53 protein-coding genes (1 of these 53 running past the window's edge) are annotated in these 57,671 nt (G+C 44.2%); 27 read left to right on the top strand and 26 right to left on the bottom strand.

From position 1 onward, the window contains the following. Positions 1-132, top strand: the 3' portion of a protein-coding gene (gene psaK, locus QUB70_RS10855; RefSeq protein ID WP_332980227.1) for a photosystem I reaction center subunit PsaK. It extends 123 nt beyond the left edge of the window; only the last 132 of its 255 coding nucleotides appear in the window; its start codon lies off the left edge, out of view; the stop codon is at positions 130-132. Between the two features lie 42 nt (positions 133-174). Here the strand turns inward: psaK and QUB70_RS10850 are convergent, their stop codons facing one another. The 4 genes from QUB70_RS10850 to QUB70_RS10835 all read right to left on the bottom strand — a co-directional run bounded on the left by QUB70_RS10850 (position 175) and on the right by QUB70_RS10835 (position 5,312). Next, on the bottom strand, positions 175-813 hold the full coding sequence (locus QUB70_RS10850; RefSeq protein ID WP_332980226.1) for a histidine phosphatase family protein: 639 nt from the start codon (positions 811-813) through the stop codon (positions 175-177). A 163-nt stretch (positions 814-976) separates the two neighbouring features. After that, the gene (locus tag QUB70_RS10845; protein ID WP_332980224.1) at positions 977-1,663 is read right to left on the bottom strand and encodes a DUF3226 domain-containing protein; all 687 of its coding nucleotides are present in this window, start codon (positions 1,661-1,663) and stop codon (positions 977-979) included. Beyond that, positions 1,656-2,693, bottom strand: coding sequence for an AAA family ATPase (locus QUB70_RS10840; protein ID WP_332980223.1), 1,038 nt, complete (start codon positions 2,691-2,693; stop codon positions 1,656-1,658). Before QUB70_RS10840 ends, QUB70_RS10845 begins: the two co-directional genes overlap by 8 nt. 144 nt (positions 2,694-2,837) lie before the next feature. Further along, on the bottom strand, positions 2,838-5,312 hold the full coding sequence (locus QUB70_RS10835) for a phosphoketolase family protein (protein ID WP_332980221.1): 2,475 nt from the start codon (positions 5,310-5,312) through the stop codon (positions 2,838-2,840). Between the two features lie 755 nt (positions 5,313-6,067). Between QUB70_RS10835 and QUB70_RS10830 the strand changes: the two genes are divergently transcribed. The 3 genes from QUB70_RS10830 (at position 6,068) to QUB70_RS10820 (ending at position 7,115) form a co-directional block, all read left to right on the top strand. Beyond that, positions 6,068-6,196: a DUF433 domain-containing protein gene (locus QUB70_RS10830; RefSeq protein ID WP_332980235.1), complete on the top strand. Its 129-nt coding sequence runs from the start codon at positions 6,068-6,070 to the stop codon at positions 6,194-6,196. Between the two features lie 234 nt (positions 6,197-6,430). Next, positions 6,431-6,757: a DUF433 domain-containing protein gene (locus QUB70_RS10825; protein WP_332980220.1), complete on the top strand. Its 327-nt coding sequence runs from the start codon at positions 6,431-6,433 to the stop codon at positions 6,755-6,757. Beyond that, positions 6,744-7,115, top strand: a complete 372-nt coding sequence (locus QUB70_RS10820; RefSeq protein ID WP_442927766.1) for a DUF5615 family PIN-like protein — start codon at positions 6,744-6,746, stop codon at positions 7,113-7,115. Before QUB70_RS10825 ends, QUB70_RS10820 begins: the two co-directional genes overlap by 14 nt. 102 nt (positions 7,116-7,217) lie before the next feature. Here the strand turns inward: QUB70_RS10820 and QUB70_RS10815 are convergent, their stop codons facing one another. Continuing rightward, positions 7,218-7,466, bottom strand: coding sequence for a hypothetical protein (locus tag QUB70_RS10815; RefSeq protein WP_332980218.1), 249 nt, complete (start codon positions 7,464-7,466; stop codon positions 7,218-7,220). 534 nt (positions 7,467-8,000) lie between these two features. Between QUB70_RS10815 and QUB70_RS10810 the strand changes: the two genes are divergently transcribed. The 4 genes from QUB70_RS10810 (at position 8,001) to QUB70_RS10795 (ending at position 10,356) form a co-directional block, all read left to right on the top strand. Continuing rightward, a complete protein-coding gene (locus QUB70_RS10810; protein WP_332980216.1) occupies positions 8,001-8,372 on the top strand; it encodes a hypothetical protein in 372 nt (123 codons plus the stop codon). A gap of 397 nt (positions 8,373-8,769) precedes the next feature. Further along, complete coding sequence (locus QUB70_RS10805) at positions 8,770-9,114, top strand: DUF433 domain-containing protein (protein ID WP_332980215.1); 345 nt, start codon at positions 8,770-8,772, stop codon at positions 9,112-9,114. Positions 9,115-9,131: 17 nt separating this feature from the next. After that, positions 9,132-9,479, top strand: a complete 348-nt coding sequence (locus QUB70_RS10800) for a DUF5615 family PIN-like protein (RefSeq protein WP_332980213.1) — start codon at positions 9,132-9,134, stop codon at positions 9,477-9,479. A 328-nt stretch (positions 9,480-9,807) separates the two neighbouring features. Beyond that, positions 9,808-10,356, top strand: coding sequence for a hypothetical protein (locus QUB70_RS10795; protein WP_332980212.1), 549 nt, complete (start codon positions 9,808-9,810; stop codon positions 10,354-10,356). A 344-nt stretch (positions 10,357-10,700) separates the two neighbouring features. Here the strand turns inward: QUB70_RS10795 and QUB70_RS10790 are convergent, their stop codons facing one another. The 4 genes from QUB70_RS10790 to topA all read right to left on the bottom strand — a co-directional run bounded on the left by QUB70_RS10790 (position 10,701) and on the right by topA (position 15,564). Further along, complete coding sequence (locus QUB70_RS10790; RefSeq protein ID WP_332980210.1) at positions 10,701-11,639, bottom strand: hypothetical protein; 939 nt, start codon at positions 11,637-11,639, stop codon at positions 10,701-10,703. 486 nt (positions 11,640-12,125) lie between these two features. Then, positions 12,126-12,407: an HNH endonuclease gene (locus QUB70_RS10785; RefSeq protein ID WP_332980208.1), complete on the bottom strand. Its 282-nt coding sequence runs from the start codon at positions 12,405-12,407 to the stop codon at positions 12,126-12,128. Continuing rightward, the gene (locus QUB70_RS10780; RefSeq protein ID WP_006634753.1) at positions 12,398-12,643 is read right to left on the bottom strand and encodes a hypothetical protein; all 246 of its coding nucleotides are present in this window, start codon (positions 12,641-12,643) and stop codon (positions 12,398-12,400) included. The genes QUB70_RS10785 and QUB70_RS10780 overlap by 10 nt, the downstream gene beginning before the upstream one ends. A 197-nt stretch (positions 12,644-12,840) precedes the next feature. Next, positions 12,841-15,564: a type I DNA topoisomerase gene (gene topA, locus QUB70_RS10775; RefSeq protein ID WP_332980206.1), complete on the bottom strand. Its 2,724-nt coding sequence runs from the start codon at positions 15,562-15,564 to the stop codon at positions 12,841-12,843. Positions 15,565-16,423: 859 nt separating this feature from the next. Here topA and QUB70_RS10770 point away from each other — a divergent pair. From QUB70_RS10770 to QUB70_RS10750, 5 genes are all read left to right on the top strand, one after another. Next, on the top strand, positions 16,424-17,833 hold the full coding sequence (locus QUB70_RS10770; RefSeq protein WP_332980205.1) for a hypothetical protein: 1,410 nt from the start codon (positions 16,424-16,426) through the stop codon (positions 17,831-17,833). A 413-nt stretch (positions 17,834-18,246) separates the two neighbouring features. Continuing rightward, the gene (locus QUB70_RS10765; RefSeq protein WP_332980204.1) at positions 18,247-19,818 is read left to right on the top strand and encodes an NAD(P)H-quinone oxidoreductase subunit N; all 1,572 of its coding nucleotides are present in this window, start codon (positions 18,247-18,249) and stop codon (positions 19,816-19,818) included. Between the two features lie 239 nt (positions 19,819-20,057). Then, positions 20,058-20,657 carry a Uma2 family endonuclease gene (locus QUB70_RS10760; protein WP_332980203.1) on the top strand — a complete coding sequence of 200 codons (600 nt, stop codon included), beginning with the start codon at positions 20,058-20,060 and terminating at the stop codon, positions 20,655-20,657. A 133-nt stretch (positions 20,658-20,790) separates the two neighbouring features. Beyond that, positions 20,791-22,398: a cyclic peptide export ABC transporter gene (locus QUB70_RS10755; protein ID WP_332980202.1), complete on the top strand. Its 1,608-nt coding sequence runs from the start codon at positions 20,791-20,793 to the stop codon at positions 22,396-22,398. Then, positions 22,388-22,816: a GNAT family N-acetyltransferase gene (locus tag QUB70_RS10750; RefSeq protein ID WP_332980200.1), complete on the top strand. Its 429-nt coding sequence runs from the start codon at positions 22,388-22,390 to the stop codon at positions 22,814-22,816. The genes QUB70_RS10755 and QUB70_RS10750 overlap by 11 nt, the downstream gene beginning before the upstream one ends. Positions 22,817-22,818: 2 nt before the next feature. Here QUB70_RS10750 and QUB70_RS10745 read toward each other — a convergent pair whose 3' ends face one another. Next, complete coding sequence (locus QUB70_RS10745; protein WP_332980199.1) at positions 22,819-23,322, bottom strand: Spx/MgsR family RNA polymerase-binding regulatory protein; 504 nt, start codon at positions 23,320-23,322, stop codon at positions 22,819-22,821. A 28-nt stretch (positions 23,323-23,350) separates the two neighbouring features. Next, positions 23,351-23,791: a DUF4332 domain-containing protein gene (locus tag QUB70_RS10740; RefSeq protein WP_332980198.1), complete on the bottom strand. Its 441-nt coding sequence runs from the start codon at positions 23,789-23,791 to the stop codon at positions 23,351-23,353. A gap of 519 nt (positions 23,792-24,310) precedes the next feature. Here QUB70_RS10740 and QUB70_RS10735 point away from each other — a divergent pair. From QUB70_RS10735 to QUB70_RS10705, 7 genes are all read left to right on the top strand, one after another. Continuing rightward, positions 24,311-25,720, top strand: a complete 1,410-nt coding sequence (locus tag QUB70_RS10735; RefSeq protein WP_332980197.1) for an aminopeptidase P family protein — start codon at positions 24,311-24,313, stop codon at positions 25,718-25,720. A gap of 182 nt (positions 25,721-25,902) precedes the next feature. Next, entirely contained in the window at positions 25,903-27,468 is a 1,566-nt protein-coding gene (locus QUB70_RS10730) for an adenylate/guanylate cyclase domain-containing protein (RefSeq protein WP_442927767.1), read from the top strand. Positions 27,469-27,669: 201 nt separating this feature from the next. Beyond that, complete coding sequence (locus QUB70_RS10725; protein WP_332980194.1) at positions 27,670-28,653, top strand: GntR family transcriptional regulator; 984 nt, start codon at positions 27,670-27,672, stop codon at positions 28,651-28,653. Positions 28,654-28,795: 142 nt separating this feature from the next. Beyond that, entirely contained in the window at positions 28,796-29,470 is a 675-nt protein-coding gene (locus tag QUB70_RS10720) for a nitroreductase family protein (protein ID WP_332980193.1), read from the top strand. Between the two features lie 151 nt (positions 29,471-29,621). Beyond that, entirely contained in the window at positions 29,622-31,514 is a 1,893-nt protein-coding gene (locus QUB70_RS10715; protein WP_332980191.1) for a hypothetical protein, read from the top strand. 169 nt (positions 31,515-31,683) lie between these two features. Beyond that, on the top strand, positions 31,684-32,817 hold the full coding sequence (locus QUB70_RS10710) for an AAA family ATPase (RefSeq protein ID WP_332980189.1): 1,134 nt from the start codon (positions 31,684-31,686) through the stop codon (positions 32,815-32,817). Then, entirely contained in the window at positions 32,795-33,583 is a 789-nt protein-coding gene (locus tag QUB70_RS10705) for a hypothetical protein (protein ID WP_332980188.1), read from the top strand. Before QUB70_RS10710 ends, QUB70_RS10705 begins: the two co-directional genes overlap by 23 nt. 113 nt (positions 33,584-33,696) lie before the next feature. Here QUB70_RS10705 and QUB70_RS10700 read toward each other — a convergent pair whose 3' ends face one another. Both QUB70_RS10700 and QUB70_RS10695 read right to left on the bottom strand, forming a co-directional pair. Next, complete coding sequence (locus QUB70_RS10700) at positions 33,697-34,323, bottom strand: Uma2 family endonuclease (RefSeq protein WP_332980187.1); 627 nt, start codon at positions 34,321-34,323, stop codon at positions 33,697-33,699. A 259-nt stretch (positions 34,324-34,582) separates the two neighbouring features. Beyond that, entirely contained in the window at positions 34,583-35,362 is a 780-nt protein-coding gene (locus QUB70_RS10695; protein WP_332980186.1) for an ABC transporter permease, read from the bottom strand. Between the two features lie 127 nt (positions 35,363-35,489). Between QUB70_RS10695 and QUB70_RS10690 the strand changes: the two genes are divergently transcribed. The 5 genes from QUB70_RS10690 (at position 35,490) to QUB70_RS10670 (ending at position 41,083) form a co-directional block, all read left to right on the top strand. Then, positions 35,490-36,647, top strand: coding sequence for a DegT/DnrJ/EryC1/StrS family aminotransferase (locus tag QUB70_RS10690; protein WP_332980185.1), 1,158 nt, complete (start codon positions 35,490-35,492; stop codon positions 36,645-36,647). A 624-nt stretch (positions 36,648-37,271) separates the two neighbouring features. Further along, positions 37,272-37,427 carry a hypothetical protein gene (locus QUB70_RS10685; RefSeq protein ID WP_332980183.1) on the top strand — a complete coding sequence of 52 codons (156 nt, stop codon included), beginning with the start codon at positions 37,272-37,274 and terminating at the stop codon, positions 37,425-37,427. A gap of 158 nt (positions 37,428-37,585) precedes the next feature. Beyond that, the gene (locus QUB70_RS10680; protein WP_332980182.1) at positions 37,586-39,259 is read left to right on the top strand and encodes an ABC1 kinase family protein; all 1,674 of its coding nucleotides are present in this window, start codon (positions 37,586-37,588) and stop codon (positions 39,257-39,259) included. Positions 39,260-39,529: 270 nt separating this feature from the next. Beyond that, on the top strand, positions 39,530-39,946 hold the full coding sequence (locus tag QUB70_RS10675) for a hypothetical protein (RefSeq protein WP_442927763.1): 417 nt from the start codon (positions 39,530-39,532) through the stop codon (positions 39,944-39,946). 186 nt (positions 39,947-40,132) lie between these two features. Continuing rightward, on the top strand, positions 40,133-41,083 hold the full coding sequence (locus QUB70_RS10670; protein WP_332980180.1) for an NAD-dependent epimerase/dehydratase family protein: 951 nt from the start codon (positions 40,133-40,135) through the stop codon (positions 41,081-41,083). Between the two features lie 3 nt (positions 41,084-41,086). Here the strand turns inward: QUB70_RS10670 and QUB70_RS10665 are convergent, their stop codons facing one another. The 13 genes from QUB70_RS10665 to QUB70_RS10605 all read right to left on the bottom strand — a co-directional run bounded on the left by QUB70_RS10665 (position 41,087) and on the right by QUB70_RS10605 (position 55,193). After that, a complete protein-coding gene (locus QUB70_RS10665; protein ID WP_332980178.1) occupies positions 41,087-42,109 on the bottom strand; it encodes an Npun_R2821/Npun_R2822 family protein in 1,023 nt (340 codons plus the stop codon). Positions 42,110-42,267: 158 nt separating this feature from the next. Then, positions 42,268-43,140 carry an Npun_R2821/Npun_R2822 family protein gene (locus QUB70_RS10660; protein ID WP_332980176.1) on the bottom strand — a complete coding sequence of 291 codons (873 nt, stop codon included), beginning with the start codon at positions 43,138-43,140 and terminating at the stop codon, positions 42,268-42,270. Further along, on the bottom strand, positions 43,137-44,111 hold the full coding sequence (locus tag QUB70_RS10655; RefSeq protein ID WP_332980174.1) for an Npun_R2821/Npun_R2822 family protein: 975 nt from the start codon (positions 44,109-44,111) through the stop codon (positions 43,137-43,139). Before QUB70_RS10655 ends, QUB70_RS10660 begins: the two co-directional genes overlap by 4 nt. A 242-nt stretch (positions 44,112-44,353) precedes the next feature. Further along, positions 44,354-45,439, bottom strand: coding sequence for a formylglycine-generating enzyme family protein (locus tag QUB70_RS10650; RefSeq protein WP_332980173.1), 1,086 nt, complete (start codon positions 45,437-45,439; stop codon positions 44,354-44,356). An 11-nt stretch (positions 45,440-45,450) separates the two neighbouring features. After that, entirely contained in the window at positions 45,451-46,401 is a 951-nt protein-coding gene (locus QUB70_RS10645; RefSeq protein WP_332980172.1) for a glycosyltransferase family 10 domain-containing protein, read from the bottom strand. 155 nt (positions 46,402-46,556) lie between these two features. After that, a complete protein-coding gene (locus QUB70_RS10640; RefSeq protein ID WP_332980171.1) occupies positions 46,557-47,771 on the bottom strand; it encodes a glycosyltransferase family 4 protein in 1,215 nt (404 codons plus the stop codon). Positions 47,772-47,883: 112 nt separating this feature from the next. After that, a complete protein-coding gene (locus QUB70_RS10635) occupies positions 47,884-49,890 on the bottom strand; it encodes an ABC transporter ATP-binding protein (protein WP_332980170.1) in 2,007 nt (668 codons plus the stop codon). Positions 49,891-49,976: 86 nt separating this feature from the next. Beyond that, entirely contained in the window at positions 49,977-51,134 is a 1,158-nt protein-coding gene (locus tag QUB70_RS10630; RefSeq protein ID WP_332980169.1) for a glycosyltransferase family 4 protein, read from the bottom strand. Further along, positions 51,131-51,946 (bottom strand): class I SAM-dependent methyltransferase, encoded by an 816-nt coding sequence (locus QUB70_RS10625; RefSeq protein WP_332980167.1) that lies wholly within the window; start codon positions 51,944-51,946, stop codon positions 51,131-51,133. Before QUB70_RS10625 ends, QUB70_RS10630 begins: the two co-directional genes overlap by 4 nt. 150 nt (positions 51,947-52,096) lie before the next feature. Next, positions 52,097-52,924, bottom strand: a complete 828-nt coding sequence (locus tag QUB70_RS10620; protein ID WP_332980166.1) for a hypothetical protein — start codon at positions 52,922-52,924, stop codon at positions 52,097-52,099. Further along, the gene (locus QUB70_RS10615; protein ID WP_332980165.1) at positions 52,924-53,847 is read right to left on the bottom strand and encodes an alpha-1,2-fucosyltransferase; all 924 of its coding nucleotides are present in this window, start codon (positions 53,845-53,847) and stop codon (positions 52,924-52,926) included. The genes QUB70_RS10620 and QUB70_RS10615 overlap by 1 nt, the downstream gene beginning before the upstream one ends. Positions 53,848-53,900: 53 nt before the next feature. Beyond that, positions 53,901-54,902, bottom strand: a complete 1,002-nt coding sequence (galE, locus tag QUB70_RS10610; RefSeq protein WP_332980164.1) for a UDP-glucose 4-epimerase GalE — start codon at positions 54,900-54,902, stop codon at positions 53,901-53,903. 87 nt (positions 54,903-54,989) lie between these two features. After that, positions 54,990-55,193, bottom strand: coding sequence for a hypothetical protein (locus tag QUB70_RS10605; protein ID WP_332980162.1), 204 nt, complete (start codon positions 55,191-55,193; stop codon positions 54,990-54,992). A 346-nt stretch (positions 55,194-55,539) separates the two neighbouring features. Between QUB70_RS10605 and gloB the strand changes: the two genes are divergently transcribed. Further along, the gene (gene gloB / locus QUB70_RS10600; RefSeq protein ID WP_332980160.1) at positions 55,540-56,313 is read left to right on the top strand and encodes a hydroxyacylglutathione hydrolase; all 774 of its coding nucleotides are present in this window, start codon (positions 55,540-55,542) and stop codon (positions 56,311-56,313) included. Between the two features lie 705 nt (positions 56,314-57,018). After that, a complete protein-coding gene (locus QUB70_RS10595; protein ID WP_332980159.1) occupies positions 57,019-57,615 on the top strand; it encodes a PAS domain-containing protein in 597 nt (198 codons plus the stop codon). Positions 57,616-57,671: the final 56 nt, after the last annotated feature.

Raw genomic sequence — 57,671 nt, 5'->3', positions numbered from 1 at the left:
CCTCACACAGGCCCAGCCGCGCCCTTACCGGTGGGCGGTTTGAGCTTGGGTGCACTTGTGGGAAGTCTCTGCTTCGGTCATATTCTGGGAACGGGTACGATTTTAGGATTGTCTTACTTGGGCGCGATTTAGTTGCAGACTGTAGGGTGCGCGCAGCGCACCTTACCCGTGATTTCAAGTACCGGGTAAATTGCGGAGGGTTTCATCCATGTACGATCGATCGCCCAAAACTTCCAGCAGCGGCCCTCGCACATCAAATTTGACAATACTGACAGAAGCTGCTAAAGCGCCAATGCGATAGCGATAACGCCCCAAATCAATCCCCAAGAGACTGCAAAGAATAATCCGAATAGTTGCTTTGTGCGAAACAACCAGCACATTTCCACTCTTGTACTTTTCCTCAATTTCTGCAATAACTAACAAAGCTCTATTAGCAATTTGCACAGAAGTTTCGCCGCCATTCGGTGCATTCCAAGCAGGTTCAGTCAGCCAGTTAATATAATCTTCTTCGTATTCTTTTTTGACTGATTCTACTGTTTTGCCCTCCCACTCACCGTACTTAATTTCCCTCAGTCCGTCGTGAAGCTGCATTTCAATACCTACAGCATCGCACAAAGGTTTTGCAGTAGCGATTGTGCGTTTCATCGGACTGACATAAACAGCATTCCAAGGCAATTTCGCATAAGTTGCGGCAAACTGTTCTGCCATTTGAGAACCTTCGGCTGTTAACTCTGGGTCGAGGTCGCCGCAGAAACCGCCTGTTTTGCTGTAAACTGTTTCACCGTGGCGCAGAAAGTAGATTTTTAAGCTCATAAATTCCTAGTTAGTATGCGTAGGGTGCGTCGCCATTATCGATCTTTGAATTCTATCAACAATCTGATGGTGACGCACCTTTGACAGTAGGTGAAGAAACAAACCCAATAATTATTTGTAGCACAAATTTTTATAAATGGTATTAATTGCATGTGAAGGCGGGTTAACAAAAGAGTTTAAAAAACTCCTTCAAATCATCGAGTGCAGGATTATCCCAATCCCAAATATTTTTTTTGTGTTCCATAACATAATCAAACCGTGACATACTGCATTTTTTTTCAGCTTGTTTCCGATCCTGATTTGAGCAAGTATCATATCTCAAATATATACTAACCCAAAATTTATCAAAATGTTTCTGATTGATTTTCTTTCCCTGGCTTTCTATGCAGGTTTTCCAGCTATCCAAACAATCAGCATAGGGAGATTCTCTAGCCTTGATACCCTTTAAAAGGGTTTCCAGTTCGCCTCTACCTCCCAAATTCGTAAAGTAACAAGCCAATTTGGCATTTGTTCCATTATCTCCACAAATATCGATAAATTGTTTAGTGCTTGACAAAGTTTCAGCTTCAAACACTTGTTGTATACATTTATTTGCGAATTCTAGCCGCTCTGGCTCTAAATAGTTATCGATATCAATAATAATTCCTATTTTTTTTACCCCTTTTTTTGGAATCTCTGCTTTTAAATTTTTTAAAGCAGAGATTAACTTTGTTTCGTCCAAGCCGTCCAAACTTTTATAATCATTTATATAAATAGGTGATGCTACCTGGAGATCGCAGTTTAGTTTCTCAACCATTGCCTGCATGAAAATTCTATCATTTTTACTTTCTACTATGACAATATTACTCACCTCTCACTCCTTCTTGATGCTCTAGTGCGTAATTCAAAGTTTCCAAATCGCGCCGAATTCCGATTATTTGATCTGTTTTCCATTTCTTTGCCATTTCAAAATATGCGCTGCTGCATTCCTGATTTGGTTCTAAACCAACATCAGCAAATGCTTGAAGCATCTCTAAACTGTGCGTTGTAGCAAAAATCTGCGTATCCAGTTCAACCGCCAACCGAAATAAAATTCTCCAAAACTCCCGCTGACTTGTATGGTGTATGCCATTTTCTATCTCATCGACTAGCAATATTTTATGTTTATTAATGACTAATTTAAGCATAATATGTGCAACCCTATTCATTGCATCTCCAAACAATGATAAAGGCAAACGCTTCTCACCTTTTCTTCTCAAGTAAAGTGTGGGTTCCCCAATCGAAAAACTCTCTACAGATTCGATCGCAGGATCTAGAATTTGAAAAGCTCTCAAAACTTCGCTATCTTTGTCATCCAAACGCGCTTTATCGTATGCTTCTGTGAGTTCTCTTCCCGAAATCCTGATAAACGAGGGAATTATTGGTATTTCGTCAGCAGTAGAACTGCTATCAGTAATTATTGACTCGCTATAACCATCCCTTAAACCTGTGGAAGTAGCCCTTAAAGAGGGTTCTCTCACGCGTCCTGAAAATTTTGGTGCTTCTACGTTTTTGATTGAGTTAATAGTTATCAAAGATGTAGATGACTTGATTTCTATTCGAGAGGTAATATTGTTATCGTCTTTTCCCAAAATTACTAGAAATTTATCTTTTTTCCGGAAATAAAACAAGTTATCCCATGCTCTATCAGGCATAGCTTTTATGGCTTCTAATGGCTCTTTTCTAAGCTGTCTTAGCATGACTAGACTGCTAGGATAGGGAACAACATTGAGAAAAAGTGCTTCTAGCAAAGTTGTCTTGCCAGCATTATTTTTACCGCCGATTAAATTGACTCTTTCAAACCCAGAAATTTTGATTTGCTCAAAACACCTAAAATTTTGAATTTCTATTTCTTTAAGCATTACCGATCCTGTTGAATCAATCTAACTCATCTGCGTTAATCTGTGTTAATCTGCCTGTATCTGCGGTTAAAAAAAGAGAATTTGTTAACCGCAGATGACAATAGATTAACGCGGATTCACGCAGATGTCGAGAAGCGATCGCACCTATCCAGGCGCACCGGATCGCACGCCCTGTTCTCCTACCTCGGGATCTTTCGTTTCCTTCGGCGTTTCCGACTGAACCGCACCCGCGTGCGGCCACTTCCAATCGCGGATTTCCGGCATATCATCGCCGTGTTCGGTAATGTATTGCCTGTGTTCGATCAGCTTGTCACGGATAGCTTGTTTGCCGTAAGCTGCTACAGAACTCAGTTTCGGAACACGGTCAATTACATCTCCAACTAAGTGGAAGCGATCGAGATCGTTAATCACCACCATATCAAACGGCGTCGTAGTCGTGCCCTCTTCCTTGTAACCGCGAACGTGAATGTTTGAGTGATTAGTCCGGCGGTAAGTCAAGCGGTGAATCAGCCAAGGATAGCCGTGAAAAGCAAAAATCACCGGCTTATCTGTCGTGAACAAAGCATCAAAATCCTTGTCAGACAAACCGTGAGGATGTTCTGTCGAAGGCTGAAGCGTCATCAAATCAACCACATTCACCACCCGCACTTTTAAATCGGGATAATCTCGGCGCAGAATGTCAACAGCAGCCAAAGTTTCCAGCGTCGGAACATCACCCGCGCAAGCCATCACCACATCGGGTTCGCCGCCTTTATCATTGCTAGCCCACTCCCAAATGCCGAGGCCGGCCGTACAGTGTTTAATCGCAGCATCCATATCCAAATACTGCAATGCCGGCTGCTTCCCAGCAATAATCACGTTGACATAGTGGCGGCTGCGGAGACAGTGGTCAGTTACTGACAGCAAAGTGTTCGCATCCGGCGGCAAATAAATCCGCACCACTTCCGCTTTCTTGTTAATTACGTGGTCGATAAAACCCGGATCTTGGTGCGAAAAACCGTTGTGGTCTTGCCGCCAAACGTGAGAAGTTAGTAAATAGTTGAGAGATGCGATCGGTCTCCGCCAAGGAATATCGCGAGTAGTTTTCAACCATTTAGCGTGTTGGTTGAACATCGAATCAATGATGTGGATAAACGCCTCGTAGCAAGAGAAAAATCCGTGCCTTCCTGTTAGCAAATAGCCTTCCAGCCATCCCTGACACAGATGTTCGCTGAGGACTTCCATCACGCGGCCTTCGGGAGACAGGTGTTCGTCGTCCTCCGGCAAAATACTACCAGTCCACGTCCGGCCAGTCACGTCAAACACCGGATCGAGGCGGTTTGAGGCCGTCTCGTCGGGCCCGACAATGCGGAAATTGGCGTTCTCCTGATTAAGTTTCATCACGTCTCGCAGGAAGCGCCCAGTCACGCGGGTTGCTTCTGCCATTACAGTGCCCGGTTTTTGCACGTCTACGGCGTAGTCTGCAAATTTTGGCATTTTCAAGTCTCGCAGCAGCAAACCACCGTTAGCGTGGGGATTTGCCCCCATGCGCCGATCGCCCTTGGGTGCAAGTTCCGCCAATTCTGCAATCAGTTTACCCTTGTCGTCAAACAGTTCTTCCGGCTTGTAGCTTTTCATCCAATCTTCCAGGAGTTGGACGTGTCCGGGCTTAGAAGCCATTTCAGCTAATGGGACTTGGTGCGATCGCCAAGAACCCTCAGTTTGCTTACCGTCAACTTCCTTCGGCCCCGTCCAGCCTTTGGGAGTCTTCATCACAATCATCGGCCACTGAGGACGGCCCGAATAGCCCTCCTTCCGGGCTTTTTCCTGAATCGCCTTAATTTCGCCAATGACTGTATCGAGAGTTGCAGCCATCAACTGGTGCATGGTTTCCGGGTCTGAACCTTCCACCCAATAAGGTTTGTAGCCGTAACCGACCATCAAGCTTTCCAATTCCTCGCGCGGAATGCGGGCCAACAGAGTTGGATTGGCAATTTTGTAGCCGTTCAAGTGCAAAATCGGCAACACGGCCCCGTCCCGAACCGGGTTGAGAAACTTGTTAGAGTGCCAGCTAGCAGCCAGCGGGCCGGTTTCCGCTTCCCCGTCGCCGACAACGGCCGCCACAATCAAATCGGGATTGTCGAAGGCCGCACCGTAAGCGTGAACCAGGGCGTAACCGAGTTCGCCCCCTTCGTGAATCGAACCGGGGGTTTCCGGGGCGACGTGGCTGGGGATACCGCCGGGAAAGGAGAACTGTTTGAACAGCCGTTTGATACCGTCTTCATCTTCGGAAATGTTCGAGTAATATTCGGTATAAGTCCCTTCTAAGTAAGTGTTGGCGACCAAGCCCGGCCCGCCGTGTCCCGGGCCTGCGATGTAGATAGCGTTGATGTCTTGGGCTTTGATGATCCGGTTGAGGTGAACGTAGATGAAGTTGAGACCTGGAGTGGTGCCCCAATGTCCGAGGAGTCTGGGTTTGACGTGTTCGAGTTTGAGTGGTTCTTTGAGTAGCGGATTGTCGAGGAGATAGATTTGTCCGACGGATAGGTAGTTTGCCGATCGCCAGTAAGCGTTGATTTTGCTGAGTTCTGAGTCGGAAAGCGGCTTTAATTGCGGGATCTCGGTGGTTCCTAGCATCATCAGCGATTGACTCCTGAGTTTTGGTTGTTTTGTAAAGTGCGATCGATATTAATTTGTTATCTGTGACATTTTGTACTTAAACTCCATGTCTTCCACACCAACTATTGAATTCTAGCTCGTTTATGTCTCCATCAAAGTTTAAATCAATGTTAATTTATGGCTAAATATCGCAGGACTTTGATGCAATAAAGGCCGCTACTTGCGGGGATCAAGGAATTCAGCAATACATAATAGGATTTAGACAAGATTTTTGTAGGCTGTGCACGGCGCACTGAGCCTTAGTAATATATTGCGCGTGATAGGATGTGTTGTGCAAGTTCCCAAAAAGATACTTCTCAATGTAGAGAACATAAGGATTTATAGGTGAATTTTATTTTACTTTGTGCCTGCCGAGGGCTGATACAAATTATCACAAAAAATATTACTCTACGCAATATCCAAAGCTTTATGTGTTCAGTCATTCTCAATTCTTTAATCTAAAATCTAAAATGGTATGAGTCGTTTTGGGTTAAAGTTTTTTAGGTTCGTTTAAGGTGTAGGTAAAAGGGTGAGCAATTTTTATAAGGAGAGAGATTTAGTCTGAAGTGAAAAAGATATAGCCATGCTATTTCATTTGTGAAAGGGCTTTTTTTTATGAACCGCAGAGGCGCAGAGGGCGCAGAGGAAGAGAGGAGAGAGAACGGAATTGTGTATAATAATAGCAAATACATATTATCTAATTATTAACGCAAAATTTAGCCAACACCTGGCAAGGAATTAGCAAAACTCCCGGTGTCTGTGGCGGTGATACTTGTATGAGGAATACTCGCATTCCGGTTTGGGTACTGGAAAGTTTTGGTCGTTTGGGTATGAACGAGTCTCGACTCCCGGCGATCGCACTATAATAGCAAATACATACATATAGCCTTTCTCATTAACATGAGGTGCTCTCACGGGCATAGGGCATGGGTATAGGAAGGAGCCCGCATAAGCTGTTGTGCATTTAATTTGTATGTTGAGGGCGGGCAGGATGCCCACCCCACAAGAGGAAAAATTTATTTGACTATGCAATTTAAATGCGGATTAGCTTACCTTACAACGTTTGAGAACCGCTATATTTCATAAATACCAAAATTTATATGAATATCAAAGAATTAGAAGCGCAACTTCTGGCCTTAACGCCAACCCAGAAAGCTCAAATCATCCAATTATTAACCCAAAACTTAGCCAACACCTGGCAAGGAATTAGCAAAACTCCCGGTGTCTGCGGCGGTGATGCTTGTATCAGAAACACTCGCATTCCTGTTTGGGTACTGGAAAGTTTTCGTCGCTTGGGCATGAACGAGTCTCGACTCTTAGATAACTATCCCACACTAACCGCTACTGATTTAGCAAATGCCTGGACTTATGTGGCAGCTTTTCCAGATGAAATTGAAATAGCTATCCGCGAAAATGACGAGGATTGAAATGATGGCGCGTCTTTATGGTGACGAACAATTTCCCAGAGAGGTTGTAGAATTGCTGCGCCAGATGGGGCACAATATTCTGACAGTGCAAGAAGCCGGAAAAGATAACCAAAAAATTCCTGACGAAGAAGTGTTAGCTTTTGCAGTCAGTGAAAATCGAGCAGTTTTAACTCTAAATCGCCGTCATTTTATTAGACTGCACAGCTTACAGTCTGACCATGCTGGAATTATTGTCTGTAAGGCCGATGATGACTTAGCAAGAATGGCGACTAACATTAATGAAGCTATTTCCTCACTTGCAACATTAACCGGTCAATTGATTCGCGTCTATCGTTCTGGGTCGCCATCTATATCTTAAGCGATCGCCACAAAGTAAACTCAAGCAATCTCCATCCGAAATTCACTGCATCGGTTTGATTGCTAGCTAGATGCCATCGCCGATATTTCCCGCTGCAAAAACTTAGGAGGCGACTAAAACAGGACAGTGTGAAATCCGGCAAATATTGGACACAGTTGGCTGGTGGGAAACGACTCGCAGTTCGTGAGAATACCGGGGACGCGGGTCATTTTCTAACCAGATGGGCGGTACCATCATCACTTCATAGTAAGCGATCGTATCGAAAACCCCAGGCTGGGACTTCAACTCCACTGTCAAGCCCGCTCGGTACTCAAATGCTTCTTCCCAGTCTAGGTCTCTATTGATACCCATAGCGATCGCGCCTCTCATCTTGTTTCTTTTCTCAATTCTAGACCGCTACATAAAACATTGGGTACTTTCTGTTGCTTATGATACAATTTTTAACTTGTATATTTGATCCCTGACTATTAAACAGAGAGGAACAATTGTCAATAAGTAAATAGGCTGATTTTCCCGACTGGTAACAAGTAAGCCGAAAAGCTAGGCTTGACAAGAGTTTGAGTTGATATGTCTCAAAAAAATAGGGGCGATCGAACCGCGCAGACGTTTATCACACATTCGTAAGAGAAGAGAATTTTAAGGACGGAAGTACAAACCTATTTTTGCCAGCTTGTCTAGTATTTTGTAAATTAATAAACTCGGTTTTTTTAATAAACCGGGTTTCTCGATGAGTGAAAACTAAACTAATTTCACTGGGTTTTCTTCTCAGTCGCAGTCGCCGTATTTTTAGCAAGCGAGATCCTGCTTCATTTCTTTTGGGCAGATGTCTAATACTCAAAGTAAAATATGGCAGAATATAAATATTAGTTTCATAGCCTTGCACCTATGACCGCCCAAATCACCCTAAATCTGCCAGATGAAGTCTACCACCAAGCAGTATTGCTAGCGCAGCAACGCCACCGCACCGTGAGTGAGATTCTAGTAGAAACTCTGGAAAATTTTCTCTTACCAACCGCTAAACCAGTATCAGCACTTTCTGATTCAGAAGCGATCGATCAGACTCAACTCCGGCTGCAACCAGTCCAAGAACAACGATTGAATGAATTGCTAGACCGCCAACAATCCGGTACAATTATTCCAGTAGAACGCGAGGAATTGCAGGGATTAATCCACATCTATGAAACTCGACTCTTGCGACAAGCTCAAGCCTTAAATGAAGCTGTGCGGCGCGGCTTGCTGGAACCATTAAAAGGATAACCACAATGGCAATTTCCGAACAAGTTCGAGCCAGAGTTCGCGCACAAGTTCAAAGTTAAGTGAATCCTAACCTGCTTTTGCCAAAGAACAAACTGTTAAGATTTCATCAGGGCCCAGAACTTCTACTGTAGAGATGGGGACGGCTATGACTGCAAGAGACTCACCAACAGCATTAAATACTTCCAACAATAGTCCGGACAGTTTTCAATCACCAACGGTAGAATCAGGGTTCCAGCTTCCTCAGCAGGTGAAATCTTAACGGTAGAATGCGGGTTTCAGTCGCTGCCCAAAAAACTGTCCGGAGTATTGTTCCAAACGTTTTGCAAGAAACCTAACTAATAGAGATATCGCCCTACAATATCAAATACATACATAATTCATAAATCAAATAAGCTCTATGACAATCCCAGAATTAGAAGCGCAACTCCTAGCCTTAACGCCAGCAGAGAAAGCAGAGGCAATTCGCATCTTAACCCAGAGTCTCAAAAACAGCGGACGCTCTATTACAAAAACTCCCGGCGTGATGGGCGGCGATGCTTGTATTGACAATACTCGCATTCCCGTTTGGTTGCTCGCAAGCTATCGCAATGACGGCGCTACCGATGCTTTTATCCTAGATTGCTATCCCCATCTCAGTGCCGCTGATTTAGTAAATGTTTGGGCTTATGCTGAAGCTTACCCTGACGAAATTGAGGAAGCAATCAGACTGCAAGACGAGGCAGATGAAATTTTAGATACCTGAAAATATCCAATAAACCTATGGCGCGTATCTATGCAGACGAACACTTTCCCCGGCAAGTTGTGCAGAACCTACGCTCTTTGGGGCATGATGTCTTGACTGTTCAACAAGCAGGAAACGCTGGACTACCTGATGAGGATGTATTAGCATTTGCGATCGTTGAAAATCGGGCTGTTTTGACTGTCAATCGGCGCGATTTCTTTCAACTCCACAAGCTGCAACCTGACCACTGCGGTATTATTGCCTGCACGCGAGATGACGATATTGCTAGACTGACTGCTAATATTAATGATGCGATATCTACTGCTGAGACATTGACGGGAAAAGTGATTCGAGTCTATCGTTCTGGGCCGCCGTCTATCTCTTAGCCGATCGCCACAGGCTAGTTGATATCGGCAGTTTGTGCGATCGCGCATATCGCCTTTTTGGCGGCCCAGGAGATTTTAGACTAACGAGAGGTCAGGGATAGGGGGTTTGTGCATCAGAATAGCGATAAGGAAGTTTCGATGTTACGGTTGCATCCAAATCACCGCGCTTGTTTTGGGGAGTCGCCCGATTTTTGAGGCGGCGGGTAAAAATGTGGTTGAACTCCGTGAAATGGTAAGGTGTTCCACAGAAGATGCGATCGACCTAGCGCCTAAAATAAGCAGCAGCTACTAACCTCGATCGCTCGCGGATAACCTTGTTTTTGTAAGTATGAAGTTCAAGACTGTAAAAGAAGTTATATCCTGGAAAAACTTTATACTAGATGGTGAAATATATGATTTATCACATCTTAATGCTGACTTGGTTGAATATCTCGACAAAAGAGACGAAAAAAATATAATCACGTACAACTTTATAGTAACTTATGGTTTACATTGTTTTACTAAAGATTCTGACGATATTTCTAGCGAAGAATCACAGTTATTAATGTACAATGGGCCGAGAGAGTCCAGAACATTTAATTTTGAGAGATACCAACTCTCAAAGCAATTACCGAGTATTGTCAAGTCATTGGGCGAGAAGGAAACGTTAGTTTGTCACGCTGGGTATGGAAAATTTGCCATCGTTAAAGTTTTGGATTCAAATGGTATAGAGGTTGAGTATTTCGTTGCTTTTGCCGCATTTAGAGAAAGTAAAAGGCTGAGATTACACATACACAGTGCTTATCCTATATACGAAGGCATAGGTAAAGTAAAGAAAGTGGGCTTTTTCGTCATAGCAAAAAATTTATTGCAGAATAAGGAATTACCGAAGCCCTAAAATAACAAAGGCTCCTTAAGGAGCCTTCGCCAAAATATAAATTTTGGTATTCAGAACGTCTTTACCGGAATTCCTCGACCCTCGTGGGTAACGGGATGTCATGATTAGATCATGTCTGCTGCATCCATACGTCTAATATAATTTATCGTTTGGATCTGTGTCAAGTTTTACTCAAGCAAAGTATTAAAATTTTCCAGTGTAGGCGATTTGCGGTATAGCACGCTTTCTAGTTCTGGATTGCCACAGTTTTGTCGTGAAAGTCGATCGCACATATCGCCTTTGTTGCGGCTGAGGAGATTTTAGACCAGCGCGCGGTCAGGCATAGGGTGGGTTTGTGCGATATCTTACATAAAAAAAATGATTCTGTCAAGGAGCAAGATTAATCTGATAGAATTTTTCTTAGAATTAAAATCTGTCTGAAGTCCATGACAAACTCCATGACGATAAAGCTTGCCTGGTACAGATTTTGTAGGATCATATTCTTCATAAATATCGCTCACAGCATCAGGTAGTGATTCTAGAAGAAATGTTGCTTCTGGCAAGGCGTAATCTTGTGACTTCCAGGAATCTTTTAGAGCACAAGTAGCTTTTCTTATATCCTCTTTGCGCATTGAAGTAAAGTCAATATTCTGAGCCATAATCTGTAGTGCATCTCTCAATAATCCCTCTACTTGGGGAATTAAAGCTGAAACACTGAGATAAAATTTTCTGCCTATATGTGCTTCTATCGCCTCTTCAATAAGTGGGAGCCTTTTAGATATTTCTGGGCATTTTTTCCAAACACTTAAAGTTTTATTTACACGTTCATTGTCCATGAGTCTATCAACGAATAAGTCATCGATATTTGAAAAATCGCCTTCCACAAATGAATTAATAATAGTTATGTCACTCCTTACATCGGCTGTTGATGTCGGGAACATCCATTCTGGTGTAACATCAAAGTTAGCTATACTAGCTATATTAAGGAACTCAGATTCTTTAAATATCTCTACACTGATTTTGTTCAACTCAACGACGAAAGATTTAAATTCCCCTTCATTTTCTAAACAAACTCTAACCTCTCCCCATAAAAAATCTTCTCTTGGATGATCGACACCTTCAGTCTTTAGCTCATTTATTTGATTTACTTCGCCCTTGATTGAGTTACATAAACCATCCAAACGTTCTTTATTCTTATATGTGTCAAGCTTTTCATAACCATGGTCTCGAATTAATTTCTTATAGAACTTAATTCTACACAACAAATATTTAAGTGTAGCTAGCCTTAATTCTGATCCAACCATATTTTCCTCCATAATGCGGACTCAACACCTGAGATAACCTCTAATGATTCGAGTCTATCGTTCCGGGCCACCGTCTATATCTTAATTGCATTCAATAGACCTTATGCCATTCTATACTCAAACCCAATTTTAAGGACTGAAGTCCTGACTACAAACCTAAATTTATCCAGTATTGTAACAACAAAGAAACCCGATCGCACTTGGGGCGATTCCCCCCGTGCACACCGGGTTTCTGGATGAGTGAAAACTAGATCTTCAATATTTTCTCAAGGCGAACGTCTTGCATATGATTAAAATCAACTGTTCTTATCAATATTATGAATTTTGGCGAGGATCGCCAGAGGGAGGATGCCACCCTGCCCTAATCCATAAACGACGAGCTCTGATAATCGCTCCTTCATTATGATATAGATCGTTAAGGTCTAATCGATCGCAGGTTCCCCTACCTGTTGGAGTAATACCCATTATTTCTAAACCATCCGCAGATTAGTTAAAATGCTCAGACCATTGCTGTTGACGGGGGTTAAACAAAGTTACTTCTTGTTCTGTTTCTGGGTCAGTACCAGTGACAAAATTATAGCGATTATTATTACAGCGATGACAAGCTAAAGCTAAGTTTTCAAGTTCATCGCTACCACCAATCGATCGAGGTAAAATATGATCTATCGTAAATAGAGTAGAGCTACTTTCTTCCGCTGAATGGCAATATTCACAAAGAAAATTAGCTCTATTTCTTACTAAATTTCTAGTAGCGCGGTTTACGGACATGAGGCTGCTATAACTTTAGCGTTAATTAAGGTAAAAATCCGATCTAGTTCTAGTAAGCTTGCTAATTCTACAACCTCTTCTGAAGTTAAAAGATTAGCCTTTTTTCTCTCGGCTAATTCTTCTAATCTGGCTTGCAGGTTTTCCGTAAATTTGAATAAGTAAAGATTTCTGACTTTCTGAATCGAAATTTCCCGATCGATCCAGTAGGAAGGTTGTACCATAAGTTCAGCTATCATGGTGATTCAATTACTCCAATTACTACATGGATAGTTTTGATTATATCATGAGAACGAAAGGATTACTTGAGAAATAACCGACCTAGTTATGCACGGCCCGATCGCAGAAACCGGGTTTTTTACCGAATCTGTCTGCTAAAACAAATTATTGCAAAAAACCCGATTTCTGACCGTACAGTGCGTAAACTCAACTAATTTTACTTAGTTGTTTTCTTGGCTGTTGTCGCAGTCGCAGCCTTCTTAGTAGTGGTTTTCTTCGCCGCAGTTGTCGTCTTCTTAGCAGTGGTTTTCTTCGCCGCAGTCTTCTCAGTTGCAGTCTCCGACTTCGCCGCAGTCTTAGTAGACTTCTTCGACTTGCTACTAGATTTACCGCCCCCCGCTGCCTCCTTCGCTGCTAACAAATCCAGTGCTTTTTGCAAGGTGAAATTCTCCACAGATTCATCCTTAGCCAAAGAAGCATTGATATCGCCGTGTTTCACGTAGGGGCCGTAGCGGCCGTCGTAAACATTGATCAATTCTCCCGATTCTGGATGTGCGCCCAATTCCTTCAACGGTGTGGCTGTTTTGCTGCTGCCGCGGGCGGCTTTCGGTTGCGATAATAACTCTAAAGCCCGATCGAGCTCGATCGTCAAAACATCATCCGGCGGTTTGATCGATCGATAATCCTTACCAACCTTACCTTGGTCGTGAACAACATAAGGCCCGTACATCCCCAAATTAGCTTGCACCTTAGCCCCCGTCTCCGGGTGAGAGCCCAACAACCGGGGTAAAGTCAACAAACTCACCGCCATATCCAGCGTCACGCTATCCTTATCAGTCCCCTTCGGTAAAGAAGCCCGCTTCGGTTTCTTGTTCGTTTCCGAAACATCCCCCAACTGAACGTAAGGGCCGTAACTGCCAATCAGCACATAAATCGGTTCCCCAGTGTCCGGGTGGAGTCCCAATTTTTCCGGGCCTTCCGTCTTTTGCTTTAACAGAAACTCCACTTTTTCCGGATCTAAATCTGCCGGAGTCAAATCCTGGGGAATCGACGCTTTCACCGGGCCTTCTTCGTTTTCAGATTCGAGGTAAGCGCCGTATTTACCGATGCAAACTTTGGCCGTGATATTCTCCAATACCACTGTTCGCGCCACTTTCGCGTCGATTTGATTTTCCTGTTCCTTAACTTGGGTTGCGAGTCCGGTTTCCCCTGTATAAAACTTTTGCAAATACGGCAGCCATTTAGCCTCGCCAGTGGCAATTTCATCGAGGGTTTGTTCCATGCGGGAAGTAAAACCCGTGTCTACTAAATCGGGGAAATGTGTTTCCAATAAAGTCGTGACGGCGAAAGCGGTGAATGTCGGAATTAGGGCGTTAGCTATTAATTTCGCGTATCCCCGATCGACAATTGTACCGATAATACTCGCATAGGTACTCGGACGGCCCACGCCTTCGCTTTCCAGCATTTTTACCAGAGAAGCTTCCGTGTAGCGGGCGGGAGGTTGAGTTTCGTGGCCAACTGCCTCTAAATCTTTACAATTAGGTTTATCCCCCACCTTCAGCGCCGGCAAAATCACCTCTTGGTCTTCCAACGCCGCATTTGGATCGTCGGAACCTTCCACGTAGGCCCGCAAAAAGCCCGGAAAATCAATGCGTTTGCCGCTGGAACGGAAACCGGCATCTTCTACCTGAGTTAATACCGTGACGTGAGTTTGGCGCGAATCCGCCATTTGAGAAGCCACAGTCCGCTTCCAAATCAAATCGTAGAGGCGGAAATCAATCCCATCCAATCCCGTTTGCTGCGGAGTCCGAAAAGTGCTGCCGGCGGGGCGGATAGCTTCGTGGGCTTCCTGGGCGCCTTTGCTTTTCGTGGTGTATTTGCGGGGTTGGGGGCTGAGGTATTCGCTGCCGTAAAGTTCTTGCACGCAACTGCGCGCCGCTGCGATCGCCTGTTCGGACAAATGCACCGAATCCGTCCGCATATAGGTGATAAAACCGCGTTCGTAGAGACTTTGGGCGATGCGCATAGTTTCCCGCGCACCCAGCCTCAGCTTGCGGTTAGCTTCCTGCTGCAAAGTCGAGGTCGTAAACGGCGGCGAAGGTTTGCGGGTGACTGGCCGTTCTTCGAGATTGCTGACAGTCCAAGGTTTGTTTTGAATGCGTTCCAGTAAAGCCCGCGCCTGTTGTTCGTTCAGCAAAAGTACGCGGCGGCCTGCGATAATTTGCCCGGTATTTTCATCAAAATCGCTGCCGTTTGCAACTTTCACATTGCCGACAGTCACGAGTTTGGCGTCAAAGGAAATCTTGCCCTTTTCCAAAAGGGCTTTTAAATCCCAGTAACTGCCTTGGCGGAAGGCGCGGCGTTCCCGTTCCCGGCGCACCAAAAGGCGCACGGCGACTGACTGCACTCTACCGGCGGACAAACCCCAGGCGATTTTTTTCCACAGTAGCGGAGAGAGGGTGTATCCGACGAGTCGATCGAGAATTCGGCGAGTTTCTTGGGCCTGTACAACTCGATTGTCGATATCGCGGCAGTGAGTTAAGGCGTCGCGGATAGCTTCGCGGGTGATTTCGTGAAACACCATCCGCTTGATGGGAACTTTGGGTTTGAGGATTTGCAGCAAATGCCAGGAAATGCTTTCGCCTTCGCGGTCTTCGTCAGTGGCTAGAATCAGTTCTGTTGCGTCTTTGAGGGCGTCTTTGAGTTCTTTGACAATTTTCTTTTTATCTTTCGGGATGACGTAGAGGGGTTCAAAGTCTGCCTCCACGTTGACGCCGAGTTGCGCCCATTTTTCTCCTTTAACGGCTTCTGGTATTTCTTCGGCGGAGGATGGGAGGTCGCGCACATGGCCCATCGATGCCTCTACACGGTAGGTGGAGGGCAGGAAGTTGCGGATGGTACGGGCTTTTGTGGGAGATTCGACGATGACTAAGGTTGACATGGCATCTTTTATATATGGATGGCGGCGCAGCTAGAGGGTCTAAGTTAGAGAGTTTAGGTCAGATGTCAAGGTTTCTTTCAACTTTGGGCGATTATTTTCAAACTACCTTAATTTTTAAGTTATTGCCGATCGGGTCTCCGGTGACAAGCTGATGGGATTTTACTGCTTTCGGGGCAGAGGCGGAGAATCGCGTCTCTACAAGATGCACGGGATGTCACCTGACTTTAGCAGAACTGGCGGTAACTGGATGTTGAGACTGCTGGATGCAGGCGGATGGTTCCTCAATCTGGTTGTAATTTGAGGTTTGGGGAGGGTTGGAGCGATCGATTGAGGGAGCAATTTAAAATTTGTCGATCGCCTCCATCCAATCTAAATCGCTGACTGCATCGCCTTAAGGAAAATAGTATCATCAATAATTCGTCCGCCGATCGCGACTGAAACCACAATAGAAATTGTGACGGTTGCGTGAGGAATGAATCGATCGACCAGTTGCTCTAAGCGATCGACAGAAGCGACATCAGAATAAGGTTGTGTTAGCCTACAAGCATCTTAAAAATACTTTTGAGTGCTAAGCTGTTACGCATTTAAAATAGTATTGTAGGGTGCGTCAGCCCTATCTTGTTTCCCTTGCTTAGTAAGTGTTCTAGCTGACGCACCCTACAGGCCTCGTTAGCGGTTTAAATGTCGAACAGCTTATGGTTCAAAAAGAGAACTCTCAGCAAAGTCTTAAAGCGGTTCGAGAACAGGTAAGCTGTTACGCATTTAAAATAGTATTGTAGGGTGCGTCAGCCCTATCTTGTTTCCCTTGCTTAGTAAGTGTTCTAGCTGACGCACCCTACAGGCCTCGTTAGTGGTTTAAATGTCGAACAGCTTATTCACCCCAGAAACTTTCTCACCCCAAGGTCACAGCGACCCAATTGACCTGTTAGACATTTCACTCAATTTTCCGTATAGCTCAAATGAGTGGGATACAATCTTTGAAACATTTATCAATCTGCTCGATCGTAAAGAAAGGCGGATTTGGGACAGGGCAATTAACAGGCTAATCCAGGCTCTAGAAATAGAACAGTCGCAACGATCTAATTGTGACGATTACCAACCAAGAGCGATCGACACCCGCATGAGGTCTATCTGTGAAGCGATCGCAGCCCAAACTCTAAATAAGCCTAACATCTTTGAGATTTTTTGTTCTGGCTTCCGGTTCTTGGCAAAAGAACCACCTTACAACCGCTTATTTCTCGAATGGTTAGACCAATTGGCTGCTTCAGAAGAGCGAGAAATTCCTACAAAAAAGGCGATATTAGCAGCACAACTTTTCTTGGGTGCTTATGATTCGACTTGGCAAGAAGTAGGGGAAAATTTGTTAGAAATGCTAGATGATGCCGACCTGCTAATTAGGGCTTGTGCTGCTTATCAGATTGGTATTTTTTATGGTAAGAGTGTCAAAAGACATGAATATTGGGAATGGTATATTGATAAAAATTATGAGCGCAACCAACAAGCGATTGTTGGAATACCACCACTTGACGTGATGATGCAGCTAATTTACAAAAAGGAACTCGATCGTCCGGGGGTAGCAGGTGCGTTCTGGGGCGTTATCCCGAAAAAAGGTTATGATGCCAAAGAATGGCTGTTGGATATTTTAGAGAATTCGCCTGAACCAGAACCTTATATCTGCTACTTCCCTTGCAACTTAGCGTTTGATGCTCACGAACGGTTTAGTCGGGATGCTGGTGCGGTTCGCCGCCTGATTGATATGGGGCGTGTAGGGCTTGCTCTTGCTGCTGCGACAGATGAATCCTGCAAAGTTGCAGCCCTTGAACCGCTGTTAATTGAATTGGGTAACTATGATGACTCTGAAATGATTAGAATTGCATCCTGGCATCTTGCATACTATTACCACTACCTGCATCCACTGGGGTCGGAAGAGGGATATGTGGAGTTGATTAGTGAGTTGTCAAATATCGACTTGTTCCTGCTGTTTCGTCAGGAAAAGGAACTTGAGTCTCCCTATGCAGCCGTGATTTATGGAAAAGGAATTAATCAGCAATTGAGTCTAGAGATTGCTCAGGAATGGGTCGATCGCATTTTTCCAGAGGCAGTTAGAGGCGATCCGACAGAACCTTTGTTAGCAAGAAATATCCACTGGTATCAGCGAGGGTATATTGGCTACCATGTATATGAAGAAAATACGGACTCTACTCAGATCGATAATGTAATTATTGGGTATCGTTCTCAATTTCCGTGGAATCCTAAACAATTCTTGTAGCGACAGCGGCACAACACGGCGTTGCAGCGGATAGAATTAGTCAGTCCTGCTGCCAATAATCTGTTACCCGAACTTCAAGCAGTAATTGATACAAATCAGGTAAAGTTACGGATAGGAACCGAGTATTTTGTGGAGCTTGGTTTTGATGGATAAGTCCAGGGGCAACTGGTAGATTTCCGACCTGGATTGCCCCTGATTATCAGTTGGTAATTTAGGAATTACCGATAAATACCTTCAAACCTTAGTTTTTCATCAGTATTAAAGGCTACAAAGCAGTATTTTCGGAAAAAAACCCGGTTTCAGCGTAATCGCGAAGCTGTAATCCGCTACAATCTGTGTTTGGTAAAGAATTTTTACTAATTCGCTGCCCTTTACAGCCTTTGCGGCTTGTATTACCCAACTTGTCTGAAAATATGGATTTTGCTACTCTTGCCGCCCAGCTAAATGCTGGAACTATCTTGCCAGAGGGAATTGTCATCGTCACCCTCTTGGTGGTTCTCGTCGGCGATTTAATCGTGGGCCGCAGTTCCTCTAATTGGACTCCCTACGTTGCCGTTGCGGGTTTGCTGGCCGCCGTCGCTGCTTTGTGTTTGCAGTGGAATAACACGGATACCATCTCGTTTCTAGGCGGTTTTAACAGCGATGCCTTGAGTTTAGTGTTTCGCGGAATTATCGCTTTGACTGCGGCTGTCACTATTTTGATATCCGTCCGTTATGTACTGCAAACTGGTACTGCTTTAGCGGAATTTATCGGCATTTTGCTCACCGCTACTTTGGGGGGAATGTTCCTTTCCGGTGCTGATGAATTGGTGATGATTTTTATTTCGTTGGAAACTCTCAGTATCTCGTCTTATTTGCTGACGGGTTACACAAAACGCGATCCGCGTTCCAATGAAGCTGCTTTGAAATATCTGTTAATTGGCGCGTCTTCTTCGGCGGTGTTTCTCTACGGGCTTTCGCTGCTGTACGGTTTGTCTGGCGGCGAAACTACCTTAAGTGCGATCGCAGCTAACCTTTCTACTGTTAATAACGGTCAATCTCTCGGTTTAGTAATTGCGTTGGTATTTGCGATCGCCGGCATAGCCTTCAAAATCTCAGCAGTTCCCTTCCACCAATGGACACCGGACGTTTACGAAGGTTCGCCGACACCCGTTGTTGCCTTCCTTTCAGTCGGTTCCAAAGCAGCCGGTTTTGCCCTAGCAATCCGTTTATTAACAACTGCTTTCCCCGCACTTATCGAACAGTGGCACTTCGTCTTCACAGCCTTAGCCATTCTCAGCATGGTGTTGGGCAATGTGGTTGCCCTCGCCCAGACTAGCATGAAGCGGCTTTTAGCTTATTCGTCGATCGCCCAAGCTGGTTTTGTCATGATTGGTTTGGTTGCAGGAACCGAAGCAGGTTATTCCAGCATGATATTTTATCTGTTGATTTACCTGTTTATGAACTTAGGCGCATTCGCCTGCATCATCCTGTTCTCGCTGCGGACAGGAACCGACCAAATTAGCGAATACTCCGGCTTGTATCAAAAAGACCCATTGCTAACTTTAGCCTTAAGTATTTGCCTGCTTTCTCTCGGCGGAATTCCGCCCCTGGCTGGATTTTTCGGCAAAATCTATCTGTTCTGGGCCGGCTGGCAAGCTGGACTTTACGGCTTAGTTATTCTGGGATTAATTACCAGCGTAATTTCGATTTACTACTACATCCGCGTCGTCAAGATGATGGTAGTAAAAGAACCTCAAGAGATGTCGGATGCGGTGAAGAATTATCCCGAAGTTCGCTGGAACCTTCAGGGAATGCGACCTTTGCAAGTCAGCGTCGTACTAACTTTAGTCGCGACAACATTGGCTGGAATTTTGTCTAATCCTTTGTTTAACTTGGCAAACGATTCTGTTACCAAAACTCCCATGTTGCAATCGGCAATTAGTCAGGTTGTACCGACTTATGCTGTGAAAGTTGAATCAAATCTCTTGTCTCGCAACGATTGATTTTAGTGGGATTTGAAATATTGGAAAGCGCCTAATTGTCAAAGATTAGGCGCTTTTTTATATCTTCAACCTGCTGAGGCAGGTGAGAGTTTGTATAGACGCGGTTTCAACCGCCCGGTCTTCTGTAATCAAATTCAAATCGCCGATGATTGTGATATACTATTAGTCATGATTTTTAACCGCAGATTGAAGCAGATTAACACAGATTAACGCGGATAAAATATAGTGGAGGTGTAAAAATGTTAGTAAAAACCAAGTCAAAGTTTTATACTCCCGATGAGTACCGACAGTTAGAAGAAAATGCTGAGTTTAGAAATGAATACCGCGATGGAAAAATTGTAGAGATGGCAGGCGGCACAATTAATCACAGCCGGATTATCCGAAATTTAAGTAGAGTTTTGGGAAACTTGCTTGAGGGGCAGTCTTTTGAGCTTTTTCACAACGATTTGCGGCTGTGGATTCCTCGACACCGGCGGGGAACTTACCCGGATATTATGGTGATTGAAGGAAAACCAGTTTTTACGGAAGGACACACCGACGAGATACTCAATCCAATCATGATTGTGGAAGTCCTTTCTAAGTCTACCAAGGATTTCGATAGAGAGGATAAATTTCGGTTTTATCGCTCGATTCCTGAATTCCGCGAGTATATATTAGTCAATCAATCCGAATTCTTAGTCGCACAGTATATTAAAAATGAATCGAATCAATGGTTGTTTCAGGAATATGAGGGAGAAGCGGCAACAGTTTCTTTCGCTGCGATGGGAGTGCAAATGTCGATGAGCGAGATTTACAATAAAGTAGTATTTGAAACAGACGAGACTGAATTGCATCAGTAATTTGATTCGTAGTGAGGACTTTAGTCCGCATCAGTAATTTGGTTTTATCGTTCGTACTTTAGTCCGCATCCGATGAGATAGGACTGAAATCCGAACGATAGAACATTTATTAAGATCGAAAAAGTAAAATCGCATGAATGTAATTTGGTTACTATTAAAAGCTTCTTGGTTAAATGTTTCCATCGCCATACTCACAGGCTTAATCAGCGGCGGTTGCAGCGCTATGTTAATTTCCCTAATTAACCGTGCAATTAACGACAATTCCAATGGTAATTTAGTCTGGTATTTTGCGGGATTAGCAATCTTGGCTCTCTTGAGTGGCTTTGTCTCCCAATTTTTGTTAATCTACCTTTCTCAAGAAGCGGTTTATAACCTGCGTCTGAGTTTGAGCCGCGGCATTTTGTCTACTCCTTTGCGGAATTTGGAAGAGTTGGGCGCTAACCGCTTGCTGGCAACTCTGACTGATGATGTGGGAACTCTTTCTAATACTATATTTTTGATTCCTTTTCTCTGTGTTGATATCGCCGTTGTTGTCGGCTGCTTAACTTATTTAAGCACGATTTCGGGTACAGTTTTTGTTGTTGTATTTTGTTTTATGGTGCTGACGATTGGCACGGTGCAGTTGTTGCTCAATAAAATGCGGAAATTCTTCGATTTAGCCAGAGAAGAACAAGATATATTGTTTAAGCATTTTCGCAGTATTACTGATGGAATTAAGGAACTAAAACTGCACTCCTTGCGCCGCCAAGAGTTTTTTACGGAATTGCAGGTGAGTGCTGATGCTTCCCGCGATTATAACGTGACTGCTTTGAATACTGGTGCAGTTGCGATGGGAGTTGGCCAGTTGCTGTTTTTTATGCTGATGGGTTTGTTGTTATTTGCCTTACCCAAATTTGTGCCAGTTTCTACTCCTGTTTTGTCAGCTTACATTCTGACAAGTACCTATTTGATGTCTCCGTTTAATAATATTTTGCAAAGGTTGCCGGCGATTTTTCGTGCTAACACTTCTGTGGAAAAGATAGAGAGAATGGGATTGGCTTTGGCAAGTCAAGCTGAGATAAATTCAACGGTTAAACTGCCTGACACGGCTCAGTGGGAGACGCTGGAGTTAAATCGAGTAATTCACAGCTATCCGGGAGAAAAAGAAGACAGCAATTTTAGTTTGGGCGAGCTGAATTTGAAGTTTCATCCTGGTCAATTGGTGTTTATAATTGGCGGAAATGGCAGCGGTAAGTCTACTTTAGCTAAGTTAATCACTGGTTTGTACATTCCTGAATCGGGAAAAATTCTCCTAGATGGCCAGCCAATTACTGAGGAAAATCGAGAGTGGTACAGGCAGCATTTTTCTGCGATTTATTCGGATTTTTATCTGTTTGAAAGGCTTTTGGGGATGGCTAACCACGATTTGGACAAGCAGGCGGCTGAGTATTTGCGAGAGTTTCATTTGGATAATAAAGTTCAGGTGAAAGACGGAGTTTTGTCAACTACGGCTTTGTCTCAGGGACAGCGAAAGCGGCTGGCTTTGCTGACGGCGTATTTGGAAGATAGACCGATTTATTTGTTTGATGAATGGGCTTCGGATCAAGACCCATTTTTCCGGGATATTTTTTACAAGCAGTTGTTACCGGAGTTGAAGCAACGGGGAAAAACGGTGTTTGTGATTAGTCACGACGATCGCTATTTTGATTTAGCCGATCGCGCAATTAAACTAGATTACGGTAAAGTAGAGTATGACCGATAAAATGGATAAGTACCGGATGGTCAAAACTTTGACCGAAAGCCAGGTTTCCGACTTGATGGATTTGTACAAAAACGAGTTTTGGAGCGACAAGCGGACGCGGGAGGATGTTGTGAAAATGCTGGCGGCGACTGATGTTATCATTGGTTTGGTCGATGAGGGCGATCGGCTAATTGGCTTTACCCGCGTCATTACCGATTTCGTATACAGAGCGATGATTTTTGATGTAATTGTCAAGCCGACACACAGAAAATGTGGACTGGGTAAGGTGTTGATGGATGCAGTGTTAAATCATCGCGAACTGCAAGCCGTGGAGAGTTTCGCTCTTAATTGTTTGCCGAACATGATGCCGTTTTACGAGCGTTGGGGTTTCACAGATGATGTGGGGGAAATGAAGTTTATGCGGCGAACAACAGGCTGAACTCATCCCCTTGAAAGCCCCAATTTTTCTCGAATTACATCTTCTTTGAAACCTACTAAAACAGCCGTTCCATCTTTAACGAAAAGAGGACGTTTCAGCAGCATCGCATCCTTTGCAAAAGCCTCCACCCACTGTTCGCTAGTCCAATTTTTCTTGTCATCGCCCAAAGCGCGGTAAGATTGACCGGAAGTATTTCGCATCGGTTGAAAACCCAAAGCAGCTACCCACTTTTGAATTGTTTCGCGAGTTGGCGGCTGTTCTTTTGTGTTAATGAACTCGTAATTAATGTCGCTATCTTTGAGCCACTGGAAAGCTTTTTTGCAGGTTCCGCAGTTCGGGATTCCGTAAACTTGAATTGACATAATAATGCCTGTTGACTGTTGACTGTTGACTGTTGACTGTTGACTGTTGACTGTTGACTGTTGACTGTTGACTGTTGACTGTTGACTGTTGACTGTTGGCTGCTGACTGTTGACTGCTGACTGTTGGCTAATAACAACTGACAACTAACAACTGACCACTAACAACTGACAACTAACAACTGACTAATTTAGCTTGTTGAATCCATTTTTGCACGCGATCGACCGAAGGAGTCAAATCATTGCGCTGCATTGTCGCTACGTGCAGCCTTAAGATTTGTTGGTGCAATCTCTCTACGGGCATTTGAGCTAATTGAGCCGCAGAAGCAACGCCGGCGTGCAGCAGCAGCCCGCAATACTGACAGCCTACACTCGGAATTCGAGCCAAATCTGCCATCGCTACCCATTTATTAACAGATTGAATGTTAATCTGTAGTTGATGCGCTAGCAACTCTTTCGCAGCCGGTGTTTTCGTCATGCGAATTAGTTGTCCGGTTGTGGTGATGCTGCACTCTACCAGTTGAGATTGGTTTTCCTTGCTCAACCCCGGTAAGTGTGCGATCGGCCAGTCGCGTACTTGCAGGGAAGTTTGAGGAGATTTGTGAGAAATTTTCATGTTTTTTCAGTGAATTTACTTATACTTTAAAGTCTAAAATATAAAACAGTCAATACAGGCGATCGCTTCTGTCACAAAATCAACAAAAACCCGACAAACAAATTGGGCTGCGGGTGTTGTGACATTTCTGCTAATTTGCTGTCCACTAAGCTGTTACACATTTAAAATAGTATTGTAGGGTGCCACGGCTCCTTTCTCGTTTCCCTTGTAAGCGTAAGTGTTCTAGCTGACGCACCCTACAGGCCTCGTTAGTGGTTTAAATGCGTAACATCTTAGCACTTTCAGCCTTTTTTTCCTCCCATTCGGGCAGGGTTCCTGTTTAACAAAATCATGCTGGCGATGACGACAAAGACGATCGAAAAGACCGCCCTAAAAATGATGGGAAAAAAGAAGATCGAAATTAGACTTTTTCCAAAAATGGCTGCCAAGTTGGCAGTCAAAACTTTAGTGCTTTAATGCGGAGAATCAAAGGACTCGTGGCTTACTCCAAACCAAACTCAAGATTATCGGTTTTTACCCATGCAAATTACAAAAGGTTATGACTTGTTAACAAATACTCTACACCAACGGCGGCAAAAACTGGCCAGTTTAATTGATTTTCCGGTAATTCTCTGGTCAGGCCGCAGTATTCCTCGCAATTATCCGGCTCTTACTTTCCCTTTTCGCGCCAGCAGTCACTTTCTATATTTTGCTGGTTTACCCTTAGAAAATGCTGCTATTGGCTTAGAATCGGGCAAATTAGAACTGTTCTTAGATGACGCACCTCCTAGCAGCACTCTTTGGCACGGGGAAATGCCGAAAAGAGCAGAAATTGCTGAACTAATTGGGGCTGATGCTGCTTTTCCAATGGCCGAATTGAAATCGCGATCCTCTTCGAGGGTTCCGCTAACGACAAATGCAGCAACGATCGCCGTTCAGGATTCTTGGACTCAGTTGCAACAGTCTCAAATTCTCGATCGCCCTCTGGCACCGCCCAAATCCCCAACCGGAATCGACCTAGAATTAACCAAGGCGATCGTATCTCTGCGCCTGAGCCACGATGCAGCCGGTTTGGTCGAATTGCGTCAAGCTGCTGCTGTCACCGTAGCAGCTCACAAAGCGGGGATGGCGGCAACTCGAACTGCTCGAATTGAAGCAGGGGTGCGCGCTGCAATGGAAAGTGTCATCATCTCGGAAAATATGACCTATGCCTATCCCAGTATCGTGACTGTGCATGGGGAAGTCCTGCACAGCGAACATTATCACAATCCCCTACAAACCGGAGATTTGCTGTTAGCAGATGTCGGTGCGGAAACTTCAATGGGATGGGCTGCTGATGTGACTCGCACTTGGCCGGTTTCTGGGAAGTTTTCTCCGACTCAAAGAGCGATTTATGATGTAGTTTTGGCAGCCCACGATGCTTGTATTGAGAAAATTAGTCCGGGCGTGGAATATCAAGACATTCACCTTTTAGCTGCTCGAATTATGGCGGAAGGATTGGTTGATTTGGGCATTTTGCAGGGGAATGTTGAAGATTTGGTAGAAATGGACGCTCACGCGCTGTTTTTTGTCCACGGAATCGGACATTTAATCGGTTTGGATGTTCACGATATGGAAGATTTTGGAGATTTGGCCGGTTATGAAGAAGGGAGAGTTAGAAGCAGTCGGTTTGGCTTGGGATTTTTGCGGCTGAATCGAGTTTTGCGATCGGGAATGCTGGTATCGATCGAACCGGGATTTTATCAAGTTCCGGCAATCTTAAATAACTCGGAAACTCGCACCAAATATAAAGATTTTGTAAAGTGGGACGAGTTGAAAAAATTCGCAGACGTGCGGGGAATCAGGATTGAGGATGATATACTTGTAAGCGAATGGGGTAGAGAAGTATTAACAGGGAAATTGCCAACAAAAGCTCTGGAGATTGAGGAGTTAATTGCGGTAAATACGTAAGTATCGATCGAATTAGATCGATCGCCCGCAGTTCAATCAAGTGTGAGAAAAAATAAAGAAATATGAATAAAGGTTGGCAAATAGGTCTTTTGATGCTAGTTGAAAAACTTGCCGCGCAAGTCCAAAAATTCGCAGCACAGAGACTTGCGCGCATTTTTCAGAAAGATGTATCCCCGCCGCCGATGCAAGCTGCGCCTTTGCCCAGCAACGAAGCAGAGAGGCTAGAAGCACTTCACCGCTACAAGATTCTCGACACAGAGGCCGAAGTAGCTTTTGATGACCTAACAGCTTTAGCATCTTATATTTGCGGCACTCCTATTGCTTTAGTAAGCTTAATAGATTCTAACAGGCAATGGTTTAAATCAAAAGTCGGTCTGAAAGCGCTAGAAACTCCGAGAGAGTTAGCTTTTTGCGCTCACGCTATTTTAAATCCCAACGAATTGCTAGTTGTACCGAATGCTCTAGAAGACGATCGCTTTGCCGGCAATCCGCTAGTAACTTCCGATCCGAATATTCGATTTTATGCTGGATCGCCGCTAGTAACTGCTGACGGTTTCCCGCTGGGCACTTTGTGCGCGATAGATACAGTTCCTCGCAATCTGACTCCAGAACAGCTAGAAGCGCTGCGGACTTTAGGAAAGCAAATTATCACCCAAATGGAGTTGCGAATTAATCTGACTAAATTAAAGCGCGCGCAGGTCAGACAGAAACAAGTAGAAGCAAAACTCCGTTCTAGTGACGAGCAAATTGTCAATTTTTTAGAAGGAATGAGCGATGGTTTTTTGGCTCTAGACCCCCAGTGGCGGTTTACTTACGTCAATTACAAAGCATCGCAATATTTTCAGCGATCGCCCGAAGAACTTTTTGGTAAAAATATTTGGGAAGAGTTTCCCGACTTAGTAAATTCGGTATTTTATGAAAAATATTATGAAGCTGTAGCCAAACAAGTTGAAGTGACTTTTGAAAACTATTATCCCCCCTTAAAAGTGTGGTTGGAAGTCCGGGCTTTTCCGGGTTACGACGGTATTTCTGTGTTTTTTCACGAGATCACCAAGCGCAAGCAGATGGAATCTGCACTCAGAAAAGAACAGAAAAAAACTGAAAGTTTACTGCTAAATATTTTGCCAGAACCGATCGCCGACAGGTTGAAGTACCAACCGGGGCTGATTGCGGATAAGTTTGAAAAAGCAACAATTCTTTTTGCTGACTTGGTGAATTTTACCCAAATTTCTACCACCATGTCCGCAACTAAATTAGTGTACTTGCTGAATGAAATTTTCTCAGCTTTTGACCAACTGACTGAGAAGCACGGCTTAGAAAAAATCAAGACTATCGGGGACGCTTACATGGTAGCAGGCGGTATTCCCATTGAACGCCCAGACCACGCAGAGGCGATCGCCGAAATGGCGCTGGATATGCTAGCAGCAATTGACGAATTAAATGTGAAGCTAGACGCGAAGTTTGACCTCCGAATCGGGATTAATAGCGGCCCGGTGGTAGCGGGGGTAATCGGCACTAAAAAATTTATTTACGATTTGTGGGGAAATGCCGTAAATACAGCTAGCCGCATGGAATCTCACGGCATACCAGGCAGAATTCAAGTCAGCCACTATACTTATGATTTATTGCAGGATAAATATGAATTTGAAGATCGCGGCGAGATCGAGATTAAAGGTAAAGGGAAAATGCGGACTTATTTCCTGAATGGTAGAAAACAGCAAGCGCTCTCAAAATCTGAGAGTAAATAAAACTAAGACTTGAAAGTACCTGATTGTTGAGGGAAATTCCCGAGGCTGCGATCGCATCGAAGGCGCGATCGCTCGCTCGGCAGAACGGCCTCCGCAGATGAACCAAATCAGATTATGCTATAGACAGAGATATCCGAGCAATTCTATGCGCGGTACTCGACGTTATAAAAATACTAAGTTGAAGTCCTCGGAGCCCTTAAGATGGTTCAATTTCATATTCAAACAGATAGCGATATTCCAGCATCCACCCAACTATTCAATCAAATCAGGTTTGCGATCGCCTCGCGACAATTTCCGCCCGGACACCGCTTGCCCAGCACCAGACAGCTAGCCATGCAGACGGGTTTGCACCGCAACACCATCAGCAAAGTATACCGACAGCTCGAAAATACCGGACTCGTAGAAGCCCAAGCCGGATCGGGCATTTACGTCCGCGCTCAAGGCCACGAAGGCGGCAGCAAACTCAAATCCCCGATCCTCGATGAATATCCCCTTGCCAACAAAATAGTGCAAGAAAGTCTCGATCAGCTTCTGGGACAGGGCTGTACGCTCAACCAAGCTAGGGAATTATTTTTGGCCGAAATTGACTGGCGGCTTCGGTGCAGCGCGCGAGTGGTCGTCACAGCCCCCACAGAAGACATCGGCGTGGGCGAGCTGATGGCGAAAGAACTCGAACAAGCTCTGCGTATCCCCATCCAGTTAGTGCCGATGGAAGAGTTAGGTACTTTTCTCGATCAAATCTCTTCGGGGACTGTGATCACCAGCCGGTATTTTATCGGAGAAGCAGAATCGATTTCGGCACCGCGTTCGGTGCGAGTCATTCCCGTAGACATCTACGACTACGTTCAGGAGATACAGTTAGTGGGGGGTTTGCCGAAAGACAGTTATTTGGGTTTAGTCAGCCTGAGCCCGGGAATGCTGCGATCGACCGAAGTCATCATCCACAGCCTCCGGGGAGAGGATTTGCTGGTGATGACGGCTTTGCTGTCAGATGCCTACAAGATTAACTCGATCGTGCGATCGGCCAGAACAATTTTCTGCGACCAACCGAGTTTTGCTACAGTAAAAGCTGCCATCAATGCGGCTAGAGAAGATATTATTCGTCCGCCGCAACTGATATGCTCGGAAAATTACATCGGCTCTAAGTCGATTAATTTGCTCAAGCGCGAGTTGGGCTTGGGATAAGTCAATGGGCAGTTGACAGTTGACAGTTGACAGTTGACAGTTGACAGTTTGCAGTTTGCAGTTGATAGTTGTTGTTCTAATTTCCAATAACCAATTATCAATTCTCGATTACCAATAACCAATTACCAATAACCAATAATCCATGACAATTGAAATCCAACCTTCAATTAATGTTAAAACAGCGATCGAAAGCCGGCGGGCCGCGCGCAGCTTCAAACCAGATCCGATTCCGCCAGCAATATTGGCAGAGATTTTGCGATTGGGAGTGCGATCGCCCTCCGGTTACAACTTGCAGCCTTGGCGGTTTATCGTAGTTCAAACACAAGCAAGCAAGGAAAAATTAAAAGCTTGCGCTTTCGACCAGCGCCAAGTGGTAGAAGCGCCAGTAGTATTAATCTGCTGCGGCGATCGGCGCGCCGCCGGGCCCGAAAACACCGAAGCCGTCATCGAATTGGGCAAAGCCGCAGGCGCAATGAATGACAATTTAGCCGGTTATATGCGGCAAGCAATCCCGCAATTGTTCGAGTACCATCCCTGCTTCGAGTCCCTAGAAACTTGGACAAACAGGCATACAATGCTCGCAGTAGCCCACTTAATGATTGCAGCTAAAAGCTTTGGAGTAGACAGTTGTCCGATGGAAGGTTTTGTCAGCGCTAAGGTGAAAGAAGCCTTTCAAGTTCCCGAAGAAGTAGATGTTTGCTGTTTGCTGCCGCTGGGTTATGCAGCAGAACCTTTGAAACAATACGGCGGGCGTTTTGACGTGACTCAAGTTTATTACAGCGAAAGTTATGGAGAGACCTTGCAAGTTGAGATTTGAGAGTTAAGATTTTGTTGCAACTTGAATTTTAAGAGTTAAGATTTGGAATGAATCAGTGCCGAAGTTCAAACAAATCAAAAAACCCAACAGTTCCGCAATCTAAAATCCCAAATCAAAAATCGAAAGTGGTGATATCAGACAGAGGAAAAATATGACAGTAGCAGCGCGACAAAGCAACGCCCAAATTCTAGAAGTAAAGTTGCAGCAGCACTTGCAAGCAGCCGGATTTAAAAAATTACCGCTTTATATCAGTTGCGATTTTCGAGATGAATCTTTAACGGTTGTGGGAGAACACCCGCGCAGTTTAGTTCTCAAAGCGAAACCGACTTTTGCGGTGCTAGAAGCAGCAATTCTCGAAATAGAACCGGAAGCTATTCAACAGATTGGACTTTGCCTAAAAATTACCGGGCAAAAACAGCCTTATGCTTTCCATTCTTTTACCATGCACCACCCGGTTTTGTCAAGACCAAAAACAGTGCAGTTGTTCAAAAAAACCGAAAATATCCCGACCGAAGAAACGGGGATAGTTTTAATACAAAATGCGGCCCAGACTGCGGATGTAGAGGAGGAGATACCGTTAGAAACCGATGGGAAAGATGCATGGGATGAAGAATATTTCCCCAATTTTTCTGAGAGTTCCAGCAATTCTGAGCCGATCGCCTTTAAGGTAGCTACAATTCCGGGAGATTTTGCAGAAAATCCCTTCAATCCGCTAGATATGGAGCCTGCGGTAACAGTTGCCCAAAAGCCCAAACATTCACCGTTGGCGATGCTGGCTGCGGCTGGAATCATCAGCATCGCGGGGGCAATTTTGGCAGGCGGTTATTACCTGCTGAGCCGCCCCTGCGTCATTGGAGAATGTACTGAATTAGCTAAGGCCAAACAGTTGAGCGAAAATTCGGCGAAGACGCTGAAAACGTCAAAAGTTGCTAGCAGTCCCGAGGAAGCGCAGGAACAGTTAAAACAGGCGATCGCCCTTTTGGAACCGATTCCCTCATGGTCAATTCATCGCGGTGAAGCTCAAAGCGCCCTAGAAAACTACCGCAAGCAAAGTCAGAATGTAAACTCTGCGATCGATGCAGCGCGCCTCGCACGATCGGCAGCCGAGAAAACCAAAAATCCGCCTTATTCTGCCGAGAACGGGCAGGAAGCGCAATCTCTGTGGCAAAGTGCGATCGCCCAACTCGGAGAAATCCCCAAAGACAGCCCAGTTTATCCGTTTGCTCAGAAAAAGGCGAAGGAATACCGGAAGAATTTAGCAACTGGAAATCGGCAGTTAAGCACAGAGAAACAAGCCGAAAAAACACTGCTCGAAGCCAAAAGTACAGCCCAAATAGCAGAAGCTCGCGAAGCAGTAGCGACTACTGCCGAGACTTGGGATCAAGTGCAATCAGGTTGGGAAAAATCCCTCGAAATCCTATCAGAAATTCCCACCGGTACGCAATCTTACCAACAAGGTAAACTCCTAGTTCCGAAATACGAAACCAAGCTTTCACAAGCACGCGAACGCAAAAATGTCGAAGGAATTTCGGAAAATGCCTACACTCAAGCAGTGACTTTAGCAGCGCAAGCGAGAATTTTTGAGGGCAAAAACGGCTGGTTTAAGGCATCGGAATACTGGCGGAGAGCTTTGAGTTACGCCGAGCAAGTTCCGGAGGCAACTTCATATTCCCAGAAAGCCCAACCGCTGCTCGCTTCCTACAAAACTTCATTGCAGCAAGCAGAAGTAAGATTGCAAGAAGAAAGGAACCTGCAAAAAGCGCGGACGGATTTAGATAGAACTTGTAAAGGCAACCCCAAGATTTGCGACTATACTGTTAGCAAAGGTTTGATTGCGGTGCAGATGACTCCAGATTACGTGCAGAAACTGCAAACAACTTTCATCCAAGCCAACAACAACAATGCTCCCAAGACTCGCCAAGCTGTAGAACAGCACGTTCAAACGTTGCAAAAAGCTTTGGAGGCGATCGCCGAAAATGCCAAAATCCCGATGCAGGTGTACGATGGCGATGGCAAGCGGATTGGGAGTCACGAACCGAAGTAAGCTGTTACGGTATTTAATTTTAGTTTTTGGGGCGGGCTAGGAGCAACGCCCCACTCATTGTTTCAAGAAACATGATTGTTACAATTAAATGCGCGCTAACAACTTAGAACATCCGAACACACGCTACAATTTCGGCAATCAAACTGTATAAAATAATATTAGCAATCAAATGCTAGAAAAGGTCAAACTTCATAATTTCAAAAGTCATAAAGATACAGAACTTAGTTTAGATAGTTCACGCCTACACGCACTCGTAGGACAAAACAGTTCGGGTAAAACATCAGTTTTGCAAGCATTGCATTATCTCAGTCGGCTTGCTAATTCATCATTTGACAATATTTTTTATCACGAAAGAGCGCCTCAATTTATTACGACAATTGGGCAAGATAATATGTCTGTTACTGCAAGTGGTTTTTGGGGATACCATCCTCGGGCTGATTGGGAAGCTTCCTATAGCTGGACACAAAGCTTTGACCCTGCTTGGTCTCCGATAGCATCATGGAAAGTGGATGGAGAACCTGGAAATGTGCAAGGATGGTCAAGTTCACTAAGCGATGCTAAATATCCACTTCCTAAATCTTTGAGACACTCAGTTCATCTTAAGCTAGTAGCTACTAATCTTGCTAAAGCAGCTTACAGCGATGCAATTACGCCACGAGTTGAGTTCGATGGTTCAGGCTTAGCACCTACCTTAGACTATCTTCGTGACGAATATCCAGATGAATTTCAATCTTTACAAGAAATGTTGAAACGGATTGTACCAGGTGTACGCGAAGTAGGCGTGAAACGAGCCAAAGTTATGGTCAGTCGCCAACGCTTAATTGAAGTCGATGGCAAATCTATCTCCTACGAAGAAAGTCAGGAAATTGTAGGGAAAGAAGTTGTCCTAGATATGAATACCGGTAAGCGTATTCCAGCCCATGCGATTAGCGAAGGAACAATGCTCGCTCTCGGATTATTGACTGTTTTGATGGATCTCAATCAACCTAATTTAGTGTTACTAGATGATGTTGAACAAGGACTCCACCCAAAAGCGCAACGAGAATTAATCGCTGTTTTTAAGGAAATTATTCAAGAAAACCGCAACCTGCAAATTATTTTTTCGACCCATTCTCCTTACATTGTCGATGAACTTATTCCTTCTCAAGTCCACGTATTAAGTAACAACACTTCAGGTGTGACTCGTTGCAAACGATTGGATGAACATCCTGATGTAGAATGGGCAAAACAAACTTTAACCACTGGCGAATTTTGGGATGCCGAAGGGGAAGATTGGGTGGTTGCAGGAGAAAGAAATGATTGAGTTTGTCGTAATTGTAGAAAGTAGCGCAGATGCACGAACCGCTACTAAATTAGCCGATCGCATTTTAGTACAAAAAATTGATTGGTTAGAACCTGAGATGCTGCAACATCTATTTCAATGGAGTGGTTTAGAAGCTGGCACCGAGAATTCTTGCTGGAAAAATATTAATCAAATTATAGATAATTTCCAACAAAGCTTAGGATTCCGTCCTCCAAGGTATTTAGGTCATCGTAAAGATGGAGCCTTAAAAGCTGATGGTGCAGCAGCTATAAAAATTATTAATTTAGTACGATTTATTCAAAAAACACGACAAATTAAAGCAGTTCTCCTGATCCGCGATTTAGACAATCAACCTCAGCGAAGAGAAGGTATTGAGCAAGCACGTTCTGAACACATCAATCGACAACCTAAATTAGAAATTATTATTGGTACAGCCGACAGAATGCGGGAAGCCTGGGTCTTGAATGGGTTTATTCCATCTAATCAAGAGGAAACACGAATTTTAGAAGAGATCGAGACCAAATTAAATTTCGATCCTTGTAAAGATTCACACAGACTACGCTCTAACTCATTTGAAGAACCCGATCGCATTAGAAATCCTAAAGTAGTTGTCAAAGAGCTAACAGGTGGCAGAATGCAGCGCGAACAACAGTGCTGGGAAGAGACGAGTCTGGAATATCTGCGACAAAAAGGCGATCGTACAGGGTTAACAGCCTATATTGATGAAATCGAGGCACGATTAATTCCAATTATTTTATCTGATTAAAAAAGTAATTCAGGATTTACGCATCACCTCTATATTGCAGGTTTGCAATGTGCACATTACCGCTATGAGTAGCGCGTAAAATCCCTTATTGCATAAGTCCTGTTCATTCAAAACTAATCGGTATCCCCAGTCAATCCCGCCTGAAAAACTTGTTGTGCCGTCAAATTCAACTCTGGAAAAGTTGGCGACTCAATCCTATCATTTCCCCGAAACAAACTCACCTCATACTCGCCCTCAACCAACTGATAAACCGATATCGTTGGTTGTTTGGGATTGCCAATAAACCTGCGGCCACCCAACCCGAGATAATCCACAATCCAATATTCAGGAATCCCGATTAGTTCGTATTCGCCCACTTTCCTGATGTAGTCATTTTGCCAATTCGTGCTGACGACTTCAACAACGAGCGGAATTGATGCGCCTTGAATCACAGTTGAAAACTTTTTCCATAGAGGTTCTGATGCTACATTTGGGCGATTTAAGATTAGAATATCGGGCGAATAGGCTGATTCGTTTTCCGGCGGCTTAACTAATGCTTGTTTGGGGATTAGGTACGGAAGCTTTAGTCTGACAAATTCAAGAGTTAATTTCGAGGCTAAGAAACCGATAACTTCTTCATGTTTTCCCGGTGGCTGGGCTATTTCAACAATCTCTCCATTGTGCAGTTCATAACGTGCATTTTCGGGCTTCCATTCCGCAAATTCTTCAAAAGTTAGCGGTTTAGTTGCAGTTTGAATCATGGCTATTCTCCTGAATTATGGGCGGGCGGGCTAGAAGCCCACCCCACAATAAAACTCACTCTTTGTGGAACAGGCATCTTGCCTGTTCCCCCCCACCCCACAAGAAAATTTAAGTCTTGTGGAACAGGCATCTTGCCTGTTCTTAAAAATAGTGCCAAATGCAAGTTCCTACCTACATTATCTTACCACTTATCAATTATCAATGCCCAATGCCCAATTCCCAATGCCCAATTCCCAATGCCCAATGCCCAATTCCCAATTACCATTTTATCAATTGTGCATCTTGATTAAAAAACCTCCGACACAATCCCTCAGTCAACAGCAGAGTTGCGATTAAAGTTGCCAGCGCTAACACAAACATAATCAAAATCTGGTAAGATGCTGCATCAAGAGGACTGACACCGCTCAGCATTTGACCTGTCATCATTCCCGGTAAAGTCACGATTCCTACCACCGTCATTGTATTTAAAGTGGGAATTAATCCAGCTTTAATTGCATCTTTGCGGTACTGTTTTACTGCTTGCTGCGGCGTCGAACCTAAACTTAAATGGGTTTCTATTTCTAACTGGCTGCTGTTAACTGTACTCACAAGTCTTTCGCCGGCGATCGCCCCAGAGTTCATCGCATTGCCCAAGATCATACCCGCTAAGGGAATCAGGTATTGCGGTTCGTACCAAGGGTCAGGTTGCAAAATTAGCAAGTTTGTATAGGCGAGAGTAAACGCCGTACCGATCAATATTGAACCCGAAACTAACGGGAGTAGGTACTTGATTTTTTTGCTGATGCGGTTGCTGGCAACCATGCTAGCTGTTGTCAGCATGATTGCTAAAACTGCTAAAACCAGCCAAGGATTTTTACCCTCGGGGTCAAATATGACTGCGAGCACGTATCCGACTAAGATTAGCTGGATCAGGGTGCGCCCCGCGGCGATCGCGATCGCCCCCTCCAACCCCAATCCCTGCCACGCCGAAAGCCCGATCGCGATCGCCACCATCCCCAAAGCCCAACCCAAATCTGTAAAATCTAGCAGAATTAACACCGGCCCACCCTTTAGATAACGTGATTGTTTGCCTGTCCAAATATAAGATATTTGAATAAACGTTTCTGAGAAACAGTTTTGCTGCAAGAATTTGCTTTGATAATGCTTGAAATTTGTGGTGTGAAGAGTGAATAATGTCCCCCCCCTCGACTTAACCCGCCAATACGCCCAGATTGGCGACGAGATAACCGCTGCGGTGCAAAAAGTGCTGGCCTCTGGCGGCTACGTAGGCGGCCCGGCCGTAAAGAGTTTTGAACGAGAGTTCGCCGAGTACACGGGAGTTTCCGAGTGCGTTGGCTGCAACTCCGGCACAGATGCCTTGATTTTGGCCTTGCGAGCTCTCAAAATTGGCCCTGGCGATGAAGTGATTACCACTCCTTTTACCTTTTTTGCTTCGGCTGAGACAATTAGCGCCGTCGGCGCAACTCCGGTGTTTGTCGATATTGACACCGATACTTTTAATTTGGATGTCGAACTCATCGAAGCGGCAATTACTGAAAAAACCAAGGCAATTATGCCAGTGCACATCTTCGGCCAACCGGTAGACATGACTCGGCTGATGGAAATTGCGACTCGACACAATTTAGCCGTAATTGAAGATTGCGCCCAGTCTGTCGGGGCCCAGTGGCAGTCTCGAAAAGTCGGCAGCATCGGCCATGTCGGCTGCTTCAGTTTTTATCCGACCAAAAATTTAGGCGCTTGCGGTGACGGTGGCGCGGTGACGACAAACGATCGGGCCCTCGCAGCTTCGATGCGGATGCTCAAAGAACACGGACAGTCTTCTAGGTATTTCTACGAAGAAATCGGCTGCAACAGCCGTTTAGATGCCCTGCAAGCGGTGATTCTCAGCATTAAATTGCGGTATCTCGACAGTTGGAACGCCCAGCGACGTTCGCACGCCACACTTTACAGCGAATTTCTCTCCCGCGTGCCCGGAGTTGCCGTCCCCAAAGAATTGCCCGAAGCAAAAGGAGTTTGGAATCAATACACGATCCGGCTGACAAGTCCAGAAGACGGGCAAAATCCCTCTGGTGATTTTCGAGATTGGATGCGGGCTCAGTTGCAGGAAGCTGGCATCGGTTCGATGGTTTACTATCCGTTACCTTTGCACCTGCAACCTGTTTACAAATCTTTGGCTTATCAAGCAGGTCAGTTGCCAAAGGCTGAGCAAGTTTGTCGCGAAGTCTTGTCTTTGCCGATGTTCCCGGAACTTTCTAGGGATCAACAAGAGCGGACGATTTATGGTCTGAAAGATTGCTTGGCTAAGGGCGATCGCATCCGGTAGCTTTGGTGCGATGGCATCAGCGAGGGAAACGCAGGAGGAGAAAAGAATTGCAGGGTTGCAGTGCTGTGAGAATGTGCAGGGATCGGGGAGAGCCGTTAAGTATTTTGACCGATCGCTTGTACTTTTATAAAAAATACCCTGAAAACCCTGTGACTTTAGTCCAGGGATGAAAGGGCATGGCAGGATTTATCCTGCCTATCACATATACCAATTGCACAAATGTCTGGCAAGTGTGCTATCGTCAAAAGAGTCGAAAGTTGCGAATTTTGAGAAATCAAGTATCTAGCTTAACAGCAGTACGGATGCTCAAAATAATTAATCACAACCAATACTAAGATTCTGAACCGATTAAATCGTCAGTAAAAGACGTTAAAACCTACCCCCGGACTGGAGGAAAGTCACGACCGAGGAGCTAGTTGTAAGACTAGGATAGCAGACCGCCATTTTTGGCAAAAGGATTGCGCCCGGAAACCCTGGCAATAGGGGTATTAAGGCTGGAAAGTCTTAAGAATCCCCGCGCTAAAGCGACGGGGACTGTCAAGTACTATATTTAATGAAAAGAAACAAATTTAGGCTAGCAATCCGCATCGAACGGGTGCATTTTCCGCTCGCCTAAAACTTGGAATGCGATCGGTCAATGATGAAGAAGGAAGTTCGGCAACGGATTCTGTAACGGATGTAACGGATGTAACGGATTTCAGGAAGAAGGAAGAAGGAAGAAGGAAGAAGGAAGAAGGAAGAAGGAAGAAGGAAGAAGGAAGAAGGAAGAATAAAGAATAAATAATGTTGGAACTTTCGACTTCTAATCCCCAATGCCCGATGCCCGATGCCAGATGCCCGATGCCAGATGCCCGATGCCCGATGCCCGATGCCCGATGCCCGATGCCCAATTCTCAATTTAACCTGTAATTTTCAGAAGATAAGAGGAAAATAAACGAGTGCCTCAGTATCAATTCACTCAGGCTAGACGCTACGATCCACAAGCGATCGCTCAGTATTACCGCAAACGTCCTTGGAAAGCAATTTGGCGCGCAATTACCGTTATTTGGTCTTTTGCAGGCTTTGTGCTGGGGATGCTGTGGGACAGTTGGCAGCACGAAGTCGCAACACACCAGCCGGAACGAGCCACCCACCTGCGACAAATACTCACTCGCTTGGGCCCCACTTTCATTAAAGTCGGCCAAGCCCTTTCTACCAGACCGGATTTGATCCGCAAAGACTTTCTCGAAGAACTGATCAAACTTCAGGATCAGTTGCCGCCGTTTGACTCCGTGCGAGCTTTTGAGATTATTGAAGCGGAACTCGATCGCAAAATTAGCGAAACCTACAGCGAAATCTCTCCCGAACCTGTCGCTGCGGCAAGTCTCGGTCAAGTGTACAAAGCTCGCCTCCTCACCGGAGAAGAAGTAGCAGTTAAAGTTCAGCGACCGAATCTGTTACCAATCTTGAGCCTTGACCTTTATTTAATGCGGTGGGCGGCTGGATGGTTGGGCCCGTTGCTGCCGCTAAATCTCGGTCACGACCTGTGTTTAATAGTCGATGAATTCGGTATTAAATTATTCGAGGAAATTGACTACATCAATGAAGGCCGCAACGCCGAGAAATTTGCGACAAATTTTGCCGACGACCCGACAGTAAAAGTTCCGAGTATCTACTGGCGTTATACTGCAAAATGCGTTCTGACTCTCGAATGGATTGATGGCATCAAGCTGACAGATATAGAACGTGTTAAAGCCGCAGGTTTGGATACCGATAGTTTAATTGAAGTCGGAGTCCGCAGCGGTTTGCGGCAGTTGCTGGAACACGGATTTTTTCACGCTGACCCCCATCCGGGAAATCTGTTTGCTTTAGCGGACGGCCGCATGGCTTACATTGATTTTGGGATGATGGATCAGATGGAAGAAACAACTAAAGAAACTTTGGTTGATTCTGTCGTTCATTTGATCAACAAAGATTACTTACAATTAGCCAAGGATTTTGTCAAACTTGGCTTTTTGACACCAGATACAGATATTATGCCGATCGTCCCGGCGCTGGAATCAGTGCTGGGTGATATCGTCGGCGAAAAGGTATCAGATTTTAACTTCAAGACGATTACAGACCAGTTTTCGGAGTTGATGTACGATTATCCTTTCCGAGTGCCGGCGAAATTTGCCTTAATTATTCGCTCTCTGGTGACAGAAGAAGGTTTGGCCCTGACGCTGAATCCCGATTTCAAGATAGTTGAGGTGGCGTATCCTTATGTAGCGCGGCGTTTGTTGAACGGAGAATCTCCGGCACTGCGGCGGCGTCTGATTGAGGTATTATTCAAAGATGGCAAATTCCAGTGGAACAGGTTGGAGGAGATGATCGCGATCGCTAGGTCCGATCGCAGTTTCGACTTGCTCCCCACCGCCCAACTAGGCTTGCAATTCTTGCTGTCAGAGGAAGGGTCGTTTTTGAGACGCCAATTGATATTGGCTTTGATTGAGGACGATCGACTCCACACCGAAGAAGTTCGCAGCCTGTGGAACTTAGTCAAGGAAGACTTGCAACCCGGCCGCCTGTTCAACGTTGCTCTAGGCGCTTTGACGGAATTTTCCACAGCAGGAGCCTCGCTGACTCGATTTTAATTTTAGTCATTGGTCATTGGTCATTAGTCATTAGTCATTGGTCATTGGTCATTAGTCATTGGTCATTAGTCATCAGTCATTAGTCATCAGTCATTAGTCAAAAGAAAATTACTAATTACCAATTACCTTTCTTTACCACAGGGAAGTGCCGTATACGCGGATTTCAGAAAACAGAGGCGAAAATTATTTCCTTCTGACTGCTAACTACTAACTAATGACTAACCACTAATGACTAACCACTAACCACTAATGACTGATGACTAATGACTAATGACTTCCCAATTTCCAATTACCCAAATTAAGGAATTATTCGTGTATTATTTTCCCGAACCTCCATATTTTTTAATGTCCGCTGGATTACTAGCAGGTATTGCCTCCGGTGTAGCATTTGAAGCAACTCTCAAACAAGCCGTACAACTGTGGTCAAAAAATCGTTCTACTCGCACTTTGGCTAACCTGCAAGGGCTGCAATTGCTGATACCTTTTCTGGGAATGGCTGGCGGAATTTGCGTATTTTTAGCTTCGGGGATGGAGATTTTTGGCTTCCCAAAACTACTTTCTTATGTTCTAGCTTTGCCGCTGACGGTACTCACGGGCTGGCTAGTTTGGACTCAGTTGGGTAAGCTTTTAATCGAGCTAGAACGCGGAGGTTCCAAAGCGCTGGATCTAGATTCTTTTGAAGGATGAGAGTTAGCTATCAACCTCTTTTCTGAGAAGGAAGGGGGTTGATAGTTTTCTAATGTTATCCTAATTTGATGCTTTTTGAACCGCAGAGAACGCAGAGAACTCAGAGAAATAGAAAGAAGAGGCTCACAATTTATGCAGGAATTTCTGTATAAAATTTCCAATCTAAAATCTAAAATCTAAAATCGAATGGGTAATTTTATTGTTACGGGTGCAGCAGGATTTATCGGCTCTAATCTAGTAGAAACTCTTTTAAATCGAGGGGAGACAGTGATAGGTGTTGACGAGTTCAACGATTATTACGATCCGGCTCTCAAGCGCAAGAATATTGCACAATTTGATAAGTATTCTGGTTTTAAATTGGTGGAAGGCGATATTTTGTCTCTGAATTGGCGATCGCTTTTATCCGATACAGAGGTAATTTTTCACCAGGCGGCGCAAGCGGGAGTTCGTGCTAGCTGGGGCGACGGTTTCCGCAGCTATACCGAACGCAATATTAACGCCACCCAAGTATTGTTAGAAGCGGCCAAAGATGCGCCAAATTTGCAAAGGTTTGTGTATGCTTCATCGTCTTCAATTTACGGAAATGCTGAAGCTTTCCCCACAAATGAAAACGCTTGTCCGCAGCCGGTTTCTCCCTACGGAATTACGAAGTTAGCCGGTGAACGTTTGTGCGGACTTTATTACAAAAATTTTGGCGTTCCGACTACTTCGCTGCGCTATTTTACCGTTTACGGGCCGAGACAGCGCCCCGATATGGCTTTTCACAAGTTTTTTAAGTCGATTTTGTTTGACGAGGCGATTTCAATTTTCGGCGACGGATTGCAAACGCGGGATTTTACTTTTATCAGCGATTGCGTTGCGGCGAATTTAGCGGCGGCTGAGGTTGCGGAAGCTGCGGGGGAAGTTTTTAATATTGGCGGGGGAAGTCGGGTAGTTTTGAAAGAAGTTATTGATACAATAGAGAGAATTGTCGATCGACCAATTCGGATCGATTTTGCAGAAGCAGCCAGGGGAGACGCGCGGCACACTAGCGCGGATGTGTCTAAAGCCAAGAAAATCTTAGGTTATCAGCCGCAAGTTGCTTTAGAAGAAGGTTTAAGGCGCGAATGGGAGTGGATTCAGTCTTTGTACAGCTAGATGCTATCTATCCCAAAAATTCCGCAACTTAAATTGAACATTATTAAGTTTTTGAATTACCCAAGCTTTGAGATTTCTCTGCAAGCGAACCAGCAAATTTGGAGGCGCGAGTTTTGGTCGTGTTTCCGGCGAATTCAAATAGCGGTAGTGCAGAAACACGTCTCGGTAAGGAATCTCAACATCTTCACCAGCACACAATTGATTAATTTTGGCAGCCGAAATACTCATGTAGTGCAAGTAAGTCAACCGCCGCCCTTTATCGTATAGAACATAATCTCTCACATCAAATTTAGAAGACCAATGATTGCCCGTTACCCCTGCCGATTGATGATAAGCAAAGTTATAAAAAGAGATGCCGCTGCGGGCGACTAAATAGTTAAATAAAGGTTGGTCAGTTCCCCGTAAAGACAGAATTTCGGCTTCTCCTGAAATCAAGTTTTCTAAAAGTTGGTTTGAGTTATTTCGATTTAAAATACCTTTTTTTGCAGCAAACCAACCCGCACAAAAAATATGAGAGTGCAGTTTGCCAAAATTGAAAATTTCGGCGAGTTTTGGGGATGATAAATCAAATACATAATTGAGGTCTGATTTGTATTGAAAATCGTTTGCTACCCAATCAAATTTATCAAGTTTTTGATAAATGTAATCTAGAGAACCCATTAACAGAGTGTCTGCGTCAAAATAGATAAATTTATCGAAATGGCCGTCGAAACAACAGAATTTTCGGTGCATTTCCAAACAGTGAACAGGTGTCCAACCTTTAGCTTGCCAAACTTTTTGAGCTTTTGCATGAGTTTTCCAAACTTGAGTTGCAAAATGTTCCCAGAAAATGATTGACTCGGTATTTTCAAACAGGGTGACATGAGGACGAGTTGCAATTTCTACTTGCACTTTTTTCAGGTTATCATCATAGGGAATGATGCAAACAGGAATATCTTTTGCCCCATTCACTTCGAGACTGTTCAATAAAGCGACTAAGTGGTCGAAAACAACATCGTTTGCTAGAATATAAATGCCAGCGCTCATAATTATTCACTACAGATTATTTATATCGTGTGGAGTTGATTTATTTTTGTATAATTTCCGAACTCGTAGGGGCGGGTTTTACCAACCATAATTGCCTAAAACCAACAATCTCGTAAACCCGCCCCCTCCCAACGGCAAATCGCTACAAACAATATTATTTATCCCTGCAAATATCTAAAAATTATTTGCACTAAATTTGGTTTTTCCTCCTTCAGATAACGATAATGTTTCCAAAGTTGCCAATAAGGACTACCAGATGTAATCGGTATTCCAGCCCAATGAATATATTTCAACCTTTTGCCTTTGTCATAAAGAACATAATCTATTTCTTGAAAATGCTTGGAACCCGCCCAGCTTCCAGGTTCTGTTGCTGAATCTTTAACAAGATTGCAGCGTTTGGGAATCAGCTTGAGAATGATATAATTTAGTATAGGTTGGTCTGTGACATTTTGAGTAAAGTCAAAATATTCTCGATGCTGCGAACATTCTCGCAAAATCTCATACATTTGCGATTCTGTAATAGTTCCTTTTCTGGAAGCCCAAAAACCGCTGTTGAATACATCTTGAAGCTGTGAGTCTGTAAAGATATTCTGTTCTTTTACAGCGGGTGAAAATACATTTCGCAGTTTTTCGCTGAGGTGGTGGTAGTCGCAGCAAAAAAAGTCTACTTCTGATAATTTGTTAAGGTTGGCTGCGATGTCTTCAAAGACGATGATATCGGTATCGATGTACAGAAATTCGTCAAGCGGGCCAAACCAGGCGACAAGTTTTCGCATTTTGTTGGGGAGGGCTAAAAAGTTGCGATCGAACATTTGGCCAATTTGTCTGGTAAACTGTTCCACAAACTCCAGATTTGGGAACAATTGCACACCGTGGAGACTGCTGAGTGCGGCTGCGACTTGCTGATAATTGTCGTCGAAGGGAATCAGAAAAACAGGTACTTGACAATTGTACAGACGTATGCTGTTTAAAAGGGCGATCGCACTTTCGATCACTTTATCATTCGCAACAATATAAATACCGCGACTCATACATTTATCCTCAACCTTCTTAACACTCTTTTTAACAAATTCGGCGCAGAAACCTCAGTATAAGACTTTGGCACTTGGGCAAAAATCGGACGCTTTTCCGGTTTCCGGAGATAGCGGTAATGCAGAAACAAATCGCGATAGGGAAACTCAATATTTTCGCCTGCACAAACTCTCCGAATCAAATCCGGCGGCACGCCAATATAATGAATATAAGTAAGTCGGTTTCCCTTGTCATACAAAATCTGATCTTGCTCTTCAAAATGTTTAGAAGTGACGCTACACCCAGTTTTTTCGCCATCCGGGAGGCTATAAGCAAAATTATAGCTATTCATCCCCGTTTTCATCACCATATAATTGAGCAAAGGCTGTTCTCCCGCACCTGCATAGAGAATTTCCGCCTCGCCCGATTGCAGTTGAGCTAACAGCCATTCCCTAGTATCTTGCTCAAACAATCCTTGCTTGCTGGCGTAAAATCCAGAACAAAATATTTCCGAGTCTATCCGATTTTGCTCAAAAACTTCGAGGAGTTTTGGCGACTGAATATTGTATACTTTAGTTGGGTCGCGAAATTGAAAATCGTAAACCACAAAATCCGATTCTTCTAACTTCTGAAAAACCGCATCAAGGGAATTCATCACCAAAGTATCCGCATCCATATAGATAAAGTTTTCAAACGGGCCGTCGAAAGCGCAAAAGCGACGGTGTGCGCCGTAAAGCCGAAATTTTTTGCGGTTCAAACGCTCGGGTGCCGCTGCTTCCATGAATTTATCCCATCGCTGAATAGATGCGCTATCTTCATAAATAAAGACGTTGGGACGGTTGACAATTTCAGCTTGGATTTGCTGTATCTGGTCGTCGAAAGGATAAATACAGACAGGAGTATTTGAGCCTAAGATAACTTCAATACTGTTGAGCAAGGCAATTAGTTGGTCGTAAACTGTATCGTTGGCAAGCGTGCAAATTCCATTCATATATAGTGGATTCGTTCTGGTATAATTTGCACTCTGGTAGGAGCGGGCTGTAGCAAATATTAGACCTCTTGCAAAAATAACTAGGACGGGCAAGATGCCCATCCCACAAAATTTTTTTTCTTGTGGAATGGGCATCTTGCCCGTTCCAGAATTTGATTAAAAGGATTTTTGCAAGAGGTCTATTTATATTGAAAACTAACTCTCTTGTAAACCCGCCATAGCATAGAACCAAAAACCGGAGGCTACGCAGAAACCAGAGCCACACGAAAACCGACATCCTGGACGCTATCGCGCGCCGATCCCCCGTTACGACTGGTACTGCGACAAAAGTCTTCACAGAGTTTCCAGGAACCCCCACGCTGCACTCGCCATTCAGATGTGCCAGTTTCCCAGGAACTTCCGTCAGTTGGTGCGCCGTTATAGCTATCGTGCCATCTATCGCTGCACCACTCCCAAACAGTGCCGTGCATATCGTACAGTCCAAAGGCATTCGGGAGAAAACTCCCTACATTGGCGGGGGCATTTGCGTAGGATCTATATCTATGATAGTGGACTAATTTCGGAGTAATGTTTTCCCCAAAATAAAATGGGGTTGTTGTACCGGCACGGCAAGCGTATTCCCATTCTGCTTCATTCAAGAGGCGATATTTTTGCCCGGTATTTTGCGAAAGTTTGACGCAGAATTCGACTGCCATCTCCCACGATACTTCTTCTACAGGAAGTTTTTCTCCTTTGAGTTTGAAATAGGATGGGTTGTTTCCCATCACTGCTTGCCACTGCGCTTGGGTGATGGGATATTTTCCTGCAAAAAAAGTCGGTACTGTTACTTGATGCTGCGGATCTTCGCGATCGTATTTATTTTCCTCTGTTGCTGGCGAACCCATCATAAAAGTGCCGCCTGGAATATAAACCATTTCTAGCATAACTCCCTTCCCTAAGTCTTCAGGAAAAAAGCGAGCAAAGGACTTACGGCGGCTGTTTTCTTTTCCTTCAGCATCGACTGTGATGACATCAAAGTCAAATGTAGGGAGATAGTCTTGAGGGAAATGGGGTTTAAGCTTTAAGTCATCCCTATCTTTCAGCAGTGAATAGGCAGCTAATTTTACTTGCATTGATTCATTTTGCAATCCTCCAATTATTAAATCTAAACCTGCATCTCCATATTTCATCGCTTCAGACAGTGCAGCAATTCTCACCTCTACAATCGGTGAAGCCAAACGACTTTTAACGCCGAGAAAGCCTCCTAAGACAGCCGCACCTATGGGCGGTGGATTTTGACCACCCTTTACGGCATCGTATTCTCTGGGTTGATTTTGATTTTTTGTCATGGCGCTATTTCTTAAGATACAAAGTTAGACAGCCAATTGAGCAAGTTCAATTCGTGGAGAATGATTTGTCTGGCTTCGGCAATTTTCTCCCTCGCTTCCTCCCAATAATCCGCATTAGCCACAACCTCTTTAATAAATTCTACTCCTTTCTCATCCAAACTCGGCAGCCGTAGAAAACTCCCCGCCGGCAACAACTTATCCGCCGCCGAACCGCCGTAATAAATTGGCAAACACCAAGCTAATAAAGCATCCCAAAGCTTCTCGCTGACATACCAATCGTTTTCGGCATAATTTTCAATAGCTAAGTTGTAATAGTATGGTGCGACGGCGTGCCATTTATTGTTAACCGTCCCGTTTCCCTGTGCCCAAGTTGGCAAGTTTCGCCCGTAAAGGTCAAAATCCAATTCTTGCGATCGCAGTAATTTGATAAAATCTAATCGGTGGCGGTGATTGGCGCTGCGGCTAACACCTGAAGTAATCCAAGAACAGGATTTAGTTTTAGTTGGTGGCGGCATTTCATCGAGTTCTCGAAACGAGTTAGAGTGATACCAAATCGCCGGCATATAATCTGGTTTGGGTGCGAAATCGTCGGGGCCGGAAATGTAACCGCAATAAAGTTTTGCTTGTTCGTAGTTGGCTTTGGTAATTTCAATAACTTCTGGTAATGGTGGCTCCCGGATCAGGTAAATTATGCGCTCTTTGGGGACTCCGCGCAGTTTTTCTCGAATGTCGTTTTCTGGAGTTTGGGGGCTGGGACGGCGGATTTTGTCGAGCCAGGATTGATTTTTGAGCGGTTTGGGAAAGTCGAATTGATACATGAGTAAAAAATCGGGTTCTGGGTGGTTGGCTAGCATTTGAATATTTCCCCATTGGCCGAAGTTGTGGGGGGTTTGTTGCCACAGCCAGTCGCTTTGGTTCATGCCTGGGTAGGTGGTGATTGTGCCGATGATTTTTGGGTTCATAATTAGTAGTATGTAGGGTGCGTCAGCTTGGGTGATTTTTGCAATAATTGATAATTTAAAAGCTGACGCACCGCACAGTTAATGGTGCGTCAGTTTTGATAATTTAAAAGCTGACGCACCGCACAGTTAATGGTGCGTCAGTTTTGATAATTTTATCAATTGTCTGTCGCCTGCGGACTGACGCACCCTACCAATGACTCATCTACATAACTCAAAATCCTCTCAATCCTATTTTCCCAGGAAAATTGCTTGACAAAATTTATTGTTTCTGAATAACCTGCGATTTTCCTAGGATATTTGGTTAAACTATCTCGAATGCTTTGCGCGAACTTGTGCGGGTTATCCGGTTCGCACCAAGTTGCTGCTATATTTCCCGATTTAAATTCCATTAAAGATGCAATTTCCGTCGCGACAATCGGAGTTCCCGATGCCATATAATCAAAGAACTTCAAAGGAGAAGTGAACGTCGCGGCTTCTGTCAAACAGTGCGGGTGAGTCAAAACATCGGCTGCTTGCAGCAAGCTAGCAAGTTGATTTTGCCGCAGGTAGCCGAGAAATTTGATGTTGTTAACTTGCTTGGATTTGGCTAACTTCTGGTATGCTGTTACTTGGGATGAATCACCGCCTGCGATCGCAAATTGAACTCCTGGCAATTCCTTAGCCACATCCACCAACATATCAACACCTTTAAACGGGTAAAGCCCTCCCGCATAAACTGCTAAATTCTCTCTTCCATCCGTTAATAACTTCTGTCGCCATATCCGGGCATCTTGGGTTTGTCTCGCGAGAAATAAATGATTGAAACCGTTGTGCAGCATAATCACTTTTTCCGGCGGCATTCCATTTTCAATCATGCTTTCTCGCACGGTATCGGCAACAGTTACGGCAATCTGAAACAGCGGATTGCGGATAATTTCCGGCTCAAATTGCTTGGATTCGTGGTGATGCTGTTCGTAGATAGCAGGAATTCCGTTTTTAATTGCCGCTTTGACAAAGTTCCAGTCGCGGGTGTGGACGATTTTGGTGGACTTCAGCAGGTGAATCGGTAAGTAGTATTTTGATACTATTGTACTCGAACTCGTCCACTTACTGTCGAAAAGGTCGATCGGCCACGGCATCGGTAAATCTGCTATTTTTAATTTATCTTGAATATTGTATATTTGGGCAAGTTTTTCGTCGGGTTTTCTCGGTTGAAAAGGATGAAACAAATCAACTGGATTAAAAGCATTCCATCCTTTGCGGAGATATACCAAAACTGCTGGTAAACCGAGATTTGCTGCGGCATTGGCAGAGTGCGCAACTTGAACTAAGCTGGCTACATTCGGTTGCGGCAAGACATTTCTGGTAAAAAATACATAATATCTAGACATGGTAATTGGGAATTGGGAATTGGGAATTGGTAATTGGTAATTGTTGACTGTACAGACTGTTGACTAATGACTACTGACTGCTGACTAATGACAACTCCCAACTGCCAACTGACTACTTTTTAACAGCCTGACGCTTAATAGTCTTTTCTATAAATTCTAAAGTCTTAAAAATATTAGCAGCAGAGTGAAATGATTCTCTGATTAATTCGTCTCTTTCTTCGGGAGAATCTACCATTTCATCGACTAGCAATTTGAGATAAGCTATCATGGGAGTCAGGCGAGTGCGAATTTCGTAAGAACCTCTAATTAGAGCTTCATCGCGAGCGGTTTCTTCGGCAAATTGCACTGAATACAAGCGAGTATAGTAGCCTCCTTTTGCTAGCAATTCTTCGTGGGAGCCCATTTCTACTACTTGTCCGCGATCGATCACGGCGATTTTGTCGGCTTTTTGGACTGTGGAGAGGCGGTGGGCGATTACCAAGGTTGTGCGATCGCAACTCAATTTCTCGATCGCCTCTTGCACGTACCTTTCCGAAACTGTATCCAGGGAACTCGTTGCCTCATCTAAAATTAAGATTTCCGGGTTTTGCAGCAGTGCTCTAGCAATGGAAATTCTCTGACGCTGCCCTCCCGATAATATCACGCCCCGATCGCCAATTTGAGTATCCAGCCCCTCCGGCAACTGTTCGATAAACTCGTAAGCATTTGCTCCCTTCGCCGCTTCCACAATTTCTGCTTCGCTTGCTTCTTGCCTAGCATAAGCAATATTTTCGCGCACTGAAGCATTAAACAAAAACGTATCTTGGCTAACAATTCCCATAGCTTTTCTGAGACTTTTCAGCTCAAATTTACGCAGATCGGTGCCGTCAATCGAGATAAAACCTTCCGTCGGATCGTAAAATCTCGGCAGTAAATCTGCCAAAGTTGACTTACCAGAACCAGAACTCCCTACCAAAGCCAACGTAGTGCCGTGAGGCAGAAATAAATCTACTCCATGAAGAACTAAATTTTTATGATTTGGATAGTTAAAAGATATTTTATTAAAATGAATTCCCGATCGCAACTGAGTGTAACGCACTTTTCCATCTAACATAGATGGCTTGTCGTCCTCCCTTAAAAAATCGTTTACCACCTCTACACTAGCCGACGTATTCGCAAATTGACTGCGACCGCTATTTAACTGAGAAATTAAAGGAATTAGCCTAAACAGTACCAATAAATAGGTTAGTAAAACAGTAGAAATCGACTCTATTTCATTAGCAAATATTGTGCGACCCATAAACACGATCAAAATAATAACTATCAAATTCACCACTTCGTTAATCGGGGCGATCGCTGCATAGTTTACTTGAGCTTGGAAATCGGCTTTTTCTCGCCTTTGAATTAACTGCTTAATCCGCTCGTACTCCCTTTCCTCGTTCCCAGTTGACTTCACCAACCGAATCCCAGTCATGGTTTCCAGTACCCTAACTGAATAATCTTTCGACATTTCGGACAACTGATGCCCAAAATGCTTAGAACGGGTAATAAAGTACTGATTTGTCCAAGCGACTAACCCCAACAAAATTGTAGATGTCACCGTCAGTTTCCACGATATTGAAAGCAGCAAACCCACAAACACCAAAACAGTAATTGAGGTAGTAAACATTCCTATAGCCGTGCCAACTGCACTAGCAGTCCGACCCACTTCTCCCCCCAATCTATTAATTAAATCCCCTACTTTAGTTTTTGAATAATAATCCAAATCTACTTTGAGCAACAACAACCGCAAACCAGCCTCTCGCAAGTCACAAGTCAAAGAGCGCGTCAGAGAAGTAGCTACTAAACTATTAGTATAGCTTGCAATATTTTTAAAAAAAATTGCCAGAACAATCGCTGCCGTCATTAACACCAAACGCTGACTTTGAGGGATTCCTTCAAAGGGATACATCAAAGTTTTAATTAAAGGTGGAGCGCCCCGCAACTCGACAGCTTCCTGCAAAAAATTTAAAAGCACTGGTACAATCAGAGTAGTGCTGATACCATTGAATAAAGCCCCAGAAAAGCCCAGCAGCACAGTCAAAAAAATCCTGCCTGGATATCGTCTGGCAAATTTTAGGAGTAGCTTATTTGCAGACATGAAGCATTTCCAGCTAAACAGTACGACATTTCAAAATATTTTTTAATTACAGCCAGCTTATATTCCTCCATTCAGTAACTGAAAAGTTACCTCGACATACCTGAAATTATATCTGAAAGGATTGGCGCCATTGTTTGAATGCTATATTTCTCTACGCATCTTTCCCTAGCTTTCATTCCTTGAAAATTTGCTGCTGTCAAATTTTGGAATATCCATTGAATTTTTTGGGAAATTTGAGCGGGAGAATTCGGCTCGACTAAATAACCAGTTCCCCCTAAAATTGCTGGAATATCGCCCACTCGCGTAGACAAAACAGGCTTAGCCATTGCCATCCCATCTGTCAACTTGAGCGGGAACTGAGCCACCGCTGTCATAGTCTCTCGCTGAGGAACAACGATAACATGAGCCGCCGCTACAACGGACGGCATCGTCTCGACTGGAAACCTTGGCAGTTTAACAATCCAACGCCCCCATTGTTGCATAAGTCTATCATCATAATCATCATAAGGACTTCCACCGACGATCGCTAATCTTAAATCTGGCTCATTTAACTGTTCGAGGGCCATCAAAACATCCTCAACACCTTTGTGAGGTCGCGGTGAACCGGGAAACATTAAGATTTTATACCCGGACAACCCGTAACGCTGTCTGCTCAATTCAGGATTGTATTTAGCAGGGTCGAACATCTCAGTATCCTTGCCATTAGGCAAATATACACCACCAAAACGCTGTTTTAAAAACTCAGTATCCACAGTGACAGCATCGGCGCGGGAAACTAAACTTTCCATCCACTTGACATACAGCGGATGATCTGGTTCTCTTAATTGACCATTTTTTTTTAAAATGTCTCGATAAAGTTGTTTGAAATCAGGGCGATATTTCCATTCGTCTCCGCCGAACCAGCTAAGTTCCCAGTCATCTATATCTAAAATCACAGGGCGGCGAGTATCCAGTTTTTTTAGCAGCGATAAACCAAAGCTTGTAAGTTTAGGTTTCACCGCATAAATAATATCCCCATCTATTTTTTTCAAAAGTTTTTGAGCATCCATCAAAAACCCCGGATAGTTTTTCCCCGGTATCGCACATACCGGGATACCTCGCGGAGGAATAGCATACAATTCCTTGCCAAACTGAAATCCGACAACTTCTGCCTCATAGTTAAGCTCAATCAGGACTTGAGCCAAGAGAAAAGCACGAATTGCACCTCCTCCCGACAAATCGCTCACCACTAATGAAACTTTCACTTGGTAATTTTTTTATCAAAAAGCTGCTTTATTTTCCTACTTAACCGGGCTTTTGTCAAGGTTAGCAAAGCAAAAATTACTTTTTTTAGGGAAATTCTCGGATCTTTTAAGGCTAAAGCATCTTTGATTTCTTGTCTTAAATTGGTTGCTGCTGATGCCGTTCGCAAATAAAGCTGGGGATGAATTAAGGAAAGCTGAACAATGTTAGTTCGAGCGGCCTCTTTTTGCAAAACAGGATTCGTTGTTAAATATTCTGTATTCGCAAATACAAGTATATTCTGGGCGTAGTACCATTTAACTCTATCGTTTTGCCATATTTTATTTCTCACGCAGTCAATCGCCACATATCCTTGCTCTTGAAAGAGTTTTGCCCAATACTCTGGCCACTGTTCGTTTACGTGATTTGTTCCTCCTTGAAATGGTACTGCGGCAGAAAATAAAATAACTGGGCCCAGCTTCACTAAAGACTCTACAAATATCTGGGCGCACTCAGAGGGCAAGTGTTCTGCCACTTCTAAGGAAACAACTAAATCAAATTGTTTTTCAATGGGCAAAGGCTGGTTTAAATCTAATGCTAAAAAGTTAGCAGCGGGGATTTCTAGCATTTTTGGATCGACCCAATCACCGTCGATTCCCAAAATATCTTCAACGCCGAATTCTGTGAATGCTGACAGCCAGGTTCCCGTGCCGCAACCGACATCAATTACTCGCTTGGGCTGCACGAATTCCCAAAGGATAGGGATAATTTCTCTGGCTGATTCTTGGGAGGTTTTTTGTAAGTATTTGTATAATTCTTCAGTGTAGTGTTGCACAGTAGCTAGAGTAGTTATATTTTATTTACTTTTGTAAATAATTTTTTATTGAACCGCAGAGGGCGCAGAGGGCGCAGAGTGAGAGGAAAGAAAGAAAGAAAGAAAGAGAGATGTTTACAATTTTTTAAATGTTGAGTAACTTAATAATGTTTATTTTAAACGCCAGGGATTGTTAAGTTGATTTGGTAACAATATTTTAGCCGTGCGATCGAATATTCTAGTAAAAAGCGTTCTCGTCACGTTCTTCGCGTACTGCGGGCGGTAAGGATAAGTGCAGTGCATTACTTTAATCGGTTTGTCGATCGCATAAACATCTTTCCATTTGTCCAAGTAATTGTAAACAGGCGACAAAGTTTTCATTTTCGGCTTGACAGATGCAATAGCAGCAGCAAAAGCACCCTGGTCTTTTAAGAGTAGCACATCTTGATTGGCAACTACTATATCGAAATATTTCTTAAAAAAATCGAATAATTCCTGATTTTTACTGCTGTTTGTAAAAGCGATAAATCCGCCATTATATTGAATGCTATTTTCGTTAAGGGGTAATCCTACTGATTGCAACGTTGAGATAATATCCTGCTTGACTCTTAATAAATTAGCAGCTTTAGCAATCGCAGGTTGGACATCTTCCGTCACCAACAAATCCACCGCATCAAGAAAATCAAAAACCTCATCTATTGGCGACAGCAAACAAATATCGCAATCCATATAAATAGTCTTGTCAAACAGAGATTCCCCGTACAAAGCCAGTTTAGCTTGCCGCGACGATAAAACAGGATTTTCGTTCTTAGGTGCAGGTTTCAATATAACATTTCCAAACACCTGAAGTAAGGGATATAAAAATTGCGGGACTCTATCTATTAAAACAATAATTGGTTCGCGGTGAAACTTCCTGACAGATGCCAGAAAATGAACGCAATCTTGAAAAGAGTACAAACCGGTTAAAATCGTAATAAATCCCTTAGCTTCTAGTTTCATTAGTGCGTCCACTCCCAAAAACTCTCGCTCCAGTTATCTCGATAATTAAAAATTCCTTGCCACTCATAAAAATGCACAAAATCCTTCAGGTTAATTGCTTGACTGACATCTCTAATCATGTAAAGAGGTTTTTCGCCGTAAAAAGAAGCCCACATAGTATAACTGCTAGGCGGCCCGATAATATAGTCGCACTCAGCCAAAGCATACATATCTTCAATTAAATGACCGTTGGCAAAAATGCAGTTGAAACGATCGAATAAACTAGAACTTTGCGGAATATTAGAGCAAATCAAAAACTTGATTTTCTTCCCTTCAAATAGTTTTACCGCTGAATTCATGACTTCTAAGTATTGCTCAGTTTTGTAAAAGTACCTCCCATTTTGGTGCTGAGCGTAATCCCCTTGACGGATGTGAACTCCGATGATAATATCGGCGTTATTTTTTACATTCAATATCAAATTCTCTACATTAATTGTATATTGCTCTAATAATCTAAAGTAGGCTCTAATTTTGTCGGCGTACTTGTGTAACTTTGGCACATCTTCTACAAACCAGCCATCTCGAAATATCCAGCCTTGAAAACAAACAATTGAACCGTGCTTGAGTGTTTCAATATCCCGATACTTTACCCAATTAAAAGGTTTTTCTCGGGTTATTTCTTGCGTTTTTAAGATATTTTTCTTGCTTAAATTGTTAATAAGTTTAAAATATTTACTTCTGATAAACTTGTTACCTGGTACGGTAAAATATTGAGGAGGATAACAGCACAAAAGATTGCTGGCTGTGCCAACAAAGAATTCTGCATATTCCTCAAAAGCGGGATTGAGAACAGTTAAATTATTCTCGATCGCCAAAGCTATGAAATTAGCAAAAAGTAGCAGTCTGTTGCCGAGTTGTCCCGATTTGGCAGATATTATTAGCATACTCGCTTTTTTGTGAGGGTAAGGTGCGCAATGCACACCCTACATACTACATACTAAGAGTTGTGGCGTTTTTGATGCCACTGCCAAGCATGGGAGATGATATCCTTAATATCGGGATATTCTGGAGACCAGCCCAAGGTTTCGATCGCCTTTTTGCTGCTACCAACTAAACTAGGAGGGTCTCCCGGACGCCGATCGCACTCAACAGCCTTAATCTCTTTTCCCGTCACTTGGCGAGCCGTTTCTATCACCTCTTTCACCGAAAACCCGCCGCCGTTGCCCAAATTAAAGAAATCAGATTTACCGTCATTTAACAAATATTCCAATCCCAAAATGTGAGCCGACGCCAAATCGTTAACGTGAATGTAATCCCGAATGCAAGTACCGTCAGGAGTATCGTAATCCGTGCCAAAAATTGCGATCGAATCTCGTTTCCCCAAAGCAGCGAACAACACCAGCGGAATCAGGTGAGTTTCTGGATTGTGATCCTCTCCTAACAACCCGTTCGGATCGGCCCCAGCCGCGTTAAAATAGCGGAAACAAACAGACTTGAAATTGTACGCAGGGTCAAAATCAGACAAAATCCGTTCTACCATTAACTTAGTAGCACCGTAGGGATTGATCGGATTTTGCGGGTGGTCTTCTGTTAGCGGAATCTTCTCCGGTACGCCGTAAGTCGCGCAAGTAGAAGAAAACACCAATTTCTTCACCCCAGCAGCGATCGCCGCTTCCAAAAGGGTAATAGTGCCGATGACGTTGTTTCGGTAATATTTAGCTGGGTCGGTAACAGATTCGCCGACGTAAGCGTATGCAGAAAAGTGGATTACCGCATCAATTTTGTGGGTAGCGAACAAGTTGTCGAGCAGAGTGCGATCGTTCGTATCGCCAACTACCAACTCCACTTGCAGAACCTTCTCTACTATATCTCTGTGACCGTAAACTAAATTATCCAAAATTACTACACCGTAACCGCTGTTTTTCAGCGCTAATACGGCGTGAGAGCCAATATATCCAGCTCCGCCCGTCACCAAAATAGTTGGTTTTTCTGCACTCATTTTGTTTTGCCTGTTTATTGTAGCTGCAAGAAGTCCGGTAGGGACACGGCAGTGCCGTTTCTCTACTTATGTGGGGAGTTGACAAGTTCAATCGATAAACTTGAGGCGACCAATTTGGATATAATCAAATATCCGATTGATTTGATGTCGATCCTCCTCTGAAATTTTATCATCTGACAGGATAGCAGAAGTCAAAACTAAGTGTTCCCGGCGAGAGATTTTGCCAGATGCTACAATCCGATCGACCATTTGAGAAATTGTTAAGTTCGATTTGTTTTGAGATGTTCGCATTTATTCATCGCTTTTATGTCAGAATAGTCAAAGCTGCTTGCAGTTCTTGACCCAAAGCTGCATAAGCTGTTCGACATTTAAACCACTAACGAGGCCTGTAGGGTGCGTCAGCTAGAACACTTACTAAGCAAGGGAAACAAGATAGGGCTGACGCACCCTACAATACTATTTTAAATGCTCCACAGCATACCAGACCACAAATTAATTGTGGAACAGCCAACATAAGGTATCAGAGTTCCTGACTCCCAAAGATAGATGCGCGGAGCTGATAATTCTCCACAGTACCTTTGAATAGCGTTCTAACCAATTAAATTCTATAATAATTTTCCTAGAAAGGTAGTTTTTTATGCAAGTTTATCGGCTTCCCGTACTGTCCGACAACTATATTTTCTTGCTGCACGACCCCGATCGCCACACAGCAGCAGTCGTCGATCCAGCCCTCGCAGAGCCGGTCTTGCAGCAACTGATCTCGCTCGGAGCCGAATTAACAGCAATTTTCAACACGCACCACCACAGCGACCACGTAGGTGGCAACCAGCAACTGATCGATCGCTTTCCCCAAATAAAAGTCTGCGGCGGTGCAGAAGACCGAGGCAGAATACCCGGACAGCAAGTCTTTTTACAAGCGGGCGATCGCGTTGAATTTGCCGGCAGAACCGCCGAAATCTTCTTCGTACCCGGCCACACAAAAGCTCACATAGCCTACTATTTCCCCCCCAACAACCCAGGCGAAACCGGCGAATTGTTCTGCGGCGACACTTTATTCGCCGGAGGCTGCGGCAGACTGTTTGAAGGCACTCCAACTCAAATGGTAGCCTCCCTCGCGCAACTGCGAAACTTGCCGGACAATACAAGAGTTTGGTGCGCCCACGAATACACGCTGAAAAACCTGCAATTTGCCCTAACTGTGGATGAGGACAATCTTGATTTGCAGCAGCGCTTGGGCGAAGTGAAAGCAGCGCGCAGCCGCAATGAAGCCACGATACCATCATCGATCGGCATCGAGAAAAGCACAAACCCATTTTTGCGCTGGGATTGTCCCAACCTCCAATCAGCCGCCAACACCCGCGATCCAGTGCAAACCTTTGCTCGATTGCGCGGGATGAAAGACCGATTTTAATTCACATCTTGCACCATTTTCAAGAACAGGCTTTCCGGCCTGTGCTATAAAGAGTATACTTCTTGTGGGGCGGGCATTCTGCCCGCTTCACAAAGGCTTGTTAATAATGGTGCAACATCTCATATCAATTCCGGTTGTATCGGAATTAAAATTACCGGCAATCAGGACACCGCGAGTTCCCAAGTCCCTACAATTCATCTGGCGTAGGGACTTAGGCACTCGCGGTGTCCTCTATATCATTCCGGCACAGCCGGAATTGATATCAGTTTTAACGATTGTTGTTAGAAATTGACACTCAAGCGGGCTGAAGCCGCTGAGATTCTGCTGACAGAGTAAATTTAGGCAAAACCCAAGTCTAACTCTCGCTACGGTCGCCAAACGCCGTCTACTTAGTCGCCTAAGTCAAACTTAGGTTTCTAGCTACTTTTGTTATGCTTTCAGAACCATCACGCTTGCCAAGACGCGGTACGCTCCACAACCTGCCTTTATTTGCTCTTTCCTGTCATACTGCACTAGGACTAAAACCTAACCGTTGTTTCATAGGAGCCGGGATTTCTCCGATACTAGGATGCTTCAATACGTAGATGTTTTTGTTCTTACTTACAGTCTAATTATAGCATAAAGACCACGGGGACTGAAGTCCCCCGCGTCACTTTCCTATCAGGACTAAAGTCGCGCTCGTTTCCCGCTTCCCGTATTGTTTTTATGAAAAATCCAGGCAATACTGAACCCCAATCGCAAATCGACCCCTCTGTTTCAGAGGATTCTAACAAAGAACTCTACCCAAATGCGCCTTTGCCAACAGAGATAGGGATGGTTTTGCAATTGGCAGATGGCAGCATTCAGGGTTGCAATTCTCACGCGCCGAAGCTGTTGGGGATCGCAGCAGAACAGATGCAGGGCTGCTCTTCAATAAACACTCCGTGGCAGACTGTGCGTGAAGATGGCTCGGATTTTCCCGGCGAGATGCACCCGGCGATGGTGGCGCTGCAAACCGGGCAACCTTGCTCAAATGTCATCATGGGCTTTTATCAACCAAACGGAGAATTGATTTGGTTGACGCTCAATTCTCAACCTTTATTTCAGGGAGATCGATCGACTCCCTATGCGGTAGTAACAACATTCACGGAACTCGCTCAACAAAAGCCCGAACCAGTCACTCACGCGCCCGCGCCACAACTGTCAGACACCCTCGAAAGTATTTCGGACGGGTTCTTTGCTTTGGATCGAGACTGGCGATTTACCTACCTCAATTTGCAAGCGGCGCGGTGGCTGAATCGACGGGAGCATCCCACTTTTTGACTAAGCAGAAATACTTAGCTTGATGTCGTTATTTAAATACGCACATCTCAGCCTTA

Source organism: Microcoleus sp. A003_D6, assembly GCF_036702825.1.
Classification (GTDB): Bacteria; Cyanobacteriota; Cyanobacteriia; order Cyanobacteriales; family Microcoleaceae; genus Microcoleus.
This window is presented reverse-complemented; position numbering and strand designations above follow the sequence as displayed.

Coding starts and splice junctions, on each gene's coding strand:
- QUB70_RS10770 (WP_332980205.1), top strand. CDS start 16,424: ATGTCGAACAGCTTATTCACCCCAGAAACTTTCTCACCCCAAGGTCAC.
- QUB70_RS10715 (WP_332980191.1), top strand. CDS start 29,622: ATGACAGTAGCAGCGCGACAAAGCAACGCCCAAATTCTAGAAGTAAAG.
- QUB70_RS10660 (WP_332980176.1), bottom strand. CDS start 43,140: ATGAGTCGCGGTATTTATATTGTTGCGAATGATAAAGTGATCGAAAGT.
- QUB70_RS10785 (WP_332980208.1), bottom strand. CDS start 12,407: ATGTCCGTAAACCGCGCTACTAGAAATTTAGTAAGAAATAGAGCTAAT.
- QUB70_RS10595 (WP_332980159.1), top strand. CDS start 57,019: ATGAAAAATCCAGGCAATACTGAACCCCAATCGCAAATCGACCCCTCT.
- QUB70_RS10615 (WP_332980165.1), bottom strand. CDS start 53,847: ATGCTAATAATATCTGCCAAATCGGGACAACTCGGCAACAGACTGCTA.
- QUB70_RS10795 (WP_332980212.1), top strand. CDS start 9,808: ATGAAGTTCAAGACTGTAAAAGAAGTTATATCCTGGAAAAACTTTATA.
- galE (WP_332980164.1), bottom strand. CDS start 54,902: ATGAGTGCAGAAAAACCAACTATTTTGGTGACGGGCGGAGCTGGATAT.
- QUB70_RS10825 (WP_332980220.1), top strand. CDS start 6,431: ATGAATATCAAAGAATTAGAAGCGCAACTTCTGGCCTTAACGCCAACC.
- QUB70_RS10620 (WP_332980166.1), bottom strand. CDS start 52,924: ATGAAACTAGAAGCTAAGGGATTTATTACGATTTTAACCGGTTTGTAC.
- QUB70_RS10645 (WP_332980172.1), bottom strand. CDS start 46,401: ATGAACCCAAAAATCATCGGCACAATCACCACCTACCCAGGCATGAAC.
- topA (WP_332980206.1), bottom strand. CDS start 15,564: ATGTCAACCTTAGTCATCGTCGAATCTCCCACAAAAGCCCGTACCATC.
- QUB70_RS10820 (WP_442927766.1), top strand. CDS start 6,744: ATGACGAGGATTGAAATGATGGCGCGTCTTTATGGTGACGAACAATTT.
- QUB70_RS10700 (WP_332980187.1), bottom strand. CDS start 34,323: ATGATTCAAACTGCAACTAAACCGCTAACTTTTGAAGAATTTGCGGAA.
- QUB70_RS10780 (WP_006634753.1), bottom strand. CDS start 12,643: ATGATAGCTGAACTTATGGTACAACCTTCCTACTGGATCGATCGGGAA.
- QUB70_RS10720 (WP_332980193.1), top strand. CDS start 28,796: ATGACAATTGAAATCCAACCTTCAATTAATGTTAAAACAGCGATCGAA.
- QUB70_RS10640 (WP_332980171.1), bottom strand. CDS start 47,771: ATGTCTAGATATTATGTATTTTTTACCAGAAATGTCTTGCCGCAACCG.
- QUB70_RS10805 (WP_332980215.1), top strand. CDS start 8,770: ATGACAATCCCAGAATTAGAAGCGCAACTCCTAGCCTTAACGCCAGCA.
- QUB70_RS10740 (WP_332980198.1), bottom strand. CDS start 23,791: ATGAAAATTTCTCACAAATCTCCTCAAACTTCCCTGCAAGTACGCGAC.
- QUB70_RS10650 (WP_332980173.1), bottom strand. CDS start 45,439: ATGACAAAAAATCAAAATCAACCCAGAGAATACGATGCCGTAAAGGGT.
- QUB70_RS10840 (WP_332980223.1), bottom strand. CDS start 2,693: ATGCTTAAAGAAATAGAAATTCAAAATTTTAGGTGTTTTGAGCAAATC.
- QUB70_RS10675 (WP_442927763.1), top strand. CDS start 39,530: ATGACTTCCCAATTTCCAATTACCCAAATTAAGGAATTATTCGTGTAT.
- QUB70_RS10635 (WP_332980170.1), bottom strand. CDS start 49,890: ATGTCTGCAAATAAGCTACTCCTAAAATTTGCCAGACGATATCCAGGC.
- QUB70_RS10815 (WP_332980218.1), bottom strand. CDS start 7,466: ATGGGTATCAATAGAGACCTAGACTGGGAAGAAGCATTTGAGTACCGA.
- QUB70_RS10730 (WP_442927767.1), top strand. CDS start 25,903: ATGCAAGCTGCGCCTTTGCCCAGCAACGAAGCAGAGAGGCTAGAAGCA.
- QUB70_RS10765 (WP_332980204.1), top strand. CDS start 18,247: ATGGATTTTGCTACTCTTGCCGCCCAGCTAAATGCTGGAACTATCTTG.
- QUB70_RS10670 (WP_332980180.1), top strand. CDS start 40,133: ATGGGTAATTTTATTGTTACGGGTGCAGCAGGATTTATCGGCTCTAAT.
- QUB70_RS10710 (WP_332980189.1), top strand. CDS start 31,684: ATGCTAGAAAAGGTCAAACTTCATAATTTCAAAAGTCATAAAGATACA.
- QUB70_RS10735 (WP_332980197.1), top strand. CDS start 24,311: ATGCAAATTACAAAAGGTTATGACTTGTTAACAAATACTCTACACCAA.
- QUB70_RS10790 (WP_332980210.1), bottom strand. CDS start 11,639: ATGGTTGGATCAGAATTAAGGCTAGCTACACTTAAATATTTGTTGTGT.
- QUB70_RS10655 (WP_332980174.1), bottom strand. CDS start 44,111: ATGAATGGAATTTGCACGCTTGCCAACGATACAGTTTACGACCAACTA.
- QUB70_RS10665 (WP_332980178.1), bottom strand. CDS start 42,109: ATGAGCGCTGGCATTTATATTCTAGCAAACGATGTTGTTTTCGACCAC.
- QUB70_RS10750 (WP_332980200.1), top strand. CDS start 22,388: ATGACCGATAAAATGGATAAGTACCGGATGGTCAAAACTTTGACCGAA.
- QUB70_RS10800 (WP_332980213.1), top strand. CDS start 9,132: ATGGCGCGTATCTATGCAGACGAACACTTTCCCCGGCAAGTTGTGCAG.
- QUB70_RS10725 (WP_332980194.1), top strand. CDS start 27,670: ATGGTTCAATTTCATATTCAAACAGATAGCGATATTCCAGCATCCACC.
- QUB70_RS10850 (WP_332980226.1), bottom strand. CDS start 813: ATGAGCTTAAAAATCTACTTTCTGCGCCACGGTGAAACAGTTTACAGC.
- QUB70_RS10685 (WP_332980183.1), top strand. CDS start 37,272: ATGCGATCGGTCAATGATGAAGAAGGAAGTTCGGCAACGGATTCTGTA.
- QUB70_RS10755 (WP_332980202.1), top strand. CDS start 20,791: ATGAATGTAATTTGGTTACTATTAAAAGCTTCTTGGTTAAATGTTTCC.
- QUB70_RS10605 (WP_332980162.1), bottom strand. CDS start 55,193: ATGCGAACATCTCAAAACAAATCGAACTTAACAATTTCTCAAATGGTC.
- QUB70_RS10835 (WP_332980221.1), bottom strand. CDS start 5,312: ATGATGCTAGGAACCACCGAGATCCCGCAATTAAAGCCGCTTTCCGAC.
- QUB70_RS10810 (WP_332980216.1), top strand. CDS start 8,001: ATGACCGCCCAAATCACCCTAAATCTGCCAGATGAAGTCTACCACCAA.
- gloB (WP_332980160.1), top strand. CDS start 55,540: ATGCAAGTTTATCGGCTTCCCGTACTGTCCGACAACTATATTTTCTTG.
- QUB70_RS10760 (WP_332980203.1), top strand. CDS start 20,058: ATGTTAGTAAAAACCAAGTCAAAGTTTTATACTCCCGATGAGTACCGA.